Origin of the sequence: Clostridium neuense (assembly GCF_045310695.1) — a bacterium.
Lineage (GTDB): Bacteria > Bacillota > Clostridia > Clostridiales > Clostridiaceae > Clostridium_S > Clostridium_S neuense.
In genome coordinates, this window is sequence record NZ_JBJIAA010000004.1 from 230,685 (window position 1) to 288,355 (window position 57,671).

The 57,671-nt window shown below is 30.6% G+C and carries 53 protein-coding genes (2 of these 53 cut by a window edge); 15 read left to right on the top strand and 38 right to left on the bottom strand.

Annotation, left to right across the window (positions count from 1 at the left end; genetic code table 11):
* The 9 genes from ACJDT4_RS06255 to ACJDT4_RS06295 form a co-directional block, all read right to left on the bottom strand.
* A protein-coding gene (locus ACJDT4_RS06255) for an HNH endonuclease domain-containing protein (protein WP_406786683.1) crosses the window boundary here: on the bottom strand, positions 1 to 633 show its 5' portion. Its footprint begins 525 nt before the window's first position; 633 of the gene's 1,158 nt are visible here — the first part of the coding sequence; it begins with the start codon at positions 631 to 633; its stop codon lies off the left edge, out of view.
* A gap of 208 nt (positions 634 to 841) precedes the next feature.
* The gene (locus ACJDT4_RS06260) at positions 842 to 1,288 is read right to left on the bottom strand and encodes a YaiI/YqxD family protein (protein WP_406786684.1); all 447 of its coding nucleotides are present in this window, start codon (positions 1,286 to 1,288) and stop codon (positions 842 to 844) included.
* A gap of 29 nt (positions 1,289 to 1,317) precedes the next feature.
* Positions 1,318 to 1,791, bottom strand: coding sequence for an LURP-one-related/scramblase family protein (locus tag ACJDT4_RS06265; protein WP_406786685.1), 474 nt, complete (start codon positions 1,789 to 1,791; stop codon positions 1,318 to 1,320).
* A gap of 165 nt (positions 1,792 to 1,956) precedes the next feature.
* A complete protein-coding gene (locus tag ACJDT4_RS06270; RefSeq protein WP_406786686.1) occupies positions 1,957 to 4,743 on the bottom strand; it encodes an AAA domain-containing protein in 2,787 nt (928 codons plus the stop codon).
* A gap of 38 nt (positions 4,744 to 4,781) precedes the next feature.
* Positions 4,782 to 5,837 (bottom strand): HRDC domain-containing protein, encoded by a 1,056-nt coding sequence (locus tag ACJDT4_RS06275; RefSeq protein ID WP_406786687.1) that lies wholly within the window; start codon positions 5,835 to 5,837, stop codon positions 4,782 to 4,784.
* 299 nt (positions 5,838 to 6,136) lie between these two features.
* Positions 6,137 to 6,934 carry a flavodoxin family protein gene (locus ACJDT4_RS06280; protein WP_406786688.1) on the bottom strand — a complete coding sequence of 266 codons (798 nt, stop codon included), beginning with the start codon at positions 6,932 to 6,934 and terminating at the stop codon, positions 6,137 to 6,139.
* Position 6,935: 1 nt separating this feature from the next.
* Complete coding sequence (locus ACJDT4_RS06285) at positions 6,936 to 7,514, bottom strand: TetR/AcrR family transcriptional regulator (RefSeq protein ID WP_406786689.1); 579 nt, start codon at positions 7,512 to 7,514, stop codon at positions 6,936 to 6,938.
* 181 nt (positions 7,515 to 7,695) lie between these two features.
* Entirely contained in the window at positions 7,696 to 8,490 is a 795-nt protein-coding gene (locus ACJDT4_RS06290) for a hypothetical protein (protein WP_406786690.1), read from the bottom strand.
* A gap of 108 nt (positions 8,491 to 8,598) precedes the next feature.
* On the bottom strand, positions 8,599 to 8,871 hold the full coding sequence (locus ACJDT4_RS06295; protein WP_406786691.1) for an acylphosphatase: 273 nt from the start codon (positions 8,869 to 8,871) through the stop codon (positions 8,599 to 8,601).
* Positions 8,872 to 9,095: 224 nt separating this feature from the next.
* Between ACJDT4_RS06295 and ACJDT4_RS06300 the strand changes: the two genes are divergently transcribed.
* Positions 9,096 to 9,791, top strand: coding sequence for a Bax inhibitor-1/YccA family protein (locus ACJDT4_RS06300; protein WP_406786692.1), 696 nt, complete (start codon positions 9,096 to 9,098; stop codon positions 9,789 to 9,791).
* 405 nt (positions 9,792 to 10,196) lie between these two features.
* On the opposite strand, the gene ACJDT4_RS06305 is transcribed toward ACJDT4_RS06300, so the two are convergent.
* The 6 genes from ACJDT4_RS06305 to ACJDT4_RS06330 all read right to left on the bottom strand — a co-directional run bounded on the left by ACJDT4_RS06305 (position 10,197) and on the right by ACJDT4_RS06330 (position 17,993).
* Positions 10,197 to 11,381, bottom strand: a complete 1,185-nt coding sequence (locus ACJDT4_RS06305; RefSeq protein ID WP_406786693.1) for a pyridoxal phosphate-dependent aminotransferase — start codon at positions 11,379 to 11,381, stop codon at positions 10,197 to 10,199.
* Between the two features lie 22 nt (positions 11,382 to 11,403).
* Complete coding sequence (locus tag ACJDT4_RS06310; RefSeq protein WP_406786694.1) at positions 11,404 to 12,402, bottom strand: 2-hydroxyacid dehydrogenase; 999 nt, start codon at positions 12,400 to 12,402, stop codon at positions 11,404 to 11,406.
* A gap of 57 nt (positions 12,403 to 12,459) precedes the next feature.
* Positions 12,460 to 13,617: a glycerate kinase family protein gene (locus tag ACJDT4_RS06315; protein WP_406786695.1), complete on the bottom strand. Its 1,158-nt coding sequence runs from the start codon at positions 13,615 to 13,617 to the stop codon at positions 12,460 to 12,462.
* A gap of 173 nt (positions 13,618 to 13,790) precedes the next feature.
* On the bottom strand, positions 13,791 to 14,900 hold the full coding sequence (locus ACJDT4_RS06320) for a glycoside hydrolase family 172 protein (protein ID WP_406786696.1): 1,110 nt from the start codon (positions 14,898 to 14,900) through the stop codon (positions 13,791 to 13,793).
* A 202-nt stretch (positions 14,901 to 15,102) separates the two neighbouring features.
* A complete protein-coding gene (pcp, locus tag ACJDT4_RS06325) occupies positions 15,103 to 15,723 on the bottom strand; it encodes a pyroglutamyl-peptidase I (protein ID WP_406786697.1) in 621 nt (206 codons plus the stop codon).
* Positions 15,724 to 15,995: 272 nt separating this feature from the next.
* Complete coding sequence (locus ACJDT4_RS06330) at positions 15,996 to 17,993, bottom strand: methyl-accepting chemotaxis protein (protein WP_406786698.1); 1,998 nt, start codon at positions 17,991 to 17,993, stop codon at positions 15,996 to 15,998.
* A gap of 279 nt (positions 17,994 to 18,272) precedes the next feature.
* Here ACJDT4_RS06330 and ACJDT4_RS06335 point away from each other — a divergent pair, with 279 nt between their 5' ends.
* A complete protein-coding gene (locus tag ACJDT4_RS06335) occupies positions 18,273 to 18,725 on the top strand; it encodes a Fur family transcriptional regulator (protein ID WP_406786699.1) in 453 nt (150 codons plus the stop codon).
* 526 nt (positions 18,726 to 19,251) lie between these two features.
* On the opposite strand, the gene dhaM is transcribed toward ACJDT4_RS06335, so the two are convergent.
* The 7 genes from dhaM to ACJDT4_RS06370 form a co-directional block, all read right to left on the bottom strand.
* Complete coding sequence (gene dhaM, locus ACJDT4_RS06340; RefSeq protein WP_406786700.1) at positions 19,252 to 19,641, bottom strand: dihydroxyacetone kinase phosphoryl donor subunit DhaM; 390 nt, start codon at positions 19,639 to 19,641, stop codon at positions 19,252 to 19,254.
* Between the two features lie 41 nt (positions 19,642 to 19,682).
* A complete protein-coding gene (gene dhaL, locus ACJDT4_RS06345; protein ID WP_406786701.1) occupies positions 19,683 to 20,309 on the bottom strand; it encodes a dihydroxyacetone kinase subunit DhaL in 627 nt (208 codons plus the stop codon).
* A 29-nt stretch (positions 20,310 to 20,338) separates the two neighbouring features.
* Entirely contained in the window at positions 20,339 to 21,337 is a 999-nt protein-coding gene (gene dhaK, locus ACJDT4_RS06350; RefSeq protein WP_406786702.1) for a dihydroxyacetone kinase subunit DhaK, read from the bottom strand.
* A gap of 110 nt (positions 21,338 to 21,447) precedes the next feature.
* Entirely contained in the window at positions 21,448 to 21,942 is a 495-nt protein-coding gene (locus tag ACJDT4_RS06355) for a flavodoxin family protein (protein WP_406786703.1), read from the bottom strand.
* A gap of 85 nt (positions 21,943 to 22,027) precedes the next feature.
* Complete coding sequence (locus ACJDT4_RS06360; RefSeq protein WP_406786704.1) at positions 22,028 to 24,955, bottom strand: insulinase family protein; 2,928 nt, start codon at positions 24,953 to 24,955, stop codon at positions 22,028 to 22,030.
* 111 nt (positions 24,956 to 25,066) lie between these two features.
* Positions 25,067 to 25,855, bottom strand: a complete 789-nt coding sequence (locus ACJDT4_RS06365) for an ABC transporter substrate-binding protein (protein WP_406786705.1) — start codon at positions 25,853 to 25,855, stop codon at positions 25,067 to 25,069.
* Positions 25,856 to 25,953: 98 nt separating this feature from the next.
* A complete protein-coding gene (locus ACJDT4_RS06370; RefSeq protein ID WP_406786706.1) occupies positions 25,954 to 26,664 on the bottom strand; it encodes a polyprenol monophosphomannose synthase in 711 nt (236 codons plus the stop codon).
* A gap of 255 nt (positions 26,665 to 26,919) precedes the next feature.
* Here ACJDT4_RS06370 and ACJDT4_RS06375 point away from each other — a divergent pair, with 255 nt between their 5' ends.
* From ACJDT4_RS06375 to ACJDT4_RS06400, 6 genes are all read left to right on the top strand, one after another.
* Positions 26,920 to 28,323 carry an aspartate ammonia-lyase gene (locus ACJDT4_RS06375; RefSeq protein WP_406786707.1) on the top strand — a complete coding sequence of 468 codons (1,404 nt, stop codon included), beginning with the start codon at positions 26,920 to 26,922 and terminating at the stop codon, positions 28,321 to 28,323.
* A gap of 14 nt (positions 28,324 to 28,337) precedes the next feature.
* Positions 28,338 to 29,573: a [FeFe] hydrogenase H-cluster maturation GTPase HydF gene (gene hydF, locus ACJDT4_RS06380; RefSeq protein WP_406786708.1), complete on the top strand. Its 1,236-nt coding sequence runs from the start codon at positions 28,338 to 28,340 to the stop codon at positions 29,571 to 29,573.
* Positions 29,574 to 29,666: 93 nt separating this feature from the next.
* The gene (locus ACJDT4_RS06385; protein WP_406786709.1) at positions 29,667 to 30,506 is read left to right on the top strand and encodes a CvfB family protein; all 840 of its coding nucleotides are present in this window, start codon (positions 29,667 to 29,669) and stop codon (positions 30,504 to 30,506) included.
* A gap of 64 nt (positions 30,507 to 30,570) precedes the next feature.
* A complete protein-coding gene (locus tag ACJDT4_RS06390) occupies positions 30,571 to 31,068 on the top strand; it encodes a DUF1259 domain-containing protein (RefSeq protein ID WP_406786710.1) in 498 nt (165 codons plus the stop codon).
* 299 nt (positions 31,069 to 31,367) lie between these two features.
* Entirely contained in the window at positions 31,368 to 31,943 is a 576-nt protein-coding gene (locus tag ACJDT4_RS06395; protein WP_406786711.1) for a ferritin-like domain-containing protein, read from the top strand.
* A gap of 265 nt (positions 31,944 to 32,208) precedes the next feature.
* Positions 32,209 to 33,024, top strand: coding sequence for a TIM barrel protein (locus ACJDT4_RS06400; protein WP_406786712.1), 816 nt, complete (start codon positions 32,209 to 32,211; stop codon positions 33,022 to 33,024).
* On the opposite strand, the gene hydE is transcribed toward ACJDT4_RS06400, so the two are convergent.
* The 9 genes from hydE to ACJDT4_RS06445 form a co-directional block, all read right to left on the bottom strand.
* Complete coding sequence (gene hydE, locus ACJDT4_RS06405) at positions 33,021 to 34,070, bottom strand: [FeFe] hydrogenase H-cluster radical SAM maturase HydE (RefSeq protein WP_406786713.1); 1,050 nt, start codon at positions 34,068 to 34,070, stop codon at positions 33,021 to 33,023. The two genes, ACJDT4_RS06400 and hydE, sit on opposite strands and share 4 nt — an antisense overlap.
* Positions 34,071 to 34,083: 13 nt before the next feature.
* On the bottom strand, positions 34,084 to 35,295 hold the full coding sequence (locus ACJDT4_RS06410) for a M16 family metallopeptidase (RefSeq protein WP_406786714.1): 1,212 nt from the start codon (positions 35,293 to 35,295) through the stop codon (positions 34,084 to 34,086).
* Between the two features lie 88 nt (positions 35,296 to 35,383).
* Positions 35,384 to 35,953 (bottom strand): DJ-1 family glyoxalase III, encoded by a 570-nt coding sequence (locus ACJDT4_RS06415; protein WP_406786715.1) that lies wholly within the window; start codon positions 35,951 to 35,953, stop codon positions 35,384 to 35,386.
* A 36-nt stretch (positions 35,954 to 35,989) separates the two neighbouring features.
* Positions 35,990 to 38,845, bottom strand: coding sequence for a DNA topoisomerase IV subunit A (locus tag ACJDT4_RS06420; RefSeq protein ID WP_406786716.1), 2,856 nt, complete (start codon positions 38,843 to 38,845; stop codon positions 35,990 to 35,992).
* 122 nt (positions 38,846 to 38,967) lie between these two features.
* Positions 38,968 to 40,911: a DNA gyrase/topoisomerase IV subunit B gene (locus ACJDT4_RS06425; RefSeq protein ID WP_406786717.1), complete on the bottom strand. Its 1,944-nt coding sequence runs from the start codon at positions 40,909 to 40,911 to the stop codon at positions 38,968 to 38,970.
* Positions 40,912 to 41,045: 134 nt separating this feature from the next.
* Positions 41,046 to 41,432, bottom strand: a complete 387-nt coding sequence (locus ACJDT4_RS06430) for a hypothetical protein (RefSeq protein WP_406786718.1) — start codon at positions 41,430 to 41,432, stop codon at positions 41,046 to 41,048.
* 180 nt (positions 41,433 to 41,612) lie between these two features.
* Positions 41,613 to 42,674 (bottom strand): iron-containing alcohol dehydrogenase family protein, encoded by a 1,062-nt coding sequence (locus tag ACJDT4_RS06435; RefSeq protein WP_406786719.1) that lies wholly within the window; start codon positions 42,672 to 42,674, stop codon positions 41,613 to 41,615.
* A 5-nt stretch (positions 42,675 to 42,679) separates the two neighbouring features.
* Positions 42,680 to 43,330: an MtnX-like HAD-IB family phosphatase gene (locus tag ACJDT4_RS06440; RefSeq protein ID WP_406786720.1), complete on the bottom strand. Its 651-nt coding sequence runs from the start codon at positions 43,328 to 43,330 to the stop codon at positions 42,680 to 42,682.
* Positions 43,331 to 43,706: 376 nt separating this feature from the next.
* Positions 43,707 to 44,348 (bottom strand): lactate utilization protein, encoded by a 642-nt coding sequence (locus ACJDT4_RS06445; RefSeq protein ID WP_406786721.1) that lies wholly within the window; start codon positions 44,346 to 44,348, stop codon positions 43,707 to 43,709.
* 208 nt (positions 44,349 to 44,556) lie between these two features.
* On the opposite strand from ACJDT4_RS06445, the gene ACJDT4_RS06450 reads away from it, so the two are divergent.
* The gene (locus ACJDT4_RS06450; RefSeq protein ID WP_406786722.1) at positions 44,557 to 44,832 is read left to right on the top strand and encodes a hypothetical protein; all 276 of its coding nucleotides are present in this window, start codon (positions 44,557 to 44,559) and stop codon (positions 44,830 to 44,832) included.
* A gap of 97 nt (positions 44,833 to 44,929) precedes the next feature.
* Here the strand turns inward: ACJDT4_RS06450 and ACJDT4_RS06455 are convergent, their stop codons facing one another.
* The 3 genes from ACJDT4_RS06455 to ACJDT4_RS06465 form a co-directional block, all read right to left on the bottom strand.
* A complete protein-coding gene (locus ACJDT4_RS06455; RefSeq protein ID WP_406786723.1) occupies positions 44,930 to 46,300 on the bottom strand; it encodes a hypothetical protein in 1,371 nt (456 codons plus the stop codon).
* Positions 46,278 to 47,243 carry a glycosyltransferase family 2 protein gene (locus tag ACJDT4_RS06460; RefSeq protein WP_406786724.1) on the bottom strand — a complete coding sequence of 322 codons (966 nt, stop codon included), beginning with the start codon at positions 47,241 to 47,243 and terminating at the stop codon, positions 46,278 to 46,280. Before ACJDT4_RS06460 ends, ACJDT4_RS06455 begins: the two co-directional genes overlap by 23 nt.
* Positions 47,244 to 47,422: 179 nt before the next feature.
* Positions 47,423 to 47,620 (bottom strand): alpha/beta-type small acid-soluble spore protein, encoded by a 198-nt coding sequence (locus tag ACJDT4_RS06465; protein ID WP_406786725.1) that lies wholly within the window; start codon positions 47,618 to 47,620, stop codon positions 47,423 to 47,425.
* A 297-nt stretch (positions 47,621 to 47,917) separates the two neighbouring features.
* Between ACJDT4_RS06465 and ACJDT4_RS06470 the strand changes: the two genes are divergently transcribed.
* A complete protein-coding gene (locus ACJDT4_RS06470) occupies positions 47,918 to 48,880 on the top strand; it encodes a polysaccharide deacetylase family protein (protein ID WP_406786726.1) in 963 nt (320 codons plus the stop codon).
* A gap of 56 nt (positions 48,881 to 48,936) precedes the next feature.
* On the opposite strand, the gene ACJDT4_RS06475 is transcribed toward ACJDT4_RS06470, so the two are convergent.
* Positions 48,937 to 49,386, bottom strand: a complete 450-nt coding sequence (locus tag ACJDT4_RS06475; RefSeq protein ID WP_406786727.1) for a methylglyoxal synthase — start codon at positions 49,384 to 49,386, stop codon at positions 48,937 to 48,939.
* A gap of 885 nt (positions 49,387 to 50,271) precedes the next feature.
* Between ACJDT4_RS06475 and ACJDT4_RS06480 the strand changes: the two genes are divergently transcribed.
* The 4 genes from ACJDT4_RS06480 (at position 50,272) to ACJDT4_RS06495 (ending at position 53,059) form a co-directional block, all read left to right on the top strand.
* Positions 50,272 to 50,496: a FeoA family protein gene (locus tag ACJDT4_RS06480; RefSeq protein ID WP_406786728.1), complete on the top strand. Its 225-nt coding sequence runs from the start codon at positions 50,272 to 50,274 to the stop codon at positions 50,494 to 50,496.
* A 1-nt stretch (position 50,497) separates the two neighbouring features.
* A complete protein-coding gene (feoB, locus tag ACJDT4_RS06485) occupies positions 50,498 to 52,261 on the top strand; it encodes a ferrous iron transport protein B (RefSeq protein ID WP_406786729.1) in 1,764 nt (587 codons plus the stop codon).
* 19 nt (positions 52,262 to 52,280) lie between these two features.
* Positions 52,281 to 52,433: a FeoB-associated Cys-rich membrane protein gene (locus tag ACJDT4_RS06490; RefSeq protein ID WP_406786730.1), complete on the top strand. Its 153-nt coding sequence runs from the start codon at positions 52,281 to 52,283 to the stop codon at positions 52,431 to 52,433.
* A gap of 104 nt (positions 52,434 to 52,537) precedes the next feature.
* Complete coding sequence (locus ACJDT4_RS06495; protein ID WP_406786731.1) at positions 52,538 to 53,059, top strand: amidase domain-containing protein; 522 nt, start codon at positions 52,538 to 52,540, stop codon at positions 53,057 to 53,059.
* A 224-nt stretch (positions 53,060 to 53,283) separates the two neighbouring features.
* Here the strand turns inward: ACJDT4_RS06495 and ACJDT4_RS06500 are convergent, their stop codons facing one another.
* From ACJDT4_RS06500 to ACJDT4_RS06510, 3 genes are read right to left on the bottom strand one after another with little or no spacing between them, the layout of a single operon-like run.
* Positions 53,284 to 53,487 (bottom strand): MATE family efflux transporter, encoded by a 204-nt coding sequence (locus tag ACJDT4_RS06500; RefSeq protein WP_406786759.1) that lies wholly within the window; start codon positions 53,485 to 53,487, stop codon positions 53,284 to 53,286.
* Positions 53,484 to 54,359, bottom strand: coding sequence for an NAD(P)-dependent oxidoreductase (locus ACJDT4_RS06505; protein ID WP_406786732.1), 876 nt, complete (start codon positions 54,357 to 54,359; stop codon positions 53,484 to 53,486). Before ACJDT4_RS06505 ends, ACJDT4_RS06500 begins: the two co-directional genes overlap by 4 nt.
* 46 nt (positions 54,360 to 54,405) lie before the next feature.
* Positions 54,406 to 55,824 (bottom strand): sensor histidine kinase, encoded by a 1,419-nt coding sequence (locus ACJDT4_RS06510; RefSeq protein ID WP_406786733.1) that lies wholly within the window; start codon positions 55,822 to 55,824, stop codon positions 54,406 to 54,408.
* Between the two features lie 431 nt (positions 55,825 to 56,255).
* Between ACJDT4_RS06510 and ACJDT4_RS06515 the strand changes: the two genes are divergently transcribed.
* A protein-coding gene (locus tag ACJDT4_RS06515) for an APC family permease (RefSeq protein WP_406786734.1) crosses the window boundary here: on the top strand, positions 56,256 to 57,671 show its 5' portion. The gene runs 87 nt beyond the window's last position; the window shows 1,416 of its 1,503 coding nt (coding positions 1-1,416); it begins with the start codon at positions 56,256 to 56,258; its stop codon lies beyond the right edge, outside the window.

The window sequence follows — 57,671 nt, forward strand, 5'->3', positions numbered from 1 at the left end:
AAAGCACACCAGTTTATAATAAATCCATGCCTTTATCACCTTATAATTTTCTTTTAAATAGTCTATCCAACAATCATTAATAATTATTTTATTTTCTTTATCCTTAACAATTTTATACAAGCACTCTTCATTATGTAATGCCAAATCAGTTATTAAATTATTTCTTGAATTTTTTTTCACTTTATACAATTCATCTGAAAAAAAAGGTGACAATAACCGATATGGAACTTGATTAGTTAATTCCTTCATCATTTTTAGTAATTCTTTGTCATCCTTATTGTTAAATAAAAATTCTAAAAGTTCTTTTTCATCGCAATTTGAAGCAAATTTATATTTTTCTGCAATATGATATATTGATCTTTTCAAGTTATCAAACACACCAAAATTCAATTTATACTGCTGATGTGGATACCAAGCATACACTATCATTCTCGCAATCAATCTTTTGAATTTTATTTCAATATTACCACTGCTCACTTCATCCAAAATTCCAAGTAACCAATACATTTTATAACTTGCAACAACCTTATCATCATCCAATAACCTAGAAAACATTATAGAATTATTTTTTTTATTAACAGGAGGTACTATTTCCATATCCTTATATTGAACTGCTTCTTCTGTTTCTATCATTATTAATAGCTCTCTTTCATTTTAATAATTTTTATATCTTCATTAATGTTATTTGCATGGACTGCTTTATAATAAAAAATAAAATTTTAAAATTTAATTTTCACAGCAATTTATTTTTATTCTAGCACCATATTTTATAAAATTCCATATTATTTCCTCAAATAATACCAAAAATGCCAGCGACACTTCCTCGTCACCAGCATTCCTCTTACATATTCGCTTTTTCAAGCATTCTCCTAAAACTCTCCTCAAATCTCTCATCGTCCTCCGTCGTTCTCTTCTTCGGTCCTTTCATGTGATTCTTTGAGGAAGCTCTTCTAGCCTTTTTTGCCAAATGTCTTTCCATCAGCATCTGGTCAATGTTGTCATTGGTATACCACTTTCCAGATTGATGAATAGCATACGCACCCTTTCCAAGTGCCATAGCTGCAACGCCATAATCCTGCGTAACAACTGCATCGCCCTTTTTCGCAAGATTAACAAGAGCAAAGTCCACAGCATCAGCACCTGCGCCAATTATCTTAATATCACTGTAATCAGAATGTAAAACATGGTTTGTATCGCATAAAAGTGTAACTGGAATACTCATTTCTTTAGCTACCTTCTCTACAATGCGAACTACAGGGCAGGCGTCAGCATCAACATAAATAGTCATTCATTTACACATCCAATCAAAATTTTTTGTTATTTTTTATCTGAACAATTTGCCGCATCTATTGCAATAACAAGTAGGAGTCCCATTATCTCATCCTCAGGATTATAAAAATCAAGCATATAGGTATCTCCCCAATGAAATGGTTCCTTTGAAATATGTACAATAGGTGCAGAGCCACTATAAACCTTATAATCCCATCCAAAAAGATCTCCATTCACCTTCCAACCATTGCAGTCTATGTCATACTTAGGTTTAAAAAATGAAAGTTCCTTTTGTATTATACCCACTGTTGTCCCATTTATCTCTATTTCAAACTTAGGCAGAAAGGCCAAAAGCCTTTGGTGAATTGCCCCCACTTCATTATTGTTTGTATCATACACGTGTATATTATGTCCAATGGACAAAAATTCAGACTTTACAAAGTATTTTGGCGTCTCACTTTCGTCATAAACATCATCAGTATCTGTCAAGGAAAATACACGCTGATTTATCATTAATTTCATATTATTCACTTCCATTCTCAGTATTTCTCTATCTCCATTTTACTATAAATCATAATAAAAGACATGCTAAAAATGCCAATAGCATCAAAAATCGTTACTGGCATTTTTAAAATAATATATCACTTTATTTAATTTTTTCTGTCATCAATTTCACTTTAACTTTTCTCAATCACTTTCTCCAGACATCTTAATAACCCCATCAAGCATTTCAATTAACTTTTCCTTTTCTCCACTCCCATTAGTAGCAACTCTTAAAATAGGCAAATCTATTTGTTTTAATATTTTATCCTTAATAGCATCTCTTCTTCTTTGCTCACTGCTATTCATATGGTACTCATATCCATCAACTTCTACAACGAGTACTGGCTCTTTGTCTAGCTTATTAAATATTAGGAAGTCTACATGTGTCCACGGATTTTGAATAAATGCTTTTTCCTCATTATTAAACTTTGAAGAATCTTTTACTATAGAATTTAATGGTATATGAATAACACACCTAAATGAAGCATACTGAGGATAATTTAACACTTCTTCTATTACACTGTACATTAAATTTTCAGATTTATACTCAGATACATTCTTTGCCGAATTCATTATTTTCAAAAGTTTATTGGAATACTCACTATATAGTAAATCAAATACCGAAATCTTTTCACTTTCAACTACAGGATTTTCTAAAGAATTATATTCTATGTATCTAATTAAATCTCCAATATTACTCCCATGGCGTTTAAAGAGTTTGTTTGATGTAACTATTATAAATTCTTTTACAGCACGTGACACTGCCACATTTATTAAGTTCTCATCATCAACAAATGGATTTATATCATTTACTACTGTTGAAAATATTACTGTATCCTTCTCTCTACCTTGAAATTTGTGTACAGTATCAATTTCTATATTTAAATTTTCAAAGTACTTTCTTGCTTCTTCAGCTTGCTTTCTATATGGACATATAATTCCAACGCTGCTACAATCTCTATACTTATCCTTGTTTGCATTAATAATCTCATCCCGTATAACTTCTATCTGCCTTAAGTTATCCCAACTGCCACCATTAAGTTTGTCCTTACGTGCATGATTACCCGGAGCTGTCTTATAAATTTTTAGAGGAACATCCCTATTTTTTTCTTTGGTCATAATTACAAGCTCATTATCATAAAACTTTTCATTACAGAAACCTATTATTTTGGGATGACATCTATAATGCTCACATAATAAGGTTCTTGGTAGCTTATCTTTATAGAGTTTAATTAAAGATGATATAATGCTGTATTCACTGTAATTATAAGCTTCATTAATATTAGCCTCGTAAAAAAGTTTATCACTGTTTTCCTTTATATCAGAAGGGACAATTTGAGGCAGCTGCTTTACATCTCCAACGATAACAATATTTTTGCAACAGGCAAGTGCAAGTGATGCGGTTACTAAATCAACCTGCGAAGCTTCATCAATAATTAAATAATCAAACAAATAGTTTTCTGGTATGCAGGTCATTATTGAATTTGTAGTACTTAATATTATTGGATAATCCTTTATAAAATTTTTAAAATCGTACTTAAAGCTTTTTATTGTATATCTCCTTCTACTTTCTTTGGAGTACTTTTTTTCAATATAAGCTCTAAATAGTTTTGAAGATCCATCTTTAAAATCTTCCATTAGACCATCATAACTTTTCCCCTTCAAATCATTTTCTAAAGCTGCTATTTCTTTTTCCAGATGTTCAATAACTCTATCATAGTAATCTCTCTTAAGTGAATTTACTACTGTGTTTTGTTTTTCACTTATGTATTTAAATTTATAAATTCCATAATCAATAAATAGTATTGCTTTAATTAATAAATTCATCCTTTTATTTCTTAACATAATTTTCTCAAAGTAAGGTAAAAAATTTAATATTAAGTCACTTGGCCATTTTCTAAAGACCGAATAGTTTGATGTAGTTATATATTCCCAATTAAAATTAGCTTTAAAATACTTTTGCTCAAGTTTAAATTTTGAAAGCTTTTCCTTCAATTTAACCATTTTATTATGTTTTTGAAGCAAATCATCTAAAGTACTGTCCATATTCTTTAAGCTATCCAGTAAACTCTTTTCTTTTTCAGTTTCTAATTTCCAGTCTTTTAAATCTGGCAAATCAACTTGTTTATTCTCAAAAAAATTAACTTTTTTATCCTTTCTTCCAAGCAGTGCATTAATAAAACCATATCTATCTTTCTCTAGCTTCTCATAAACATTAGCTGTTGCAGAATTGTTTCCAGACACAACTCCAACATTTTTATCCCTATAAACAAGATTAGCAATAATGTTTAATATAGTTTGAGTCTTGCCCGTTCCTGGAGGACCTTCAATAATACTTATAGAATTTTGTAGTGCTGCATTTACAGCTTTCTCCTGACTTATATTAAACCCAAATGGAAATATTACAGCTTTTTTATTTTTATGGCTTTTAATATCCCTTCCTTCTAAATATGTAGAGAGTACACTATCAGAACTAAGCTTGGTTATTTTGTTATATTGATCAAATAATAAAGTTCTTCCATCTTCCATTACAGCTACATGCATTGATAATTTTTTTAAATAACCAAAAACAGCTTTAGTTTTGTTTAATTTTAAACATGAATTTTCATATCTTACTTGTGATTTATGATGTATTTCCGCTTTTCCACCACCTTCAATAACTCTAATATATTCTCCAAAGTCAAGTATCTGGGATGTTTCCCTTACTGGAATATCAGAAATATATACAATGCAATCTCTCAAACTAACTTTTTTAGGCTTTTTAAATATTTGTACATTAGAAGCATTATATCTATAAGACTTTTTTCCATTTGAATAAGCTATCTCTACTTTATCTTCAAAAGACTTTAAATAGTCTATTTCCTTGGTTTTATCCTCAAACTCTTTTGTTTTATTATTTTTAATTAAAATTAGATTTGTGTATATATCCATTTAGTTCTCCTTAGAAATTAAAATACGTTATCTATAACTTAATCCTTCCTGCAATTTTTATTTACAATTTCAACAATATCCTTACCATACCTTTCACACTTCACATTTCCAAAACCATTTACTTTCCTAAGTTCCTCTACACTTTTAGGTTTAGCCTTAACCAAAGCTTTAAGCTGTAAATTGCTGTATAAAAAATATGGTTTAACATTTTCCTCTCTACTTTTATCTAAACGATACTTTCTAAGTTCTTTATACAAAGGTGTTTCCTCTATCGGTTCTTCATGCATAATATCCTTATTACTTAATTGAAGTTTTTCATTATTATCAAATAAATCTCCATACTTTTTATTATAGTCAAAAGTATATGTACTATTGTGCTTTAATAATGTGTTTGCAATGCTATACATCTTTTCTTCCGTGAACCAGTATCCATCCTTATTTGCATCAACTAATTCCTTCATTTTATTTATAAGTTGATCATGTTTTATTATATGCTCCTTTATTTCCTTTTTAGCATATCTGCTATTTATAATAGTTTTGGAATTTGCCGCAACTACAAGATGCTTAATTAATGAAGACCTATGCTCGCCAAACTCTTCTTCAGCCTTCAATATATCTTTTATAAGCTCAACATGCCTTTCATTTTGAACTATTGGACTATACATTCCTTCTTTTTTATACGTTTTACCATTAGCTCCTTTAAAATATCTTATAAATTCTCCGCTGTTAGTTATCTGTATATCTCCAACCATGTTTTTACATTCTACTACTAACAAAAATCTAGGGTTAATTACAACAAAGTCGATTTGAGCTGTAAGATCCTTATACTTAAGATATAGATCATGCAAAATTAATATTGGCATATGGCTATTTTTAAGTTCAAATGCAACATTCTTTTCTCCCACTATTCCGCAAGACAATAATTTTATATCCTGCTCTATTTGTTTATGCTTTTCCTCTGGTGCAACTTTCAAAACTTCCTCCAAAGCTTTAAGCTTATCATTATTTTCATTAAATTCTTTAAGAAAAGTAGGCTCTCTTAATGTAGATGGCTTATTAGTCATAACCTCTTTTAGTGTATTAAAAAATCCCATATTATTCCTCCCCTAAATTCATATGATAATCCAAATGACTGCTTATGCATTTTATCTTTCTTGCTAAATATTGTAATTATATTTTACTACAATATTATACAAATTTGTATATTTTATTATTAAAAAATACTAGCAACAATTAGAATCATTACTAGCATTTTTATAGAAATTCTTACTACTGTGGAGCATCTACTTCAGTTTTAAAGCTAAGTTTATCATTATTTTCTTTTGGAGTACTCTACATTATTGTTTACTAAATATAAAAAAACACACCTGACCACCGCCAAGTGCTAATTAAACTATTTTTTATAAGTAACAATCATATGCTTAGACATAATCCTTCCAAGTAAATAAAACATATTTCCAAAAAGCCTTTTAAAGATAGGGAGAGGCACAATGGCATCATATGCTCTTTTAAGTCTATTTCCCTCCTGCCAAAAAGCTCCATCCTGCGTTGCATATTCTGATTCCTTCACATAATCAAAGCTCATTCCTCTAAATAAATTGTAAGGTATCAAAATTGCATACGATGGAGCATGCAACTTTTTACTTTGAATATCTTCATAAAATTTCCTTGCAGTAGCTTCTGATTTTCTTTTATGCTTTTCTGTCTCTACATAATTGTTCCAGCTAACTGCACTTATTGGGAGAGTGTAACAGCAATTAAAGCCCCAGCCTTTCATAGTTCCCGCCATATTTTTTGTTGAATTTCCCGCTCCAACGCCTCCTGTAGTTGAAATTACTAGTCCTTTTTTATTAAAATATCTAGGTCTATGAAGCATAAAGCATAAATGATCTACAAAATTTTTAGTTAGCGCAGGCATCTGGAGATTATAAGTTGGAGCAGAAAAAATAACACCATCATTTTCTTCAATTTTATCCATGATTTTTTGTACAATGCTATTGTGAGGACAATAAACATGCCCCTTTCTAAAGCAGGAACTGCAGCCTGCACAAAAGGGCAAATTTAAATCCTTTAAGTGAATTTCTGTAAACTCTACTTTACTAGATTCTAATAACAAATATTCTTTTACAAGCATAGTTAACTTCCACGTATTTCCTAATCTTGATCCACCATTGATTATTAGTATTTTCATATCACTGCTTTCCTCCAAATAATTTATCTATCATAAAATCAATAAAAGCTTCTCTTTCTTTTCTGTCATTAAAATTAAATCCAAAGCTTTCCTTCATAGTGTCCTTCCTCAAAAATGCTGCTTGCAAAATAGATGTCAACCCAAAACTTAAGAGCATTTTATCCTTTTTAGGAATACTGTAATCCTCCATAGAAAATAAAAGTCCCTTAACTGTTTTCATTGTATTATCTGCCACAGTAGGGCTATTCATATCTCCCAGTATAGAAATTTTAGAAACAGAAGAATTTTCAATTAAAAAGCTAGTTACCATTTTTGTAACCTTCTTAAGACGGCCAATTGAACTTAATTCATGGTTAACATCTGGTTTAAAGGATTTAATTACGTCACTAATAATTCTCTGAACACAGATTTCAAGTAATTTTTCCTTAGATTCAAAATGATAATTAATTAAACCTATTCCTACACCTGCTTCTTTTGCAATAGCACGAGTTGTTATTTTATCAGCTTCACCATTTGCTTCTTGTATTAAATTTATTGTAACAGCAATTATATTTTCCTTTGCTAATTCTGATTTTTTCATATTACCTCCGTTTTTGAACGTTGTTCAGTTTTATTATACAACTAGAGCTCTTCATTTGTCAAAAAATAAAAAAGCTGGCAGCAAATTTCTAACGCCAGCATCTCAAATAATATTCCAATTGAATTATTACTTGTTTTAATTAAAAACTTATTATCAATTTATAACATCACCAAAGTATAATTTATAAAAATTCACTGAGTACAACTTGTAATTTTTCTCTATTGTTCTTAAGCATATTTACATTTTCTAATATTTCATCAACTTTATTTTTAATCCAAATAATGCTGCTAATTTCCTTTTCAATTGTAAAAGGGAAAGTACTATGGAGTTCTTCTATTTGATTATTAATGTTATGAAAAATTTGCTGTAATTCATTTATCTTATCATCTATAAGTAATAGATTTTTCTCTAAATAATTTTCATCCTCTTCTTCATTTTGAACTATGCATATTAAAGTTCTAAGCTCATCTAAATCTCCATCTTTATACGCTGCACAGGTTCTAAGCCATAAAAATTTACTTTTTTCATTAAATTCATTTAAATCAGGATGAAGTCTTTTTACTAGTTTTTTATATAAACTCTTAAATTCTTTAGTTTCTTCAACATCCATCCTTGGAAGCTTTAAAAATAGCTCTGATTTTTTAATTTGATTAGCATATTCATTTATTTTGTTCTGCCAAAGCCTAAGTTCCTTCTTTAAAACTTCTTTTATTTCTTCGCTTGTCACTTTTTCTCCTCTGTTTAAAGCAGCCCTCCTTATCGAAAGCTCCCTTTTTAAAGCCCTAACTTCTATTTCAATTTCTAATCTTTCTTTTTCATGCTTGCCTATAGTCATCATATATTTACTTTCTAAAAAAGGCTTTTTATCCTTTATTAAATATTCTCTCTTTTCTACTAATATAGCAATTTCACTTTTTAAGCTGTCTATTAATTTCATTTTCCTATTGTACTCAATATTAAAATTTATATCTCCCAATTTCCTCACCCTCCCATTAAGAGTCCCCATTTACACATTCGCCATATGCACCAATGCCAATTAATTTTTATATGATTAAGCTTTAAATTATATGTATTAATAAATTCTTCAATATTTTATTCTAAATCTTCTCTCGTTAGGATCAATATCAAGCTTTTTAGTAACCATATCATCTACTCTAACAAAGGTGTTTCCCTTTCTTATTTTGGCTAAAAAATCATTAATGCCTGGCTCTTGACCTTGGATTTCCATTCTAACCGTTCCATCGTCACAATTTTCTACATACCCTGTTAAATCATAGGAAGCTGCTGTATACTCCGCAAAATACCTAAAACCAACTCCTTGAACTCTTCCACATACTTTTACTAAATATCTTTCCATAAAATTCACCCCAAAAAATTAACACTATGTTTCATATATTATAACATTTTTTATATAATATTATTATATAAAATCGCTGAATATAAAAATTAATATATACGCAAAATAAAACTGAGTTTTTATTAAATTTTAATTAAATATGAATTTTTATTAAATTTATTTGTCAGATTTAGCTTACTATGATAAAATATATAAGCACGAAATAAATTTAGGAGGTGTTTTTTATGGAATATTTAAAATTAGATGAAGATAAACAACGTGAGCGCAGCGTTATACGTCAAGTTTACCTTTGGATGGCACTTGCACTTTTAACTACAGCTGCAGTTGCATTTTCTATATCAATTTCTCCATCTTTAATGGAAGCTTTATTTAGTAATAGGTCATCTTTCTTCGTCCTAGCTATAGCTGAAGTTCTTATTGTAGCTTTTTTATCAGGAAGAATACACAAAATGACCTCGCAAACTGCACTTTTAGTATTTGCTGTATATTCAGTATTAAATGGAATTACGTTTTCTTGGATATTTCTTGCTTATAGTTTAGGTTCAATTGCAAGTGTATTTTTAACAACTGCTGGAACTTTCGGGGTTATGTGTTTCTACGGATACGCTACTAAAAAAGATCTTTCAAGCATAGGTAATTTATGCTTTATGGCACTTATAGGACTAATAATTGCTTCTGTCGTCAACATATTTATAGTTAATGATGCTTTCTCTATGATCATATCCGTTATAGGTGTTATAATTTTTGTGGCACTTACGGCCTATGATATGCAAAAGATAAAGAAAATGGCTGCATCCTTAAACTACTCTTTGGATGCTGATTATACTTCAAAAGTAAGCATTCTTGGTGCTCTTACACTTTATCTTGATTTTATAAATCTTTTCTTATATCTTTTAAGATTGTTTGGGAAGAAAAGATAAAAAAAGTGCGAAGTAACAATGCTTCGTCGCATTAAAAAAATCCTATAAATCTAAGGTAAAAAAATCACAAAATCCTAAGATATTTCAATAACTCGCTGAGAAAATGCTCAGACAATTGAAATATCTAAGTATTTTGTGATTTTTTTACCAATATTTATTAGGATTTTTTTAAACTGTTCCTTCAGCATTGTTACTTCGCTCCCACGGTGGTGCAAGGAAAAAATTCCTCCGTACCTGCGGAATTTTAAGCGCGAATCTTTGTAACCAATTAAATTTAGCACTATATATTGCTATTAATTTCTATTGACCAACCATGATTACAGCGAATTTTTCGTAGAGAAGCGGAGAAAATTTTTCAATTTGACACTTAGATTTATTAATTTTATTTAATATTCCAAAATGATGTTACTTTGCATATTCCTTTGCTAGCTTTTCAAAAGCAGGTAAAGCTTTTATAACCTGTTCTGTAGTTACACAGTAAGAAATACGCACATGGCCTGGGCATCCGAAATCATCTCCAGGTACCAAAAGCAAATTATATTTCTTTGCCTTTTCACAGAAAGCATAGGCATCTTTTTCAAGTGACTGAGGGAACAAATAAAAAGCTCCTTCTGGCTTTACGCATTTATATCCAAGTTTAATTAAACCATCGTATAATAAATCTCTATTTTTCTTATAAATTGAAATATCTGAAGTATCGCATACGCATTTTGCTGCTACTTTTTGAAATAAACTTCCAGCACATACATAACCAAGTGCTCTACCAGCTCCGCAAACAGCAGCATATACCTTACGTGATTCTTCCATTTCATCTGGTACCACTATATAACCTATTCTTTCACCTGGAAGGGACAATGATTTGCTGTAAGAATAACATACAAAAGTATTGTCATAATATTTTGTTAGGTATGGAACTTCTACATCATAGGCAAGTTCACGATAAGGTTCATCTGAAATTAAGTATATTGGATGTCCATATTCCTTTGATTTAGCTTTAAGTATATCTGCAAGCTTTACAATAGTTTCTTCTGTATATACTATTCCTGAAGGATTGTTTGGAGTGTTTACAATAACTGCTTTTGTATTTTTATTTATTCTTTTTTCAAATTCATCAAAGTCTATTTGAAAATTTTCAATTTGTGCGGGAACCACTATAAGCTTAGCTCCCATAGCTTCTACAAAGCATCTGTACTCAGGAAAATATGGTGCAAAAGTTACAAATTCATCTCCAGAATTTGCTATCGCTTTAAAGCACGCGCACAAAGATGCAGCTGCACCCATTGTCATATACAAGTTATCAGCGTTAAAGTTTGTTTTAAATCTCTTATTTATAGATTCTGCTATAGTCTTTCTTACATCAAAATCTCCCTGTGCACTTGTATAACCATGTATAGCCACAGGATCTTCATCTTCTAAAATCTCAATAATAGCCCTTTTTACACTTTCTGGTGCAGGAACATTAGGATTTCCAATACTAAAATCATATACATTTTCAGCCCCAACTTCAGCTGCTCTTTTTTTACCGAATTCGAAAATTTCTCTTATTACAGAACGCTTACTTCCTAATTCATACATTTCTTGTGATATCATAACTTTAATTCCTCCTAAAACTTTATAATCTATTTACAATGTTAATTGGCTTTTCACCACTTATAACCCTTGTAATATTTGACCACACACCTTGATGCATTTTGCGAAAAGCACCCTCTGTTGTTCCTCCAATGTGAGGAGTAAACAATATTTTGTATTTAACTTCTTCTGGAAGACTTAGTAGAGGATTGTCTATGGTTACCGGTTCTGGACTCAAGGTATCAATACCTGCCCCTGCTATTTCACCTTTTATAAGTGCAGCTTTTAAAGCTGTCTCGTCAACTATTTCTCCTCTTGCTGTGTTAATTAAAAAGGCTGTTTTCTTCATCTTACTTAAAAATGCTTTATCAACCATATTAGTTGTTTCCTTTGTTACTGGAACATGCAAACTAATTATGTCACATTCTTTTACAAGCTTGTCTAATTCTTTATATTGAACATTATACTCTTTTTCAATTTCATCAGCTGCCTTTGTTCTACTGTAATAATAAATTTTAGTGTCAAAGCTTACAAGACGCTTAGCAGTTTCCTTTGCAATTGCACCAAAGCCAATAAGGCCAACCGTACAGTCTGCTAATTCTCTAATCCCAGAAAGCATCATACGTTCCTTAGTTTCAATTTGCTGTCCTGCCCTTACTTTTAAATCTCCTTCTAAAGCATTTCTTAGCATTGCGAGCATTAAAAATATTGTGTGCTCTGCTACTGCGCCTGCATTTGCTCCTTTATTATTACAAACATAAATGTTCAGCTTTTTTGCAGCTTCTATATCTATTTTGTTAAATGCCACACCCTCGGAGTGAACAAGCTTTAAATTAGGCATATTTTTCATAAGATATCCGCTTACCTCTTTTATTGCATCTGCAAAAATAAAATCTGCATCCTTTGCTTTAAGAAGTATTTCATCATCACTACAGGAACACTCCATAAATATAAGCTCCATGCCCTTTGGTATGCTGCAGTATTCAAGATACTTTTCAACACGTTTTTTATTGCTAAGTACTAGCGTTTTCAGATAAATCACCTTCTTATTCTTCAAATACCGATTTATTATTATATTATACATTATTTTAACATTTTTTTATATGTTTTTATTCTTTTCACATAAGTTTATTAACCTCATTACATTTTCAGAAGCTTTTTCAACATTTTCTTTTCCAGCCTTAAGTGCATCTTCAATAGAAGTAATTTCTCTCACTATCCCAAATATCGAATCTATGCCGTTTTCATATAGTTCATCTATATTATCTCCAACCTTCCCTGCAAGAGCAATTACGGGTTTATCATACTTTTTAGCAAGTCTCGCTACACCTATTGGCGTTTTTCCAAACTTAGTTTGATAATCTATGCTTCCTTCTCCTGTAAAAACAACATCACAGAGCTTTACTTTATCTTCCAAGCCTGAATATTTTATAACCAAATCAATTCCCTTTTTTAATTTTCCATCTAAAAATGCTAAAAGACCTGCACCAAGCCCACCTGCAGCTCCTGCTCCTGGTATATCAAGAACATCCTTTTTTAACTGCTTTTTTATTATATCTGCATAATGTTTTAAATTTTTGTCTAGTATTTCAACCATTTCTTTTGTAGCACCTTTTTGTGGACCAAATACATTAGAAGCTCCATTTTCACCACAAAGAGGATTGCTTACATCTGAGGCAACTTCAATTTCTACACTTTTTAATCTTTTATCCAAATTAGACAAATCTATTTTTTCAAGCTTTCCAAGGTTACCACCACCAAAACCTATTTCCTTTCCTGTTTCATCTAAAAACTTCGCTCCAAGCGCCTCCATAGCCCCAGTTCCACCATCATTAGTAGAACTGCCGCCTATTCCTATAAGTATTTTTTTTACGCCTTTATCAAGACAGGCTTTAATAAGCTGCCCTGTACCATAAGTAGTAGTAATTAATGGATTTCTTTTTTCTTTTGAAACTAAATGAATTCCACTAGCACTTGCCATTTCAATTACTCCAACTTTTCCATTCCCCAAAATTCCGTATTGAGCCTCAACTTCATTTGAAAGAGGTCCAACTACTTTTATTGAATATACCTTACCATTTGTAGCATCAATAAGAGACTGCATTGTGCCTTCTCCTCCATCTGCCATTGGAACATGAACACAATTAATTTTATTATTAACCCTTTTTATTCCTTTTTCCATTGCTAAGCAGACTTCTTTTGCAGTCATGCTCTCTTTAAAAGAATCCGGTGCCAATACAATTGTAAAATCCTTCATAAAACATTCTCTCCTTATATAAGCTGTTATAATAATATTAACACATTTAAATAATTTTGAATAAAAAATGTCAAGATGTGCTAACCCGTTAACACATCTTGACATAGTTATCCCAGTAAAACTAAAAATTATACTAATTCATTGTAATGTTCTTAAACTTAATTCAGTTACTATTATCTAGGCCATCTTTCTTCTTTAGGCAGTAGTTCTTTAAATAAATTATGTGGCTCTGATTGATACCAATATGCAACAGTGGAAACATCATCCTGGCGTTCAAAAAGACCCTTATGACATACTCCTATTTGTTGAATAGTTACCTTCAAATCTTTCTCAAAACGAATTGGATCCATAATGTGCCATCTATACATTCCTCTCATTGGCATACAGTCATTGTTATGATATGCATTATGAATATCTTCATCCTTATCTCTATAAAAAGGATATCCCATAAATGGTGTAGAGTATGTATTTTCTACTGTTTTTCCATTTATCTGAGTTGCAAAACTCCATGCGCCACCAAAATAATCTTCTGTTCCTGTACCGCATATCGTTGGATATTCTTCGTCACCATCCATATAAAATTTAACTTCACCTTCACCCCACCAATATCTTTCAAGAGTGCTTAAAGCCATGTAGGTTCCCACATAATGTCCTTTTCCCTTTACATTGTCAAGTATTACATAATCCTCTTTTAATTTAGTTATTTTTTCACGTCTCCATTGTGCATGAAAATATGCTGCTTCCTTTGGAAGTTCATCGTATAAGCAGTAATCTACTTGATAAAAAAAGCCAGTTATGTCATTGACATGCTGATTTTCAATTGTTATTTTAGCCTTTTTACCAAATGGCATAGGGAAATAACAGTTAAAGCCTCTTGTTGGATTTACTACAATAGGCATAGAGTTTACTACAGCACTAGAACCAAAGCCAGAGCAGAAGAAATCACCTAGCGGACTTTCAACTGAAGGTTTCTCTTCATCATCCCAATACATTCTTAAAACTAGATCTCTTAAAACAAACCTATCAGCTTCAGATGTTCTATCTGTAACCGTTATCCATATATGCTGAATAACTCCAGTTCCTTCTATTTCCGCAATTGTAACCGTTTTATCGTGTTTCAAAGTTATACATGGTGATCCTTTTCTTGAAGGTCCTAAATCACTTGATGCCATACCACCTTTTCCTTTTTCTCCCTTAGGGTTTTCTGCATTAATGGTTCTAGTTCTTCCGTTATTCATAATAGGAAGAGAACCTAACCCTGTAATAAATGGATTGTTTAACATATAACTACCTCCGCTTTCTCTGTAATATATAATTTTAATTTTATACATAACATATTTTACTATAATTAAGTCTGAAAATCATTCATTTTTTATTAATTTCTACATTTTTCACGCATTATTTTTTTTTAATTTCAGGCAACCATATTAAGTGCAGAACAATTAAGGAAGATTTACCTTTTATTTTTTAGGTAAATCTTAAAACTTATTCTAAAACATTTTGTGCAGCAACATTCACTGCAATTTCTAAAGCCTTTACCATATCTAAAAGACTCATACTAGGTTGATTATTATAATTTGCAGCCTGCTCGGGAAGATACGGGATATGTATAAATCCTCCTGTGATATTATTGTACTTAGTACTTATTACATGCATAAGACCATAAAGCAGTTGATTACATACGAAAGTACCAGCAGTATTTGATACTGACGCTGGTATGCCAGCCTTTTTTATATTCAAAACAATATCCTTTATTGGAATAGTAGAAAAATAAGCTGCAGCACCATCTTCTATTATTGGCGTATCTACCAGTTTATTATTTTCATTATCTGGAATTCTTGCATCAATTACATTAATTGCAACTCTTTCAACGGTTATTTCGCTTCTTCCACCTGCTTGACCAATGCATATAACAACATCTGGTTCAAATTCTCTTACAGTATCTTCAAGAATTTTTATTGACTTATAAAAAACTGTAGGAATCTCTTTTACTCTCAGCTCAATATTACTAAATTCAATATCTTTTAATTTCTTAACAGCTTCCAATGCTGGATTTATTTTTTCCCCTCCAAAGGGATCAAAACCTGTTATAAGTACTTTTTTCATTTATAATTTTCCTCCTTAGGGTTTAATCGGACTATCATATTAAAAAGTGTTAGAACATATTTAGTCAATACCAATATATATTTCGATCTGTCTGAATGTCTTTCCAGCGAGTAGACATGCACGAGGTTTGGCTAATATATAGATAACTAATACAAACATCCAAAACCCCGTATATGATCTTTATCCTTCCATACCTCAGGCAAGCACTCGCTTAAAGCCACCAATTAGATTTATAGGACTTTTTTAATGCGACGAAGCATTGTTACTTCACATTATACTTCAAATTTTTGCATCATTTCATTAAGCTTTTGTGCTAAGACAGCTTGATTTTGTGCCGTTAAAGCAACTTGCTCTATACCTTTTGAGGTTTCGCTTATACTCCTTTCTATAGACTCAACATTCTTATATGAAATTTGTGTATTATTAGTCATTGTGTCCATAGCCTCTCCAACTTGGTGTATTGACTCACTTATTTCTTTTGCCATAATTAAAATTTTTTGAGACATTTCACTTACAAAATTTGAATCATTATAATAATCACTGCCTAACTTTTCAAAACTCTCTAACTGTGGATTTATGTCTTGCTTAACAAACTTAAGTATTTCGCTGCTATTGTTTGACAAATCATTAAATGCATACTTGACTCTACTTATTATATCCTCTACCTCTTTTACAGTCTCAGCAGATTGACTAGCAAGTTTTCTAACTTCATCTGCAACAACTGCAAATCCTTTTCCGTGTTCACCAGCTCTTGCAGCCTCTATAGCTGCATTAAGTGATAATAAATTAGTTTCTTCTGAAATATCCTTTATAGTATTAACCATAACAATTATTTTTTCTACAATACTGACTTCTTCTATAGACTTAACTATGTTTTTTTCTTTATCATTATATATATTTTTAACTCTGTCAATAGATTCTTTGCTATCTTTTTCTATTTTGGTAGCCCTTACTTTAAAGGAGTCTGAATTCTCATTTCCTTCTCCCGCCTTGCTTGATAATCTTTCTACATTTGAGTTAATTTCTTCTACAGATGCATTTATCTCTTCTGATATAGCACTGGTTTCTTCAGCTGTAACAGCAATATTTTTAATCTCTGCATCTATATTTTGCATCATAGAATAAAATTCTTCTACTGTTGCTGAAAGTTCTTCACTGGATGCGCTTATATCCTCTGAATCAATTACAATTTCATTAACCAGACTTCCAATATTCTTTTGCATTATAACCACAGCATTTGCAAGTTCACCAATTTCATCGTTTCGCTTTATAAAAGCATCGGAAACCGGAATATTAAATTTTCCATTAGAAAGATTATCAAAATGCTTAACAATGTCTTTAAGTGGCTTTGAAAGCTTTAAGTTAATAAAAATATAAATTGAACTTCCAAATATTAAAATTGCAATGATTGCAATCATTAAATTACTATTAATAAAATCTCTTTTAAAACCCTCACTTATAGATCTATCTCTTCCTACAAATAAAATACCTGAAATCTTATTATTTCCATCCATAATTGGATCATACAAGGTATCATAGCTTTTCCCAAGTATATTTGCCTCCCCAATATATTTACTTCCAGATAGAACCTTTTTTGCAATATCAGAATTTAGCTTAGTTCCAATCACTCTCTTTCCATCTTTTTTTATAGTGGTTGCGATTCTTGTATCCCCTAAAAAGATTGTTGCATCGCAATTCAAGCTTTTCTTTATATAATCCACAACTTTGTTTGTATCAAGTCTATATCCTGCTGATATTACACCAATTATTTTACCATCGTTATCTTTTACAGGTATACCAGACCTAACTGATAATTTAACAGAAGTCCCACTTTCCACCTGTGAATTTGCTTTTCCTTTAATAGCATTTTGCACATTAGTTTGTTCTATAATACTATCTCCTTTTTTGCTTTTATCGTGAGTTCGAGCTAAAACAACACCTTTTTCATCTGTAATAGTAATAAAATCCATATCCGAATTATTAATTAGAGGTTCCAGAGTCCTTAATATAATGCTCGTATCTTTTTGCTTTATTGCTGAAACAACCTCTTTATTTAGCACTAATTGCATTCCTGCACTAAAAGACGTTATTTTCATATCATCTAGTTTTTTCATAAATATCTTAGATGACTTCGTAATTTCTTCATTTGTAGTTCCATCTACATATTTGTCAAATCTAAGTACATCTTCAACTACAACAGAAGCCACAAGTATAAGAATAACCACTACTAAAAAGGCAACAATTCTAGTTTTAATTGATTTTTTATTCATAGGCTCACCTCTTCTACATAAATTTTCTTTAACCTTACATTTGCCATAATTTTTTTAAATTTCTGATTTTTCAATATAAATTGATAAAATTTTTCAAAACTTAATTTATATATTCTACTTATTATAAAAAAATCCTTTAATAAAAATTTATATTTATCCATTTTTTTATTTTTATATTTACTTTCGAATAAATTTTGTTGAGATTTGAAGCATTATTTGAAAATAATGTTATAATATTAAATAATTCCATATTAAATTTATTTGAAATGAGGAATCATTATGAATAACATTTTACTTGAAAAAATAAACAAATTAGAACTTAGAGTAAAGGAAAAAGGATTTAAATTTACACCTCAAAGGCAGGCCGTTTTAGAAGCTATCATTACAAATGGCAACATGCACATGACTGTAGAGGAAATTTATGACTACGTAAAAAAAGATCATTCAGAAATAGGACTAGCAACTGTATATAGGTCTGTATTGCTTTTAAATGATATAGGAATAATAACAAAATTAAGCCTTAACGATGGTATTGCAAGATATCAAATAATCCATGAAAACGAAACCCATCAGCATCATCATTTAATATGTACAAATTGTGGTAAGATTATCGATGTAGAAGAGGATTTACTGGATGACATTGAAAGTAAAATTGAAGCTACTTACGGATTTAATGTGAAAAATCATTCATTAAAGTTTTTCGGATTATGTAAGGATTGTAGAGACAAATAAAAAGGTATGGATAGCCAACTTGGAAGATTCAAATTAGCTAAATTCTATTTTGCAGCATGTATCAGTTGACAATTGACAGATGACAGTGAAGGTTGCCTTTCTTCCGTTTCACTATAGAAAGACTTAAACTTAATGCTGGTGCCAATTTTTTAGAATTGCCTGTTTCTCTCGCTTAGCCAAGCTAAGCATCATTAGTTATAATTAAAGATTTATCTGAGAAAAGTGAAAGAAAAATTTATTATTAACTATCAATTTTTCTCTGCCCATTGTCAGCTGATTAAAACGTCCAAAATATATTTGTAAAACTTTAACATCACCTATTTTAAGCATTCAGTTTGCCTATCTATATAACTTTTTGGGCGCCGCTTTAAGCGTGCTTACTTTGAGTTTTAGAAGGATAATGGGCTCACGCCCAAACCCCGTGATTCTCATTTTGTTATATCTCTAAGTTATCTGCCATTGCTTGAAGAGTGCTTGCTTTGGGTTTTAGAAGGATAATGGGCTCACGCCCAAACCCCGTGTAGGATTATGCTCTTTTTGGTAGGTTGGTGGACTTTATTGAGTTCTTTATTTCTGTGATATTTTTATTTAATGTGCTTTCAACTGCTGCTACTATTGCCCCTTCAACTAGGGCCGCATCTACTATCTCAACCTTGTTTTGCTTATCTGGATCTAAAAATTCAATTGCCATTTCAGCATTCATGCATGAACTTCCTAAATCAAATAAAATTATTACACCATCTTCTGAATATACGCTTTGAATGGCCTCCAAAATTTTATTTACATCTGTACCTATTCTTTCATCTCTTGTTCCTCCAGCCGCTGCGATTTTAGCCTGTGATGCCATTTGAAGAGAAACTTCTTTTATTCCCTCTGCAATCTTATTGCTATGTGAAACTAAAACTATACCCACCATATTTTTGCAACTCCTTTTTAACCTATGCATTTTTGAATCTTTTATTTTAGGCAGTCATATATTGTTTTGAGCATTATAGAAGCTGAAACTGCTCCCGGATCCTTATGACCTATACTCCTATCGCCAAGATAACTTGCCCTACCTTTTTTCGCAGCTATTTTTTCAGTATTTTCTGCTCCCTTTAGTGCTGCGTTACTTACAGCCTCCAATACTTCACTGCAAGCTTTACCTTCTTCTCTGGAAGCTTTTCCGGCTCTATACGCAGGCATAATAGCATCAAGCATAGTCTTGTCCCCCTCTTGAGCCTTTCCTCTCATAACAACTCCATCAATTGCTGCTTTTAATATATTTATAAAATCATCAATACCTACACTCTCTTTATCATTTACAATAACTGCTGCCTTCATAAAAGCTGTTCCATACAAGGGACCTGAAGCACCACCAACATGAGATACAAGTGCCATACCTGCTTTTTTTAATATACCTCCTATGTTTTTACTATCAACATCCTTTAAAGCTTCTTTTACTGCTAAAAAACCCTTACTCATGTTAAGACCATGATCTCCATCTCCTATACTTGCATCCAATTCAGTAAGATAAACCTTATTTTCTTCAATTTTATCACCAATTGATACTAGTATTTCAATTATTTTTTCTCCCGATATCATAGTTTAAGCCTCCCATTCTTATACCCATTTCATTTTATGATTTTAAAAGCTGGTGTATCTGAAAAATCATCAAGCAGCTCTTTAATTTCATTATCTAATTTTAATATTGTTATTGAAAATCCAGCCATTTCTAGTGAAGTCATATATTCTCCTACAAAAGTTTTGTATACTTTTATCCCATTACTATTGAGCAGTTCATTTACCTTTTTATTCACTATGTAAAGCTCCATAAGTGGCGTTGAACACATTCCATTTACCATTACAGCTACTTCATCTTTTTCATTTATTTTTATATCATCTAAGATTTTTTTCATAAGCTTCGAGACCATTTCATCAGCTGTTCCTATTTTTTCTCTTCTAATACCAGGTTCTCCATGAATGCCTATCCCAATTTCAATTTCATCTTCCTTAAGTGTAAAATTAGGTTTTCCTGATGCTGGCACTGTACAAGAACCTAAGGCAATCCCCATACTTCTTACATTTGAAATAACTTTTTCTGCAATCCTTTTTACCTCTTTAAGTTCCATCCCTCTTTCTGCAGCAGCCCCCGCAATTTTATGCACAAAAACAGTTCCTGCAATTCCTCTTCTTCCAGTAGTAAAGGTACTATCCTCCACTGCCACATCATCATTTACAACCACAGATTCAACCTTTATGCCATCCATATCTGCCATGTCTTTCGCCATTTCAAAATTCATTATATCTCCACTATAATTTTTTATAACAAGCAAAACTCCTTTTCCCCTGTCCACTGCCTTTATAGCCTCATATACCTGATCCGGAGTAGGTGATGTAAATACTTGTCCTACTACTGCAGCATCAAGCATGCCCTTACCTACATAGCCAGCATGTGCAGGTTCATGTCCGCTTCCACCTCCGCTTACAATTGCAACTTTTTCTTTGCTTAAATCAGTTCTTACGAGGACATTTGCATTTTCAAGCTTCTTTAAATATTCCGGATGTGCCTTTTCAATTCCAATAAGCATTTCTGAAAGGACATTTTCAGGATTATTAATTACTTTTTTCATATTAATTTCCTCCAAACCTTATAAAAATTAGACTTATCCTCCTTACGTTAGATAAATCTTTATATATAGCTATATTTTAAATAAACTCTAATTATTAATTGTTGGCAATTTTACTTTATATATTCTATTAAATCTGCTCTAAAAATCTCTATTTTCTCCTTATAATCTCCATTTTTTAATTCAGCCTTAGAAATATCCATCAAAGCTTTAGGTTTTTTCGGTATAATTTTCTCTAAATCCTTAAATACTTTAAATTCTTTAGGTTTATCTGTACCATGTGTGTTAAAAAATGCTGTACATTTAATTTTATCCTTATTTTTACTCACGTACGACCTAATGGCTGGTGTAATATGTGAAGCCCACACGGGAGTGCCAATTATAACAACATCATATTCTGAAGGATCCTTTTGAGTATTACAAATGGTTGTTTCGTTACCAAGAATAGCATCTTTAATTTCAATTATAGTTTTAAATATTCCTTTTCTATTTGTTTTTTCTCTAATTTCCTCTATATCACAATTAAAACTTTTGCTTATGCTTTCTGCGACCTGTTTAGTATTTCCAGTTTTTGAAAAAAACACAACTAGAATCTTAGTATCATCCATTTTGTTTCCTCCATTATTTTACATGGTTTGGATATTTTATAAACATTATACCACACATATAGCATATATGGATATAATTAGATTATTATCCAAAAATATTTATTATTTTTTGGAATTTATCTGAATTTTCATTTATCTTTTGTTCATTTCCAATAACGCATAAATAATTTTCCTTCATGCAAGCTTCTATAAGCTCTGAGCATTTTCTTATACTCTGAATATCTGCATTTATTATTTCATCTCTTATTCTCTGTATATATTCCATATCAATATTAGCAATGTAATGAAGTACTGTTCTTTCACATTTAGATGCATTACTTAAAGGCATATCAATTCCACTTATAGTTCCAAGTATATACTTTGTTATCTCTCTATAGTCTGCATCAAAGTTTTTAATATATCTAGAAAATTCATCATATACTTCAAGTGTTTGAGTTAAACCAGGGTCTCTATAGGAACACAAATTCATATTTCCACTTCCAGAAAATGATGCGAAGGCTCCATAAGCACCACCTTGAACTCTTACCTTACTCCATAAATAATCATAACTTGCAATAGATTTTATAACAGATAAAATTCCACTATTATTAAAATTAAGTTTCTTAAAATTATATCCCTTAGCAACACACTGAACCTTAGAAGATGTGATAATTCCTTCATTCAATTTTTTAAGTTCAAAATCATATTTATATTTAACTATATTATTTGCTTTAAGCTTATTTTTGAATTCATTAAATAGCTTTAAAAATTCATTTAGGGAGCTTCTATCTCCACCATATCCAACTATCATATTATTTGAGCTAAAAACAAGCTCTACACACTCTTTTAACTTCTCCGATATATTTTTTTTCTCTCTGTCAAAATTCTTTTCAAGCTCACACAAAAATTTATAAAATTCTATACCAGATATTAAATCTACATATTTATACATTTGAGAATAATATGACCCTAATCTTACTGAAGCAACTCTATGTGCCCTACTTTGCATTGACATTTCCAATCTTGATTTAAGTTCTTCAATAAGCTCCTTAAGCCTTTTATAATCATCATATACAGTTTTATTTATTATCTCTTCTAAAAATTCAAAAAGCATATGCGTTTTTTCTTTTAAAACCTTTGTTCTAACTACAAATTCAGGAACATACTTATCAACTTCCTTTATATCCGAATAAGGCTCTAAGCTGAAATCCATACCTCCAACATTCATATTAACCTCATTAGACAAATCCTTAAAATCATATCTTTCAGTATTCATTCGTCCAATAAAAATAGAAAGCATTGAAAGATATGGTATCATATGTGCTGGAACTACAGCTGCATCAAAGTATAAATTTATATAGTTTATACCATTAGTGCTTAATGGCGTATATAAAATATCAACACCATCTTGATTTATTTTTTCACTTTCAAAATAATCTGCTTTAGGATTGATGTCTTTAATTGAAAGCATAGGTATTTTCTCTAAATCTTCTTTCCTATCTGGAGTTTCATTTCTTAATTTAAGCTTCCTGTTTTGCTTAAATATTTCTTCTAATTCACTCTTAGTAAGCCCATCCTTAAATGTCCTTAGATTTTCCAAAAGAGTTTTATTGGTTTCATATTCAAGATTTTTCTTAGGTTTTACGGTTATAAGTGCACTATGTTTATTGTTTAGAAAATATTTCTGTATAATCTTTTCAAAGTAATTATGTTCTACAGAATCCTTTATTTTTTTAAGTTTTTTCTCAAACTTGAGGTTTTCAAAGGGCTCCCCCCCATAAAGCATTCTATCTAATATTTTTTCATTATATTCAAGTCCTCTTGGGTAACTTTCATAATCTGCTTCCTTTATCTCAAACTCTCTTGCATTTATTACAGCTTCTATCACTTTTTTATCTATACCATTTTTACACAAATCCTCTAGAACTTTAAAAACAATGTCTTTAAACTTATCTTTTTCTATCAAATTTGAATCTTTTAAAATAATGCTGAAGGTTGGCTGCAAAATAGAATTATCAAAAACCCCAAAAACATCTTTTCCTATATTAGCTTCAATAAGAGCTCTCTTTAATGGTGAAGAAGAAAGTCCTAGAAGTATGCTTTCAAGAATATCTAAAGCAAAGTACATTTCTTCATCCAAAATACTTCCTGTGCAGAAGCTTAAACAAAAAAAGGTTTTATCCTCTTCACTTTCACTACTTGATATAGAATATTCCACTTCTTTTTCAGCAATTTTTTCAAAAGCTTCTTGTTTTACAATATTGTTTTTAATATCTACCTTGGAAAATTTATTTAAATATTCATCATTTATAAACTTAAGCTCTTCGTCAAGATTAATATCTCCATAAAGGTATATTATACTGTTTGAAGGATGATAATATTCCCTGTGGAATTTGATAAACTCAGCCCTTGAAAGCTTAACTATTTCTTCTGGTTTTCCACCGGAATCAAATTTATATATATTATCTTTAAAAAGTGTTTCATCTACAGTTCTCAAAAGAGTCGATACTGGAGAAGAATATGCACCTTTCATTTCATTGTACACTATTCCTGTATAATCAAAGTCTCCACTGCTGTCATCAATATCATAATGCCATCCCTCCTGCATAAATATTTCAGGCTTTTCATATATAGCTGGATAAAAAACAGCATCAAGATAAACATCCATTAAATTTCTAAAATCTTTATAATTTCTGCTTGCAACAGGGTAAACTGTTTTATCTGGATAAGTTGCTGCATTTAAATAAGTGTTTAGCGATCCTTTTAAAATTTCTACAAATGGTTCCTTAACAGGGAATTTTTTCGAACCGCATAATACCGAATGTTCCATTATGTGTGGTATTCCCTTATTGTTTTGGGGAAGAGTTTTAAAGGTTATTGAAAATGTTTTATTATCATCATCATTTTCAAGACTCACAAGCTTAGCTCCGCTTTTAACATGTGTAAACACTCTTCCAATGGACTTTATTTCATCTATACTTACTTCATCTTCGAGTTTAAATCCAAAATAAACATCACCAACTTTAAATTTCATTAACTTTCCTCCATCTTTCTGTAGAACTTATACCTAATTCTATCATACTTTTGTAACTTATATTACAAAAAAAATTGATAGAGCTTATCTCCCTATCAATTATAAAACTTTTTATTTATATATATCATATCCAAACCATTTAGTAGAAAGTTTAGATAAGGTACCATCCTTATTTAAAGCGTTAAATTCTTTATTAAATTCATCCCTAAGTGCTTTGTCATTTTTTCTAAAAGCAGCTCCTATAGGTTCTTTGTTTAAAGTTGATTTAAGTCTTTTATAAACTCCTTTTTCTTTAGCACTGTAATAGTCACCTACCATTGGATCCGTAACTATTGCTGAGATTCTGCCATTCTTGAGGTCAATAAACGCATCTGGTGCGGCATTATATTTTTTAAGGTCTCTTAGCCCTGATATCTTTGATACTATGTCCTGTGCAGTACTTCCTGCTTCACATCCTATAGTCTTTCCTGGAAAATCTTTTTCATTCTTTATACTCGTGTTATCTGCTTTTACAAATATAGCATTACCACCATACACTATAGGCTCCGAAAAGAGCATTGTCTTTTTTCTTTCATCCGTAATACTTACAGTTGACATTATAACATCAAATTTCTTAGAGTTAAGTGCAAGGAAAATTCCATCCCAAGCATTTGAAACAAATTTTATTTTGACTCCCATTTTTTTGCCTAATTCTTTAGCTAGGTCAACTTCAAACCCAACTTTTTCATCGCCCTCATTTCTAAACTCCATTGGCGGATAATCATCATGCATGCCTACAAGAAGTACTCCTGCTTTTTTTACTTTCTCCAGAGAATCATCCGTAGAGCTCTTTTGCCCACAACCAGAAAAAATAGCTGCCATCATGAATAAAGATACCATCATTGCCAAAACCTTTTTCATATTATCAAACACCTCTGTAAACAATATATTATTTTGTCAATTTTTTATCTGTTTTATAAATAATATATTAACATATGGTGTTTAAAAATGCAATAATATTAATAATTATTCCTGTTTATATTAAATTTGGTTCTTAAAATCAAGCTAAGTAAGTGTTTTAAATATTGAGCCTGTACAAAAGCATTCATTTTTGACTCTCCAGAATTCCTAGTATCGAAACCATATGGGATTTCAACTAAATTATTATAATCACCCATAACAAGTATTTCAATTAATATTTTCCATCCTATATCACTTAATTTTTTATCATTTATAATAGACTTTTTTAACATAAATATCCCACTGGTAGGATCAGAAACCTTCCTGAGCTTTTTAAAGAGCAGCTTTCCCATATATCTTGCTGTTCCAGAAACAAGCTTCCTAAACAAATTTAAGCCTCCATCACTCCCACCTTCAATAAATCTGCTTGGAATCACTATATCTGCGCCTTCATTAATTTTGGATAACATAATTGGCATTATTTCTGGCGGATGTTGCAAATCTCCATCCATTACGGCAAACACATCACCTCTTGCCATTTTAAATCCTTCAATTACAGCAGAAGATAGTCCTTTTTTGCCTTCTCTGTGTATCAATTTAACTTTATCATCTTGTTTCGCTAAACTCATTATTATATTCGTAGTTTCATCATTACTATCATCCACAAATATAATTTCATAGTTATTATCTTTAAGTGCATTTTCTATTCTCGTAACTAATTCTTTTATGTTTTGCCTTTCATTGTACACAGGAATTATAATAGATAACAATTTTTTCACCTACTTTTTAGTTGTTATTTATCATACCATAGACATACTATTTATCCATATTTTTCATTTTAATATTTTAGAAAATAAAATATTACAAATTATTACATTTGAAGGTTAAACCATATCCTAATCTCAACACCTAAGTTAACTCTATATCATATTAATATTTGTGTCAATATATTGTTGGTTGTTAATCCCACTAAACTTTGTTAAAATGGAACTAAAATTTATAAAATACTTCAAGGAGGCTTTAATTTGAATTTTAGATTAGAAAAAGATTTACTTGGAGAAGATGAAATTCCAGAAAGTGCATATTACGGCATAAATGCCAAACGTGCTGAAGCAAATTTTAATATAAATGATAAAAAGGTTAATATAAACTTAATTTATGCTATTGTAACCATAAAAAAGGCTGCCGCAATAGCACATAAAAAATTGAAGGAACTGCCTAATAAAAAGGCTGATGCTATAATAAAAGCTTGCGACGAAATACTTGAAGGAAATTTAGAAAATGAATTCATAACAAATTTTCTTCAAGGTGGTGCTGGAACCTCCACAAACATGAATGTCAATGAGGTTATTGCAAATAGAGCTATAGAACTACTTGGTGGAGAAAAAGGAGATTACTCCATAGTAAGACCTATTGAAGATGTAAATATGTCTCAATCAACAAATGATGTATATCCTACTGCGCTTAGAATTGCATCAATAAAACTCCTAAGACCTCTTGCAGATGCTCTTTCAAAGCTTCAAGAATCACTCCAAATTAAGGAGGATAAGTTTTCTGATATAATAACTCTTGGAAGAACTGAGCTTATGGATGCCCTCCCTATGATGGTAGGTCAGCAGTTTGGTGCATATGCAAAAGCTATTTCAAGGGATAGATGGAGAATATATAAGGTTGAAGAAAGGCTAAGAGAAATAAATCTTGGCGGAACTGCTATGGGCACAGGACTTAATGCTTCGGAAAAGTATATATTTACTGTAACCGATGTTATTCAAGACTTAACTGGCCTTGGTCTTTCACGAAGTGATTACATGATGGATGTTACTCAAAACATGGATGTATTCGTTGAAGTTTCTGGCCTTTTAAAATCAGCTGCCGTTAATCTAATGAAAATTTCAAATGATTTAAGGCTTCTTGCCAGTGGTCCTAATGGCGGATTTGGAGAATATAAACTTCAAGAAGTGCAAGCCGGCTCATCAATTATGCCTGGAAAAGTAAATCCAGTTATATGTGAAATGACAGCTCAGGTTTCAATGAGAGTTATAGCAAACGATACAGCCATAACCTTAGCAGCTTCTCAGGGACAGCTTCAGCTTAACGCATTTTCCCCACTTATTTGTGAAAGTCTTCTTGAATCTCTTGAACTACTTACAAATGCAGTTAGAATATTTGAGGATAAATGCATTAGCTCCATTAATGTTAATGAAGAAAAGTGCAAAAAAAACTTGGAAAGCTCAACTTCTGTAGTTACAGCTTTAGTACATCATATTGGCTATAAAAAAGCTTCAGAAATTGCTCAAAAGTCAATAAAAGAAAATAAAACCATTAAAGAAATTCTTATTTCAGAAAACATATTACCAAGAGAAATTATAGAGGAAATATTAAATCCTTATGAAATAACAAAGCCTGGAATACCAGGCGTTAAAAATTAATTAGAGGTGATAAAATGAGTGAACTTAATTCCACACCTAAGGGTGACAGATTACATATAGCCTTATTTGGAAAAACCAATGCAGGTAAATCAAGTATAATTAACGCAATAACTTCCCAAAATATAGCTTTAGTTTCAGAGGTTAAGGGAACAACTACAGATCCAGTATACAAAGCAATGGAGCTTTTGCCTATTGGTCCTGTGATGCTAATAGATACTGCTGGTCTTGATGATGAAAGTAATCTAGGTGAACTTAGAAAAGCAAAAACTCTAGAGGTCTTAAATAAAACTGATATTGCATTGATGATAATAGATGGTACAAAAGGACTAACGGATTATGATAAGGATATGCTATCAAAAATCAAATCAAAAAACATACCAATAATAGGTGTCCTAAATAAAATAGATAAATTAGATAAAACTAAAATTAATATTCCTCTATATGAAAAAGAAACTGGAATTTCATTTGTTTCTGTTTCTTCTTTCACCGGCGAAGGTATAAAAGAGCTTAAGAGTGCTATAATAAAACTAGTACCAGAAAATGAAGATAAATTTAAAATTGTTGGAGATTTGATTTCCCCTTCTGACTTTGTAATACTTGTAACTCCTATAGATAAAGCAGCACCAAAAGGCAGGCTTATACTTCCTCAGCAGCAGACCATAAGGGATATTCTTGAAAGCGATGCAATGGCAATTGTAACTAAGGAATTTGAACTTAGAGAAACCTTAGCTGGCCTTTCCAAAAAACCAAAAATGGTTATAACAGATTCACAGGTGTTTTTAAAGGTATCTGCAGATACACCAAAGGATATTTTGATGACCTCCTTCTCTATACTAATGGCAAGACATAAAGGTGATTTAACAGAACTTGTAAAAGGTGCAAAAGCAATTGAAAATTTAAAGAATGGAGATAAAATTCTCATTTCAGAGGCCTGCACTCATCACCGACAGTCAGACGATATAGGTAAGGTTAAAATTCCAAGATGGCTTAGACAAAAAACAGGCAAAAAACTTGAATTTGATTTTTCAAGTGGCTTTTCCTTTCCTGAAAACATAAAGGATTATGCACTTATTGTACATTGTGCAGGATGTATGCTTAATAGAAAAGCAATGATGTTTAGAATTAACGAAGCCAGAGCCCAAAATGTACCTATAGTAAATTACGGTGTTTTAATTGCTTATGTTCAAGGAATTCTTCCAAGGGCATTAAAACCCTTTCCTGGTGCAAATATGATATTTAATGAAGAATAGGATTTTACTTATCACTTTATACTTTTATCCAAAAATATGTTAAAATGATATAGCACAATTTTATTAGAGATAACTTTCAAGGAGGATTATAAATTGATAAAAATCGGTGAATATAACGAACTCAAAGTTGCAAGAAAAAGTGATTTTGGCCTTTTTTTAGATGCTGAAACTAGAAATACAAGTGACGATGTACTTTTACCAATAAAAGATGTTAAAGATAAAGAAGTAAACATAGGCGATACCTTAAAGGTGTTTATTTATAGGGATTCCAAGGATAGACTAATAGCCACTTTAAGAGAACCTTATGCAAAAGTATCAGATATTGCCTATTTAAAGGTAATATCAAACACAAAAATAGGTGCTTTCCTTGATATCGGTCTTGAAAGAGACTTATTTGTTCCAATAAAAGAGCAAAATTACATATTAGAGCCAAATAAGTTTTACCTTTTTTACGTTTATGTAGACAAAACTGGAAGGCTGGCCGCAACAACAAATATTAGTAATTATCTCGAACCTGCTGATGATAATATGCTTAATAAAGACGTCACTGGTATCGTATATGGCTTTCAAACAAATGGAAGTGCCATGGTTGCTGTAGAAAACAAGTTTGATGGTGTTATATTAAAAAATGAATACTACAATAGACTTTACCCCGGCGAAAAGCTTACTCTTAGAGTAAAAAAATTATTTGAAGACGGAAGACTTTCTCTAACTCCTAGAAAATCTCCTAAAAATGAAAGACTTGAATTAGAAGATAAAATATGTGAATACTTAAAGGCTCACGGCGGCTCTATGCCTTATAATGATAAGAGTTCACCAGAAGACATAAAGAGAACCTTTCATGAAAGCAAAAATTACTTTAAAAACGCATTAGGCGGCCTCATGAAAAAGGGACTAATAATACAAGATGAAAAAGGAACAAAGTTAAAGTAGTCACACTATGTTATAATCTCTCATAAATTATAAGTGGTTATATTTTTAGGAGGTTAACTTAATAATGTATATATCAAATGACTACGGATATTGCCCATATATGAAAAATCTTATGAGAGAAGATTCTGATGTAGATTTACAAGAAGAACCTGAAATAGAAGCAACTTCAGAGGCTAGAGCTCCCTTATGCCAACAATTTGCAAGTATCCTTGGCGGTAAGGTTGTTGAATCTATGCCTACCCACTGTATGGTAGAAGTAAAAAGAAAAAATTTAAAAGCTAGTATATCTGGTAAACCTATTGAAACATTTCTTGGTGCTGAAATTTCATACCAAAGTGTGGATTCCTCTGGAAGAGCTTTAAATTTAGCTGAAACGGTTGTCCTTCAAGAAGAGCTTAACAGATTTTTAACTATTCTTAGGAGGAATGGAATAGATATTTCTGCAGTTCATACCCATTGGATATATGATAATCCTAGATTAATGTATGTTCATTTTCAGTCAATTGAAAACCCATTAAATTTTGCGAGAAAAGTATCAGAAGCTCTTAAAGTACTTAGATAAAAAATAAGCTATAAAACTATTTTAAATTAGTTTTATAGCTTATTTTTCATTATAATTATGAGTTAAGAATACCAAGTGATTGCTTACTTAAATCTCCGGCCTGCACAAATATAGCATCTGTAGCTTCCTGTAACATAGATAATCTTACATCTTCCATTTTGCCAGAAGTCTATAATATTTTTATCATATTTTATAACTAAAACTTAATTATTTTACTTGTATTTTTTTCAGTAACCACATTATTACAATTTTAATATTATATTAATGTAGTGAATTTATATACAAGGGGGAAATAAACCATGGGAAACTCAAAGAATTCAAAATTGTCTATGGATAATTTCATGAATTCCTTGTCGTGTCAATCTGATATACCTTTTCCAGAAATAAAGGTTGAAAAACCTAATATAGCTTATGCAAATTTATTACATGAGCCCTACGCCTCTAGCATAACCAGTGAGCTTCAAGCTATAACTCAATATATATATCATCATGAAACTATAGAAAATGAGCGTGTATCAAAAACTTTAATGTGTATAGCTATTGTAGAAATGAGGCATCTAGATACACTTTCAAGTTTAATAAATAAATTAGGCGGAAATCCAGTTTTTTGCGACAGCATGGGAAATTGGTTTATGGCAGGTAAATTAGCATATTTTTATAATGATGCACTCGATAAAGACAATAACTTGTTATGTAAAAAAATAGAGTCAGATATATCGGGGGAAAAAGAAGCAATAAGGGGTTACAAGAATTTATTACTTCAAATAGATGATAAGTATATAAAAAAGGTACTAGAAAAGATCATATCCGACGAGGAAGTTCATATCCATATACTAAACGGTATTTTAAAGGATTACTGTAATACATGTAAGTAATTTTGTGGTACAATAAGTGAAAGATTTGCTAAAGATAAACCACTTTGAAACTTGAAATTTATTTGTGCCAAAATGCCATCTTCTGGACATTATGGTGCACATGAATTTCAATAGTTGAAGCGATTTATCTATAACACAACTTCTTTCACTTAATTAAAAGGATAAACCACCTTGAAATTTATTTGTACCTAAAAGCCATCTTCTGGGCATTATGGTGCATATGAATTTTAATAGTTGAAGCGGTTTATCTATAGGAGATGATGTAATGGATAAACTTTTATTTGGAATTTCTGGTATTCCAATAGGAAATGGAGACACCAAATTTACATATAAAACCGGCATAGACTATTTAAGCAGCATTGGCCTTGATGCTATGGAACTCCCTTTCGTAAGGAGCGTAAATATAACTTCAAAAAATAAGGATGATGTTCTTAAATCCAAGGATAAAAATAACCTTTATCTTTCTGCTCACGGATCATACTTCATAAATTTAAATGCAGATGATTTAGAAAAGCAAGAAGCTTCTATAGGAAGAATAATAAAAGGAGCAGAGGCTTTAAAAAGTGTTCATGGAAAAAGCCTTGTATTCCACCCTGGTTTTTATTTAAAGGATTCTAAGGAAGAGACCTTTAGTACAATCAAGGATAACCTTTTAAAGCTTCCTTCTATAGGCATAGATTACAGGCTGGAAACTACGGGAAAGGGTTCTCAATTTGGTTCTTTAAAAGAAAATGTGGAACTGTGTAAAGCTGTTCCAACCTGCAAACTTTGTATTGATTTTTCTCACATTCATGCTAGAGAAAATGGAGGGTTAAAATCACAAGAGGATTTTGATAAAATTTTGAACTTTGTTGGGGAAGAACTTGGAGAAAATGCTTTATATGACTTGCATATTCATATGTCCGGTATAAATTATGGACCAAAAGGAGAAAAAAATCACCTTCCATTTTTAGAAAGTGATTTTCCCTTTAAAGAATGTATAAAATCTTTTATAAAGTTTAAAGTTAAAGGCTGCGTAATATGTGAAAGTCCTATGCTTGAAAAGGACGCTTTACTTCTAAAAAAAATATATAATAGTTAAACTACTTCTCTATCATTTCCTTTTCTAAAGCCTTTAGTGTCAGACACATATCTGCCAATTTTATTTATTTTAAGTGTAATGCACTTTCTACAGTGGCCTGGAGTATCATTTACACAAATCTTACCTGGATAAAGTGCATACAGTTTTCTATATTCACCTTCTGTTACATTAGGCATAACAACATTAGCGCCAGCCATTAAAGCTTTAGATCTTCCTTCTGGTTCTAAAGATTCCATAGCAGTTGTTGCAGGTATGTTTATATCAACCATTAAGAGACGCATTATTGCTGTAACCTTTAAACTTAAATGGAAGTCTCCTGTTTTTTCTTTTCCAAGTGGAGTATCTTCATTTGGTATAAATGGACCAACCCCAAGCATATCTGCATTTATTTCCTTAAAAAATAAAATGTCGTCTGCTAAAGATTCCATTGTTTGATTTGGAAGACCAACTAAGCATCCTGATCCCACTTCATAGCCAAGCTTTCCAAGATTATAAAGGCATTCCTTTCTATTTTCATGGCTCATGCCTGGATCTAAATCTTCATAAAGCTTTTTATCAGTGGTTTCTATTCTTATAAGATATCTATCTGCACCTGCTTCTTTATAAGCCTTATACTCTTCATAGGTTTTTTCACCTAAGCTCAAGGTTATTGCAATATCAAACTTCTTTATTTCTCTAACTATATACTTTAATTTATCAACAGTGTAGTAATCATCTTCACCAGATTGTAAGACTACTGTTTGATACCCATAGCTTTTTGCTTTTTTAGCAAGTTCTATTATTTCATCTTCCTTTAATCTATATCTTTTTAAATTCTTGTTATCACGTCTAAGTCCACAATACATACAATTCCTCTTGCATATATTGGAAAATTCAATAAGTCCTCTAAGATGTACTTCATCACCAAGGTATTTTTTTCTAACTCTATCTGCTGCTCTATAAAGCTCATCTCTATTTTCATCATCCTTTAAAAGAATAACTATTTCTTCCTTAGTAAGCTCATGAGTGTTCTCAGCTTTTTTTATTATCTCTAATATGTTATTCATCTTATCTCCTTTGCTATGGCTCCACAACCTGAATAGAAGGATTTGTTAAAACTTTGCTTATAGTCCTTATAATAAATTTCTCATCAATATCAAAATCCAAATCATAATAAACATCTATTGAACTACCATACATAATGTAGTGAACACATAGCTGCATAGCAAGTTGAATAGACCTTTCAAGCTGTAGTGCCCGTTTAAGTTTTATGCTTTTCTCCAAAGATTTTATTTTTAAATTTGTAAAATATCCTTTAAGTTCTTTTGCTTTATCTATGGTATTATCAATTATTTCAATACTTTTAGCTATATTCTCCTTTGAAGTACCCATGTTTATGCTGTAAAGCTTTATTCCACCTTCATTTTTTATTTTACTATATATCTCGTATGCAAGTCCATACTTTGTCCTTATTTCATCATAAATAAAACTACTCGTTCCTTCTCCAAAAATATTGTTAAATATCCTTAATGCCTTTATTTCCTTATTGCTTAAATTATGAACTGGAAATATATATTGAATTCTAGCTCCTTCTATATCTCTTTTACTGTAAAATAGTCCACTCTTATTGCTTTCGTATTCATACTCACGATCTACTTTTCCGCTTTTTTTAAAAGCAAGCATATATTTTTCTATTATTTCCATTATAGTTTCCTCCGATAATGAAGAAACTACACTTATAACACAATTTGATGGAACATAATATTTATTATAAAATTCCTTTATATCATCTAAAGTAAATTTTTTTATGTTAGTATGTTTTCCTATGATACATTCTTTTATTCTTACACTTCCAAATGCATTCTTAAAAAGTTCATCTTCACAAAACTGCTCTTTATCATCTTTCCATTCTTTAAGTTCTTCGCAAATTATATTTTTTTCTTCCTCAAATCCTTCCTCTGGAAAGCTAGGATTAATAATTATATCACTATACAACTCAAACCCTGCTTCAAAATCCTTAGAAAGTGTTGTACCATAATAAACAACATAAGGAAAATTTGTCATAGCGTTATTAAAGCCAAAAATCTCATCACATAAACTATTTATTTCTTTTTCAGTTCTATTCTTTGTTCCCTTAAATATGCAGTGTTCTACAGCATGTGCTATTCCATACTTACCTTCTTCCTTTTCTTCTGAAGCACCTGCTTTAAAACCTATGCAAAATGAAGTTATTTCTCCTATCTTCTGCTCATATATTACTTTTACTCCATTAATAAGTATATTTTCTTTCATCAATAAATCTCTCCACATCTTGAAAAAAGTTAGTATAAAGCCTTCAGTTAAATATGCTTTAACATGAAGGCTTTATTCATTCCTATATTTACTTTTTTAATTTATGTTCAACAAAATTTACTAGCATACCTTCCTTTAGCTTTTCTACAACTTCAGCACCCTTTAATTTTTCTACAAGCTCTAAGGCAAAATAAATTGCTGTAGCAGGTCCTCTACTCGTTATAACATTACCATCCCTTACTGCAATCTCCTCTAGGTAATTGCATTTTCCAAGTTCATTTTCGTATCCAGGATATGAAGTAACTTTTTTGCCTTCTGTTACCTCCGCCCTTCCCAAAACAATTGGTCCAGCACAAATGGCAGAAACAACTTTCCCTTCGTTATTAAATTTTTTCACTATACCTACTACTTTGCTATTATTTCTTAAATTTTCAGCACCAGGCATACCTCCCGGGATAACTACCACATCATATTCATCTTCATTTATAGAATCCATTGTTTTATCTGCAAGAACTTTTATACCATGCGCTCCTATGACGCTTTCACCATTTAAAGAACAAGTATCACATACAATTTCTGCTCTTCTAAGAACATCAACAGTAGTAAGTGCTTCTATTTCCTCAAAACCTTCTGCTAAAAACAACAAAACTTTATTCATTTTACCCTCTTGCCCTCCTAAAAAATTATTTTAATTTTATTCAATCTTCATTGATAAAAGAGCATCAACCATTAAGCTTTTTCCTTTGCCGCCTCTATTTTGTTCTTTTATATTGTCGAATAATATTTCTTTTTCTTCGCCAAGCTTAGACTTAATGCTCATTTTAGTAAATTCTTTTTTAAGCATAAAACCACATTTCACAAAATCATCTTCACTTAAACTTATCCCTGTAACTCCAGATGCAATTCTACCCATAGGATTTACAGAATTATTTTGAAATCTTATACACATTGATTTTTCCGTAACCAAAACAATATCATCTTCAATTTCAGTTCCAAATTCCACATTTATAAGTTCATCATTTTCATTTCTAAATTTATAACACAAAGTTGAAAGATAATCTCCATCAAACTCACCTAAGGAAGTCTTTTTTACAAAGCCATTTTTACTAAAGAAATAAATATATTTGTCATCATCAAATTTTTCTACTGAAATAGTTCCAACTACCTTAAAATCTTCTCCAAAATCATTACAAATAGTTGACACACTTATGCCTTCTTTAGGAATATTTTCAATCATAAATGCTGGAACCTTGATAGCTGTTCCTTTGTTTGTGAAGATTAAAATTTTTTCTGTCGTTGATGTAATTATAGCTGATTTGTTATTTTTTATCAAATTTGTTTTTATAATTCCCTTTGAACTTATTTTCACCTCAAATTGTCTACTTTCATAGTTCTCTATAAAGTTTATATTTGTAATTCTATCTTCAGAACTTAAATTAAACATAGTATAAGACATTACATTCCTATCTGCCTCTTCAATTGAAGGTTCTTTTAGTTTAAAATTGAGTCCAAGTTCTGTTGTTATTTCAAGATACTTTTCCTTCCTTTCACCACTGCAAGTTATAACTTTTACAACATTTTCATCTTTTCTAAGTTTTAGAGCCATTATCTTGGAATAACTGGTTAAAAACTTACCTATCCCAGTCTTTTTAATGCCACCTCTATCTGTGAAAATAATAAAATACTTGCCTTCCTCCATATCCTTCATAGAAAATACTTCTACTATTTTTTCTTTATTTAGATCCAAACCCTTTATTATGCTATCCAGCTTTTCACCTTTTTCTTTCCATTTACACTCTGGAATACCGTCTCCTTTTATTTTATACATATTTCCGGCATCAGTAAAAAACAAAAGATTGTGTATGGTATTGGATTCAAATAAGAATTTATTGAAATCTCCCTCTCTATATTCAATATCGTTAACATCTGTACTGGATCTTGAATAAGACTTTTGGGATACTCTTTTTATGTAGCCTTCATTGGACATGGTCACTATAGTATCTTCTACTACTGTAAATTCCTCTACATCTATTTTTGCCACATCATCATTTTCAATTATCTCAGTTTTTCTTGCTTCGCCATATTTATCTTTTATATCTAAAAGCTCTTTTTTTATTACCTTTAAAAGCTCTTTTTCATTTTTAAGTATATTATTAAGTTTTTTTATAATTTTTTCAAGTTCTTTATATTCTTTTTCAAAGGTTTTTATTTCAAGCCCTGTAAGTCTATAAAGCATTAATTCTACAATAGCCTCAGCTTGAGCCTCCGTAAAACCATATTCCTTAACTAGATTTTCTTCAGAATCCTTTTTAGATTTTGAAGCCCTTATAGTTTTTATAATGTCATCCATAATTCCTATAGCCTTTATAAAACCTTCTACTATGTGAAATCTTTTTTTAGCAATTTCAAGTTCCTTTTTAGTTCTTCTCGTCACAACATCCTTCCTATGATTTACATAGTGAACTAAAATAGTCTTTAGGTTCATAGTCTCTGGCTTACCATCCGCTATTGCAACCATATTAAAAATCACATTACATTGAAGTTCAGTTTTCTTAAAAAGATATTTTAATATTTTATCAGCAGTTTTTTCATCAGCAGCTTTTTTTAATTCTATTACTCCTCTTATACCATTTCTGTCAGACTCATCGCGTATATCTGTTATACTTTCAAGAACTTTAGAATGCTTTTTATCTGCTGTCATTTCCGAAATGGTTTGAAGTATCTTAGCCTTATTTCTCTTATAAGGAAATTCTGTTATGACTATAGCAAATCTTCCACTTTCAAGCTTTTCAATTTTTGTTTTTGCTCTTAAGGTAACTCTTCCCTCTCCAGTTTCATAGGCAGTTCTAAGTGAATTCTTACCTATGAGTATCCCCCCTGTTGGAAGGTCTGGCCCTTTTATGTAATTCATAAGTTCTTTTATGGTTATATCATTATTATCGATATATTGAAGAGCAGCATCTATAGTTTCATTTAAGTTATGAGGTGGTATATTAGTTGAAAGTCCAACAGCTATACCGAAAGTACCATTTACAAGCAAATTAGGGTAGCCTCCTGGCAACACTTCAGGTTCAAGTTCAGAGCCTGAATAATTGTCAACCATATTAACTACACCTTTATCTATATCCTTTAACATTTCAAGAGCTATAGGTGTAAGCCTTGCCTCAGTGTAACGCATGGCAGCTGCACTATCACCATCAATACTTCCCCAGTTTCCGTGTCCATCAATAAGCGGATGTCTCGTTGTAAAATTTTGTGCAAGAATAACCATGGCTTCATATACAGAACTATCGCCGTGTGGATGATATTTTCCTAGTATATCTCCAACTATTCTTGCAGATTTATAATAAGGCTTATCAGGAAAAGCTTTAAGCATATAAGCTCCATATAAAATTCTTCTATGAACTGGCTTTAACCCATCTCTTACATCAGGAAGTGCTCTTTCTTTTGCCACTTCTACTGCATATGGTAAATAGTTTTCTGGCATAGCCTCTTCTATTGGAATTCTAACTATATTATTATCCTTTGGTATATTTATTTTTTTTGACATATTTTCATTCCTTCCAGATATAGAGTACCTTTTCAACTATTAATTTATAAATGTCTCATAATGCCTTAAATATATTATTTTGAAACATATATAAATTAAGTTTTAGTACGATAACTCTTTAATTAAAATTCAGCGTACTTATACATATAGTTTTTTCTTGGCTCAACCACGTCACCCATTAAAAGTGAAACCATTTTTTCAGCTTTTGCGGCATCCTCTATAGTGACTTGCTGAAGTGTCCTTGTTTCTGGATTTAGTGTAGTTTCCCAAAGCTGGTCTGGATTCATTTCTCCAAGTCCCTTATATCTTTGTATGAGACTTCCCTTTCCAACTTCCTTTTTTGCCTCGGCAAGATCATCATCACTATAAGCATATTTAACAATCTCCTTACCCTTTGCATTTTTGTACACTTTGTATAGAGGCGGAAGTGCTATATAAAGGTGATTATTTGATATTATATGCCTCATATATCTATATATATACGTCATCCATAAAGTCCTTATGTGATATCCATCTACGTCGGCATCACTCATTATTATTATCTTATGGTATCTTAGATCTTCTTCTTTATAATTTTCAAGTACTCCTGTGCCTATAGCTGCATTAAATATTTTTAGTTCTTCGCTTCCAAGCACATTTTCAAGCTTCTGCTTTTCTGTATTCATTATTTTCCCTTTTGAAGGCATTACGCTTTGGAACCTTCTATCTCTTGCCTGCTTTGCACTACCTCCTGCTGAATCCCCTTCCACAATTATAAATTCGCACAATTCCGGATCCTTTATAGTACAAACGGCAATTTTTCCAGCAAGAGGTGCTGCCCCTTTACCTATTTTTTTCTTTTCAGCATCATTTATCTTCTTTATTCTATCTCTTCTCGCTGCTGCATCTACTGCGTTTTTCATAATCATAGACGCTAAATCCTTGTTATCCTCTATCCACTCACAAAGTTTAGTATAAGAAAGGTCATTCATCATAGTGTACGCTTCACTATTTCCAAGTTTTGTTTTAGTTTGTCCCTCAAAAATAGGATTTGTAAGCTTTATTTTTATTATTGCTGTCATTCCTTCTCTTATATCATCGCCTTCAAATTCCTTGTCTTTCTCCTTTAAAATTCCTAATTTCTTTGCCCATTCTTTAAAAGCTCTTGTCATTCCGGCTTTAAATCCAGATTCATGAGTACCTGCCTCCGTAGTTGGTATGTTATTTACATAGCTTGCAATATACTCCGTAGTTGAATCTGTAAACTGTATGCATACTTCTGCATAGAGCTTTAATCCTGCAATTTCTCTTTCTCCTTCAAATAAAATCGGTTCCTTGTGAATAGGTGTTTTACTCTCATTTAAATATTCTATAAAATCTAAAAGTCCATTTTCTGAATGATACTCTTTTCTTATTTCTTCTTCTTTTCTTTTATCTATAAAAACTAAGGTTATACCTTTATTTTGAAATGCGAGCTCCTTAAGTCTTTCATCAATAGTTTCAAATTTGAAATCTATAGTACTAAAAATCTCTTTGTCTGGTTTAAAGGTTACCTTTGTTCCAGTTTCATTGGTATTTCCAACTTTTTCGAGCTTTGTAACAGGAGTTCCTGGCATTTTTCTCTTTAAAGCCTTGTCATAAGCATATTCAAATCTTTGCTTATACACAGCTCCACCTTGTCTTACTTCAACCTCTACCCACTCAGATAGTGCGTTTACAACTGCTGCTCCAACACCATGAAGTCCTCCCGAAGTTTTATAGTTTTTATTATCAAATTTTCCTCCGGTATGAAGTTCTGTATAAACCATCTCCACACCAGATTTCTTCTTAATGGGATGAATACCTGTAGGTATACCTCTTCCATTATCTATAATAGTAACACTTTTATCTTCATTCAATATTACATAAGCTGTATCCCCAAAACCATTTGTAAGCTCATCTATAGCATTATCTAATATTTCCCATATACAATGATGCAATCCCTTGCTTCCAGTAGAACCTATATACATTCCAGGCCTAACTCTTACAGGTTCAAGTTTTTCAAGAGATGTTAGTGACGTTACATCATAAGTATTTTCATTGTTCATCATGTTCTCCTCCAATATATAAACTGCTTCAACTATCAAAATCAATAATGTAAATAGCAAAAATAAAGTAATGAAATTAATTCCATTACTCTTGTTTATTTTATATGTTTATTATAGAATCGTAAAGAGTTTTTTTATTTTTTATCTGAAAGCATAAATGCGCATCCAATCCTTATAATAGCTCTTATGCTTTCGTCATCTATTTTACTTTTGAGCTTTAACTTTTTTATTTCATCCTTTGAAATCATAAGAGCAATGTTTTCTTTTCTTAAGTTAATATCAAACTTATAATTATCTTCAACATACATTATGCTATCTTTTATTATCTTAAATATAGTCTTTATATTTTCTTTATTATATTCTTCATTTTTTATGGTATTAAATACACTGAAATTAAGTCCAAAATAGTCTTCTTTTATTTCAATATCCTTTTCTTTTGATAAATAAAACATATAGCCTAACCCTATAACCAGCATGACGAGCAGTATATAAAAAAATATAAGAATTACGCTGCTATCCATGTAACTATCTCCCCAAAATATTTATAGTTATATTATATGCAAGTGATACTAAACTTTCCAATAATGTATTCTATAGTTAGATCACTGCGAAACTTAAACTATTTATGTTCCAAAATACCACTTTCAAGGAATTATGGTGTATATATAATTTGTAATTTAGCTGTTTTCAATCTATAACATCTATTTTAGTATTTTAGATAAGATTTCATCTTCATCTATAACTTTCTTTGCCATATCACGATTTTCCTTTACATGAAGATAAGTATATCTTCCTGGTTTTATACTTGGTGCCATATCAATAGCTTTTTTATAATCTTCTTTTTTAAGTTCAAGAGTTTTAGTATAATCAAAAAAGCCAGTCTCTGAAAGCACTTTTTTAATTCTTTGAAACCTATGATTTTGAACCTTTGCCATTATATATGTTGCAATTCCAACTTGTATTCCATGAAGCTGAGGTTTATCTAAAAACTTATCCAAAGCATGTGATATTAAATGCTCAGAACCACTTGCTGGAGAGCTGTTTCCTGCAATTTCCATGGCTATTCCGTTCATAGTTAATGAATCCACAAGTTCTTTCAAGAATAAATCTTCCTTTATACCTTTAAATTCAGTTCTTACAAAGCTATTTACGGATTTTTTTGATATCATAACTGCAAAATCATCTACATAGGTTTTGCCATTATCTTCTTCAAATTTCCAGTCATAAAGAGCTGTTATGTTGGAAACTAAATCACCTATTCCAGAGTATATAAACTTTTCTGGTGCTCCTTTCAAAACATCTATATCAACTATTATTCCATAAGGTGTTTTTGCTGGAAAAGAAGTTCTTTTACCCTTTAAAGTAAGAGAAGCTACTGTACTTGAAAAACCATCATTTGATGTGGATGTAGGAACACTTATAAAAGGCATCTTTTTTAAAAAGCTCATATATTTAACTGCATCTATAGCCTTTCCTCCTCCTACAGCTATAAGCGCGTCAACTTCTTTTGGTATTTCAAAAGCCTTAACACCAATTTCCTCAAAGTCTATATTTTTAACTTCTCCCATATTCTCAAGCTTTATACCAGCTTCACTTATAGAATTTTCAATTTCACTTCCAAATAGCTCATATATTCCATCCCCATAATAAATAGCTACATTTTCAAACTCACCTTTTTTTATTATGCTTCCTATATTTTTTAAATTTCCTTTTCCAACTTCAAGTATAGATGGTATTGAAATTCTATGATCTGATTTTTTCAATGTCTTCACCCCTTTAAATAACCTTTAACTTTATCCCATATTTCTTTAAAATTTTCAAATTGAAAATACTTCTTATTTCTCTCCTCCAAAAGCTTTTGAAGACTGCTCTTTGCAAAAACTACATCAGCTATAAGAGCTGCATTTAAATCTGGCTCACTGTCCCCTGCATAAAATACAAAATCGTAACTCTCTTTTAATTTTTTTACTACCTTCCCCTTATCAATTCCGTATATATCGGAATAAAACTCATTTGTTTTATCAAGTTCAAAATGTATTCCATTAGCTTTAAATACACCTTTATTGGAATAAACCTTCACATCCTTGATACCCTTATTCTCAAACATTCTGTCTATATAATAACTTGTTCCTGCGCTTACAACAGCAAAATCTCCACCATTTGCTTTTATGTTTTCTATAAATTCCTTAGCAAATGGATCTAATGATATTTTCATTATATCTTCAAATATTTCCTCTTCATTTCTACCTATGTTTTTAAATACATAGCCTAAATAGTCAATGTCCTTAATTTTTTTATTTATCCAGTCATTATATAATTTTTTACAATCTTCTTTTAAATATTCTTCCATTATAATCTTGTAAAAGTCTTTTTCCGTAAGAGTACCATCAAAGTCTGATACAAATATAAATTTTTTCATAATTATGCTCCTCATAATCTAACCTTTTAAAGACAAACCACATTGAAACTTAAAATTTATTTGTACCAAAATGCCAGCTTCCGGGCATTATAGTGCACATGAATTTTAATAGCTTCACTATACACTTTAATATTCGCTATTTTTATTAATATTATTTATAGGTGTATAGTAAAAATATAGGTGTTCTTTTTTACAAGCCGCTCATAAGACTTCATGCACAGCATAGCCAAACCTATATAATACCTTTTTCAAGAATTCATCTACTTTGCTTGTGTATTTTTCATAACTTCATCTGTGAATTTAAATATATCCTTATAATAATCATCAGAATTTACATTTCCGTCTTTTAGCAAATACGTAATTATTTTTTCCATAATTAATACCCCAAGTCTTTACCCACTATAATTACTTTTATTCTTCCTTTTTTGCCTTGTCTTCTTATTAAAGTATACTCGTTACATATCCTATCACTGCTTTTACAATCCATGCAGTGTCCAACCTTAGTACATGGTGTTGTCTTGTTAAGTCTTTTAGCATTTACAGGTGCAGAAATTTCTCTATTCCTGTTTATAGCTTCATGTACATCCTTTACAATCTTATTGATTCCTGCAATTACAATAACTTTATCTGGTCCATAGAGCATTGCTGCAACTCTGTTACCATTTCCGTCAACATTATAAAGTTCACCATTTTCTGTCAAAGCATTTGTACTTACCAAATATGAATCTGCAAAGAAACCTTTTCTAAATATTTCCTTAATCTCATCTGGAGTAAGTCCCTCTTTATATCTATCAAGAAAATTAAATTTTCCGCTTCTTAAATAATCTATTATTCCAGTTTCAAAAAGTGTCATTGATCCTCCGACTGCAACAGTTTCTCCTTCATTTATGAACTCTTTTACTTTACTCAACACTTCTTCTTCATTTTTTACGAAATAGGCTTCCATATTGTTTTTTTCTAGGTTATCTATAGTTGTTTTAACTCTTTGTTCTATATTCCATAATACATTCTTATCCATAAAATCTCTCCTCTATTTATAGTTTCAAGTTTCAATGTGGTTTATCTTTACCAATACACATTTCATTTATAATCTCTTGTCCATAATTATATCATATTTTAGTTAATGTAAAATAAAAATCCACATATATACTTTAATGTTTTCATGTAACAATTTTTTATATATTGAATATCATAATTATTGTGAATAAAATTTTTGGAGGAATTGAATGTCAATCTATAGAGATAGTTCTGAACTTTCTAACGAACATACTGATGAAAAAGATGAATATGAAGCAAACTCCAATCCTTGCTTTTATTGTCCATTTCTAGATAATGATGAAGCACAATCTAGGCAATATCATCATCGTCCTATAAGGAGGAGGAGAAGGAGAAGAAGACCTTTTTATAATCCTTATTACTTTATGCCTTATTATTTTGATCATGACTATGACTATGATGATTATGATGACTACTATAGTGATTACTATGATGATTACTATTAAATCTATGTAATTAAATAGTTGATTTTCTTAAATCAAAAAATTCTATATCTAAATATTTTCATCCAATATTTAGATATAGAATTATTTAATAAAAACTTTATATACGTTTATGCTTAGAGATTTCACTGTGCCCATAAATAAGCTCATCATACACTACATCTTTAAACGTCAGTACAATCACAATTAAAAGCATTGTAGAACCTAATCTTAATGCAAAGCAACTTTCTCTTTCTAAAAACAGATAATTTCTATATGCTAAAAGTGAAGCCGCAACAGTCATAGGTAATATATACCACTTCTTTTTATTGAGACACACATATAATAAAGCAAATACCTCTGCTAAATAAAAATATCTATCATGCATTTTAGGCAGCAAATATGGTATTATAAGTGTTAAGACAAAGCAAATTTCTATATACTTTCTGTTTTCTAACGCATCTTTAAAGAGATATATTAAGCAAATAAACAGCAACATAACAGTAGCAGCAACTAATAATGAAGGTAAATATAATGCTTCATAATTACTACTTGTATTATCAACTAAAGAGTACAAACTCGGACTATTTGCTGAAAGAATTTTAACGTAATCTGCTTGATTAAAATAAATCATAAAAACCTCATTTAAGGGTCTTCCACACAATATATCTGGAAGCAGTTCTATAAAAAAAGTTATAGGAAACAAAATTAAATGCTTAATATTATACTCTCCTTTAAATATAAATACCAATATTATTGGCAATATGAAAATACTTTGAAGCTTAAAACAAAAAGCTGTAGAAAATAATATAATTCCAAGATACTTTTTATTATTCAAAGTATAATATAAACCCATTAAGCAAAATGAAGCATATATACTATCACATTGCCCCCACATAGCACTGTTCAGTATAACTGTTGGCAAACATAAAAATGCAAAAAATGAAATGAACGGCAAAAGTGACTTTTCTCCTGTAAATTTGGAAATCATCTTAAATACATATATAGCAATTAAATAGTCAAAAACAGTAGAAACATATTTAATTAAATATAGCGAATGCATTTTGAATTTAGATATAATAAAAAGTATATACATGTATGGCGGATTATAATTTCCAATATTCTTTCCCAAAGATTCCACTCCCGGATATTGCCTCATTTTATCTATCCAAACCTTTAAGTAATCTATATAGTCTCCAGACATGTACTTAAACATGCTTATTCTTATGTATATAGTTAATGCTAAAATAATCATAAAAATAATTTTCATACTTGTTTCTTTACATATAGTTTTATACCAATGAACTACAAAACAAAAAAGCATTAAAAATAAAATCAGTAAAGCTAATTTTCCTCGCCTTCCTAAAGAATATATTTGCATAACCTTAATTAACTCTGTTTCTCCTAATCCAAATATAAGTATTCCTATAATACTTAATAAATTTACCTTAAAAAAATTTATCAATTTATTAATTAATGCATTTACATTCATTGCTGCTATCTCCCATATTTATTTCTTCATTTATAATATATAAAGGTCTTTTTTTGCTTTCATCATATATTCTGCTTATGTATTCCCCTAATAAACACATGGCACCAAGCTGAATTCCACTAAAAAATGTAACAATCATAGTAATTGGTAGATATGTTTGTATTTTATTTTTAAATATAAATTTCATTATAATTATATATAAGAATATAAAAATTGAAATTCCAATACATGAAAAACTTAAAAAGCCAATTAATTTTAAGGGTTTAGGAGAAAATGAGATTATTCCATCCTCCGCAAATTTAATCATTTTTTTCAAAGGATATTTAGTTTTTCCTGCAAACCTCTCTTGCCTCTCGTACTCTATAGGGATTTGTCTAAAACCTATCCAACTCATCATCCCTCTTACAAATCTATTATTTTCGTTCATAGTACTAAAAACGTCGGCAACTTTTCTATCTATGAGTCTAAAATCACCTACATCCAAAGGTATATCTATACTGGTCATATTATTTAAAAATCTGTAAAAAAGCTTTGCTGTTAAAAGTTTAAATACTGATTCTCCTTTTCTTTTGACCCGCTTTCCATAAACCACCTCATATCCTTTTTCCCATAACTTAATCATCTGTGGAATTAATTCTGGCGGATCCTGTAAATCTGCATCTATTATAACAACAGCATCACCTTTAGCTTTATTTATTCCCGCAGTTACAGCTATTTGATGTCCAAAATTTCTAGAAAAACTAATTACTTTAACTTTATTATTTAACGCAGCGATATTCCTAAGAATATTTAAAGTATCATCCCTGCTTCCATCATCTACAAAAATCAATTCGTATTTTATTGAATTACGTTCCATGGTACTTTTTAATCTTTTGTAACATTCATTAGCAACATCTTCTTCATAATACATAGGCACTACAATAGATACTAGTTTATTATTCATTCTAAATTCTCCAGTCTTTATAAATTTAAGAATCACATCATAATTATTATATTATAATGTTTTTACCAAATTTAACAAAGTTGTTTCCAAAATGTTTCTAAAATACTTATTTTACTTTAAATATAAATTTTACAGAGCTTAAAATAAAAACCCGCATATAAATGCGGGTCTTTACTAAATTATTTTAAATCATTTTCGTAACTCTCAACCATTTTTTTAACCATTTGGCCGCCAACAGAACCATTTTCCCTTGAAGTAAGATCTCCGTTGTAGCCTTTTTTTAAGTTTACACCTACTTCACTAGCAGCCTCCATTTTAAATTTATCTAATCCTTCTTTAGCTTCTGGTACTAATTTTCTATTATTGCTTCTTGCCATGGTTAATTCCTCCTATGATTTTATAATATTATAAATTTAAAAACATAATTTAAATTTACAATATAAGTTTTCACAAATTGCCAGGTAAATATTCTATAAAAATTGTTACAATAGTTGAAATTGCGACACTTTTTTACATATTATTCTAAACTATCTTTTTATTATCTATATTCCTTAGATATGTGTGTAACAATATTGTAATAAAAAATATTTCTTTTGTAACCAAATACTCTATATTTAGTGATAAATTATAGTTATAGTCGTAAATTAATATATTTAATAAGGTGGTAATGTTAAATGTTAAACAATAGCATAAAAAAGCATAATGGCATAAAAAAAATCATTCCGCTGTTTATATGCATATTAGCACTAATTTCATTATTTATTTTTACACAATTATTATCATTAAATAATAAGTCAAAAATTACAAGCACACAAAAAATTAAAACCTCTACTTCAAAAATTGCTACATCACCAAGAAAGAATCCTCTAAAAGTAGATAGTTCAAAAATTAATTTAAGCGTTGCAGCTTATAATAAGACTACTAGCAATGCTTCTCAGTCACTATCTGATGCTAGAAAGCAAAACATTCCAAGCTATGGAGTAAAAGTTGAAGATGCTTTTAAAGAAGATGGTAAAAAAACTGCCTATTTAACGTTTGATGATGGCCCTTCAACTACTGTAACTCCAAAAATATTGAATACTCTAAAGATTTACAATGCACATGCAACGTTTTTTTTATTAGGACAAGTTATAGAGCAAAATCCAAATTCAAAAAACTTAGTTAAAAGAATTTTTGAAGAAGGTAATTCTATAGGAAATCATACTTATTCTCATAATCTTAAATTACTATACCCAAACAACGTGCTAAATATCAGCCAATTTATGAGTGAAGTAGATAAAACATCTAATATACTTAAAGGAATTTTAGGACAAGCATTTTCTACAAGAGTTATTAGAATGCCTGGCGGCTATATGTCTAGAGTGTATTATAAAGATCCTAATTTGCAGAGTTTTAAAAATGTTCTTGCTCAAAGAAACATGGTAAGCATTGACTGGAATGCATATGATTTTGATGCTGAGGGTAAAAGAAAAAATGCTGACGAACTTTTAGAACATGTTAAATCTACAGTAGCAAATAAAAGCAAGGTAGTTATTTTAATGCATGATACATATGGTAAAGAAGAAACAGCAAAAGCTTTACCTATGATAATAGAATATTTAAAATCAACTGGATATGAATTTAAAACACTATATTAGTATAAAAAATAAATGTTCCTAAAATTTTTTAGGAACATTTATTTTTTATACTATATTTAAAAATTATCTTTTCTTATTCTATCATAATAGTCAATTTCATGATTTTCATATTCTTTTTCAATAAGAGATGACTTCAATAAAAAATCTGCTGTAGATTGATTCATTGCAACTGGAATATCATATAATACAGAAATTCTAAGAAGAGCTTTTACATCTGGATCATGAGGCTGTGCTGTAAGAGGATCCCAGAAGAAAATCATCATATCTATTTTACCATCAACGATGCTTGCCCCTACTTGTTCATCTCCCCCCATAGGACCGCTTTTAAAACCCTTCACCTGCAATCCAGTACCTTCAGATATAAGTTTAGCAGTAGTACCTGTTCCACATAAAATATGTTTACCTAAAACATCAGCATTTGTCCTAGACCACTCAATTAATGCTTGTTTTCTATTGTCATGTGCTATTAATGCAATTGTTTTTTTCTTTCCTATTTTTTCTTTCATAACCTTACCCCCAATATTTTGCTACAATTCTTTATATATTTTAATCTTGTAATACTAACTCTTAAAATATGACATTATTATATCATATCTTTCATAATGTATGTTAAAAATAGCCACAAGTTTTTTTGCAATTCCCTTTTACAATATGAGTAAAAATAAACAACCTTGAAACTTAAAATTTATTTATATCAAAATGCCGTCCTGGACATTATGGTTCACATGAATTTCAATAGTTGATCTAGTTTCACTATATAATATTTTGCACGTCCATATTATAAATAGACAAGCCTGTGCATAGAATTAATTAGTAGTTACTTTAGTCTTTTATTTATTACTAAGAACTCACTTATTTGGCATTCTAGAAGGATAATAATCATATACGGGGTTTGGGATGTAATCCCATTATCCTTCTTTAACTTGTATTACTCTTATATATTTATTAAACCAAACCCCGCGATCTTAGTTTGTAATTACTTTGAGTTTTTATTTATTGCTTGAAGAGAGGTTCTTTTGGGTTATAGAAGGATAACGATCATATGCGGGGTTTGGGATGTAATCCCATTATCCTTCTTTAACTTGTATTACTCTTATATATTTATTAAACCAAACCCCGCGATCTTAGTTTGTAATTACTTTGAGTTTTTATTTATTGCTTGAAGAGAGGTTCTTTTGGGTTATAGAAGGATAATGGGCTCCGCCCAAACCCCGCGATCTTAGTTTGTAATTACTTTGAGTTTTTATTTATTGCTTGAAGAGAGGTTCTTTTGGGTTATAGAAGGATAATGGGCTCCGCCCAAACCCCGCGTATGATTATTGACATTTCTTTAGTTTGATGATAATATTTAATTAGTAAATGATAATTGTTTTCATTTAGGAGGTGTTGGAATGAGTTTATATGATCTAAAGTGCGGGGAAAAAGGAATCATAAAAAATATAGTAGGCGATAAAAAATTATCAAAGCGATTATTTGCTCTTGGATTTATAGAAGGTACGGAAGTAAAGTTAAAAACTGCTGCCCCTTTAGGCGACCCTATTATAATTCACATTAGAGATTTTAATATTGCTCTTAGAAAAAAGGATGCCAAAAATATATTTTTAAAGGAGGCTTGAGATGATAACAGCAGCACTTATGGGTAATCCGAATGTTGGAAAAACCACTTTATTTAATGCCCTAACCGGTTCCGATCAATACGTAGGTAATTGGGCGGGTGTAACGGTAGAAAAAAAAGAAGGTTTTCTAAATAATTCTATTGAAATAGTAGATTTACCCGGAATATATGCTATGGATACTTATTCTAACGAGGAAAAAGTTTCAAAAAACTTTTTACTAAATGAAAATGTAGATGTAATTATCAATATAGTTGATGCATCTAATTTAGATAGAAACTTATATCTTACAATGCAACTAAAAGAATTTAGAAAGCCAATAATTTTGGTTTTAAATATGATAGATGTAGCATATAAAAAAGGATTTAGCATAAACTTTGATAAACTATCCTATGAATTAAATGTAAGAGTTGTACCTATAATAGCAGCAAAAAATAAAAACATAGAGGAAATCAAAGAAATTTTATTAAACCAAGATTTTACATCCTCAAATAATGATAATGAATATCACTTTCTATCGGAAAAAGAGACTTATAAATACATTGAATCGGTTTTAAATAAATGCGTAAGCAAATCAAATAAATTTATAATCTCATATACAGAAATAATTGATAAAATACTTTTAAATAAATTTTTAGCCTATCCAGCATTTTTTATTATTATATGGCTAATTTTCAAATTTACATTTTCGTGGGTTGGTGGTCCGCTTCAAGATTTAGCTGATACACTTTTAAATGATTCACTTATTCCAAAACTGCACTTATTGTTTTCCTCCACAAGTCCATGGTTCAGTTCACTTTTAATAGATGGAATAATTGGAGGCGTTGGCTCAGTTATTGTATTTCTTCCTATAATTTTAGCTTTATTCTTTTGCATATCAATTTTAGAAGACAGCGGTTATATGGCTAGAGCTGCACTGCTTATGGATATAATAATGAGAAAAATGGGGCTATCCGGTAAAGCTTTTATTCCAATGGTAATGGGTTTTGGTTGTGGAGTACCTGCAATAATGTCTGCAAGAACGCTTGAAAGTGAAAAAGATAGAAAACTGGCTGCACTGCTTATTCCCTTTATGTCTTGCAATGCTAAACTTCCTGTATATGCTCTACTGACAGCTGCATTATTTCCAAAGCATCAAGGATTAGTTATAGGTTCATTATACTTGTTTGGAATTATAATTGCTTTTATTGTAGGAAAATCCTTTAAAAATACATTATTTAAAAAAGGTGAGGAACCATTGATAATAGAGCTTCCTGATTACAAATTTCCAGAGCTAAAAAACTTACTTTTTCACACTTGGGAGAAGGGAAAGGGATTTTTAAAAAAAGCTGGAACTATAATTTTCTCTGTTTCAGTTATAATTTGGCTTTTATCTCACTTTGGTACCAGTGGTTTTGTAGATATTAAATATAGCTTTTTAGCTGAAATAGGACATGTTCTTGTAGCATTTTTTATACCACTTGGATTTGGCACATGGCAAAATTCAGTTGCTCTTCTAAGTGGACTTGCAGCAAAGGAAGTAGTAGTAAGCACTATGGGAGTTCTATATGGTTCACATTTGCCCAATATGCTTCCAGTACTGTTCACTCCAGTTACTGCATATTCCTTTTTAGTATTTACACTTTTGTATCCACCGTGTATATCAGCACTTGGTACAGTAAAAAAAGAATATGGCTTTAATATGATGGCATTTACAATAGTTTATCAAATTTGTGTAGCATGGATAGCTGCATTTATAGTATACAATATAGGTATTTTAATATTTTAATTAATTGAGGTGATTTTAAATGATATTTGAATTAATAATAACAGCTTTAATAGTTTTATCTGCTTTGTTCATATTCATAAAAAATATGAAAAAGAGTGCAAAAGGTTCGTGCAACTGCAGTTGTTGTTCATCAAAGACAAAGTCCTGCTGCAATAAAAATTTTCAAAAGTAATAAAAAAGTGGATTATTCTATGGCACAAAGAATAATCCACTTTTTATATCATTTTTTTATAAACATTCATATACTTTACTATAAACACTTTTAGGAGATATGTAATGCTAAGACAAAACAAATACTTAAGATTTGAAGCTGTTTCCTATGCTTTAACCTATGCTCTAACCCCAAACCCTAAGTATAGGTATTTTCAACTAATAGGTGATAATGGTGGAGATTGTACTAATTTTATATCTCAATGCCTTCTAGCTGGTGGTGCTAAAATGAATTATGGAACCAGCTGGAGTTGGTGGTATAATATTAAAAATCCAAACAATGTAATGGATGATACCTGGTCTGTATCTTGGGCAGTAGCTCATTCTTTATACTACTATTTAAGAAATAATGAAGAAATAAATTCTCCTTATACCAAGGGATTAGAAATTTCAAATGTAAAAGACCTTGAATTAGGTGATTTAATTTTTTATGAGGATAATAACAAAAAAATTTTTCATTCTACAATAATAACTTCCATTATGAGCGGAGTTCCATTAGTATCTCAGCATACGCCTGAAGCTGTGAATATTTATTATAAAAACTCATGGAAAGCCCAAAAATATCATTATGTAAAGATTATTGTGTAAATAAAATAACTATGTTCTGGTTGCCGCCAATATCAAATGCATCTTAACATATAGGCTTTACTTATGTAGAACATTTAAATTATAGATAAACCGCTTCAACTATTGAAATTCATGTGCACCATAATGCCAATAAGACGGCATTTTGGTATAAATAAATTTCAAGTTTCAGAGTGGTTTATCTTTAAAAACGTTCCAAGCAAATATCCAAGGGTTATTCTAAATATCTACATACCAACTATTATAAGAAGAAAAGTTGACAACTTAGTTATATATGAAAGACATTTACCCGCGCCATCTTCATCGCCCTTTCCCATATATTGTCCTACCGCTGCAGTAGCAGCAATACAAAGGGAATTTCCGGGTATATTTATAAAATTACCTACAGACTTTGTTATAGTATTTAAGTACTCTATATAATAAATATCTATTTATCCAAAAGTTTATATAGAACTTGGGTTCCATAATCTTCCTTGTTGTCTTCTGCAAGTTTATCATATAGTGATTTAGCTAATTTTAGTCCCGGAGTTTCAAGCCCCATGTTCTCAGCTTCTGATAAGGCAATCTTCATATCTTTAATAAAATGTTTTACATAAAAACCAGGTGCAAAATCTCCCTTTATCATTCTCGGTGCTAAATTGCTTAAGGACCAGCTTCCTGCTGCACCAGTTTTTATAGTATTTAAAACTTTCTCTTCATTAAGTCCAGCTTTTTTAGCATAAACCATTGCTTCACATACTCCCATCATGTTAGAAGCTATAGCTATCTGATTGCACATTTTTGTATGCTGCCCTGAACCCGCTTCACCTTCCCAAACAATATTACTTCCCATAGTCTCAAATAGAGGTATCATCTTTTTAAATACCTCCTCTTCCCCGCCAACCATAATGCAAAGAGCTGCATTTTTAGCACCAACATCTCCTCCAGAAACCGGTGCATCAAGTGCATAAACCCCTTTTTTCTTTGCCTCCTTATATATTTTCTTTGCAAGGGATGGCTTTGAAGTCGTCATATCAATTATATATCCACCGGATTTTACATTATTTATAATTCCATTGTCACCAAAATATATATCCTCAACGTCCTTTGGATATCCAACCATAGTTATAACAATATCAGATTGCAATGCTAAATCACGTGGTGTATCCTTCCACTCTGCGCCCATTTCAATAAGTTCATCTGCTCGTGATTTTGTTCTATTATGTACAAAAACCCTATAATCATTTTTTAAAATATTTAGAGCCATACTTTTCCCCATAACACCAGTTCCTATGAATCCTACTGTAGCTTTTTCTTTGTTCATTTGCTCACTCTCCTTTTATATAATTGTAACCTTCTTAAACAACATTTTATAGATATATATCTGAAAGCTCAATCTTTACCTCTTTATTATCCATATCCATTAGTTTTCCTTTATCTTTATTGATATTTGGATCTTCATCTATGATTTTAACAGGCAGATTTATTAAAAATTCACTTCCACCTTGAAGCTTACTTTCAACTGTAATATTCCCTCCATGCATTTCTACAAAAGACTTTACTAAAGATAACCCTATACCACTTCCCTCTACATTTCTTCTAATAGAATCATCTACTTGTATAAATACATCAAATATTTTCTCTAACATATCTTCTGGAATACCTGAGCCATTGTCCTTTACCGATATAATTACAAATTTTTCATTATCGTGAATACTAACTTTTATGTTTCCACCCATATCAGTAAATTTAATTGCATTAGATAGTAAATTAAGCATTATTCTTTCAATTTTTTCAGAATCATATGCCATAATTTTTTCTTCAACATCTGTATCAAAAATAACTTTAATATCCTTCAACTTTGCATACTCTACAACAGACATGGTAATATCTTCAATAGTATTTACTATATTACCATTTTTCTCTTCAAGCTTATAAAACCCAAGCCCGATTTTATTAATATCAATATAATTGTTAATAAGCCTTATAAGTCTATAACAGTTTTGTTTCATCACTCCAGAATATTTAAGAAACAAATCCATTTTATTTGACTTTTCGTCACTGGTATACATATTTTCAAGCAATTGAATAGCGCTATATATTATATTTATTGGTGTCTTTAATTCGTGTGAAATCGTTGAAAATAATCTTGTTTTAAGAGCATTATATTCATTTGCTTCCTTTAAAAGAGTGTCTCTTTGTAAAATTTCATTTTTTAGTCTTTTAGACATCTGCCTCAATTGCAATTCTTCATATCCTATTTTAGATAAAAAGTTTGCAAACATAAATAATAAATCAACAGCAGCCTTAACACTTTTATTATCAATTATTTTAACTTCTTCAGCTGCCTTAAAAAATCCATTTCCATCTATGCCTAGTTTTCTAGCCTTTTCTTCCAAATCTGATTTTTCAAACTTGTGCTCTAAGATTTGTCCGCCTAAAATTGTACCTATTTGTTTTCCGTCAATCAATATGGGTGCTGCAAAATCAATAAGTCCTGCATGACACTTATATATGCATGGTTTGCCCATTTCAGTTGCTCTCTCTCCTCCATATTTATGTGCATTAGCACATTCTTTATCGCCTTTATTTGTTGAATGAATAAAATATTCACAAAACTTAGTATATGCAGTTGGTTTTGTCACTGGCACTCCATTTCTATCTACGGTTACACATGCCATATTCATGCTTTCGGCAAAATTATCTTGAAATTTTTGAAGCAGGCTAATATCTATTATATCCTTAATTTCAATAGAATCAACATCAATATCCTGTTCGATATTTTCCATACTATTTCCTCCAATACTTAATTACATAAAAGTTTTAAAAAACTAATTTACAACTTTCAATGTAAATATTCGATATAATATTCAAAAATCCTGTAGCAAAGAATAAATTATATATTTACAGCCTTAAGTTTCAAGATGGTTTATCTTTAGTGATATCATTTAAAACTATAGCTATGTTTTATAAGTATTAATGTTAAATATTCATTTTCATATGTTTTGTTGTTAATTTTTATATGTTTTTATAACAATTAATAAATAAATACATTTTAATTTTGATATATTGCAAATTTTTATTGCATTTTTTATAAAAGTGGTAATATATATTTTATAGTAGTAATTATAAATTTTGTAAATTATATAGTAATTAATCCTTAATTTCATAAATAAACCACCAAAAATTAATAAAATATTTAAAAAAGGGGCGTGACATTATGTCAGAAAACACAGAACTCAAAAAAACATTAAATTTAACAGGTGTTACAATGAATGCTATGGCTTTAATAGCTCCAGGAGCATTCTTGTGGCTTACCTTTCAAATGCAAGCAGCTCAAGTAAACAGCTCAGGTAAAACTACAGCTATGGATATATTTTCAGGACTTGTTTTAGCACTTATTTTAGCATTTTTAACTGCTATTTCTTATTCTAAGCTTTCAGAATTATATCCTGAAGCTGGAACTGGAAGTTCTTACTACTTTGCTGGTCGTGCTCTTAGAAACGATCCTTCAAAACTATCCTACTTGTCAAGAATTGGTAAATATATTATAGGATGGTTTGCTCATATATACTATTGGGTTTACCCAGGTGTATTAGTTGCAATGATGGCTACCTTGATAACTTATATTTTCAGTGAGTTTGGAATAAATATTCCAGTTGCCGGTCAGGCTTTAATAGCAGTTATATTTGCTGGATTAACTGGAGCAGTTGCATATAGAGGTATAAATGGTTCAACTTTATCCAGCATAGTAATTAATGTTATTCAAATTGTTACACTTGTGTTCACTACTATACTTGCAATTATATATAGAGTAATTAATCCACAGCATGTTGAATTTATCCATAAAAGTTTCTCTTCTGTAATAATGCCTCATAATCTTTCAAATATATTATTTCAAGCAACTATTTCAATGCTACTTTTAGTTGGTTTTGAATCGGCTACAGCGCTTGCTGGTGAAGCAAAGTCTCCAAAGCATGTAAGTAGAGGAGTAATTTTATCCCTTGTAATTCAAGGACTAATATTTTATATATTTGAATACAGTGGTGCAATTGCATGGTTAAACACTTCATATAAGATAGGAAATAAAACTGGAATTGATGCAGCTGCAGCATCAAGCGCACCAATTGGAGATATGGTTAAAATTGCAGGTAATGCACTTTTAAATAATTCTGGCTTTGTGCTCATGATAATAGTCGCAATTTCAGTCGCTATAGCAGTATTTGGAAGTACTCTTGCTTGTATGAATACTGGCGTAAGAATAACTTATGCTATGGCAAAGGATAATGAGGTTCCATCAGTTATGGGAGCACTGCATCCAAAGTATTCAACACCACGTGCTGCAGTATGGATAATCACTATAGTATCAGCTGTTATAGGAGCTATTGGCGCTATTTCAGTAACAAATTTAACTGCTGTCACATTAATATCAAATATAGGAACATTTATTTTATATGGAATGACAAATTTAGTAGCATTAGTAGCATTTGCCCACAGTAAAAAACGTAATTTCTTAACTAATATTATAATTCCAATACTTGGTTTCATATCAAATATAGGCATGCTTATTGCAATTTTCTATTTAGGTATTTCAGGTGGTGGCTCTACTCAAGTATCTGCTATAGCGGCAATTATA

What these genes read in the sequence shown, in the direction of transcription:
- ACJDT4_RS06480 (WP_406786728.1), top strand. Translation starts at nt 50,272, where the DNA reads ATGAGTTTATATGATCTAAAGTGCGGGGAAAAAGGAATCATAAAAAAT.
- ACJDT4_RS06475 (WP_406786727.1), bottom strand. Translation starts at nt 49,386, where the DNA reads ATGAAAGAAAAAATAGGAAAGAAAAAAACAATTGCATTAATAGCACAT.
- ACJDT4_RS06275 (WP_406786687.1), bottom strand. Translation starts at nt 5,837, where the DNA reads ATGGGATTTTTTAATACACTAAAAGAGGTTATGACTAATAAGCCATCT.
- ACJDT4_RS06330 (WP_406786698.1), bottom strand. Translation starts at nt 17,993, where the DNA reads ATGAATAAAAAATCAATTAAAACTAGAATTGTTGCCTTTTTAGTAGTG.
- dhaL (WP_406786701.1), bottom strand. Translation starts at nt 20,309, where the DNA reads ATGATATCGGGAGAAAAAATAATTGAAATACTAGTATCAATTGGTGAT.
- ACJDT4_RS06360 (WP_406786704.1), bottom strand. Translation starts at nt 24,955, where the DNA reads ATGAAATTTAAAGTTGGTGATGTTTATTTTGGATTTAAACTCGAAGAT.
- ACJDT4_RS06465 (WP_406786725.1), bottom strand. Translation starts at nt 47,620, where the DNA reads ATGGCAAGAAGCAATAATAGAAAATTAGTACCAGAAGCTAAAGAAGGA.
- ACJDT4_RS06460 (WP_406786724.1), bottom strand. Translation starts at nt 47,243, where the DNA reads ATGAATAATAAACTAGTATCTATTGTAGTGCCTATGTATTATGAAGAA.
- ACJDT4_RS06455 (WP_406786723.1), bottom strand. Translation starts at nt 46,300, where the DNA reads ATGAATGTAAATGCATTAATTAATAAATTGATAAATTTTTTTAAGGTA.
- ACJDT4_RS06285 (WP_406786689.1), bottom strand. Translation starts at nt 7,514, where the DNA reads ATGAAAAAATCAGAATTAGCAAAGGAAAATATAATTGCTGTTACAATA.
- feoB (WP_406786729.1), top strand. Translation starts at nt 50,498, where the DNA reads ATGATAACAGCAGCACTTATGGGTAATCCGAATGTTGGAAAAACCACT.
- ACJDT4_RS06305 (WP_406786693.1), bottom strand. Translation starts at nt 11,381, where the DNA reads ATGATATCACAAGAAATGTATGAATTAGGAAGTAAGCGTTCTGTAATA.
- ACJDT4_RS06335 (WP_406786699.1), top strand. Translation starts at nt 18,273, where the DNA reads ATGAATAACATTTTACTTGAAAAAATAAACAAATTAGAACTTAGAGTA.
- ACJDT4_RS06470 (WP_406786726.1), top strand. Translation starts at nt 47,918, where the DNA reads ATGTTAAACAATAGCATAAAAAAGCATAATGGCATAAAAAAAATCATT.
- ACJDT4_RS06415 (WP_406786715.1), bottom strand. Translation starts at nt 35,953, where the DNA reads ATGAATAAAGTTTTGTTGTTTTTAGCAGAAGGTTTTGAGGAAATAGAA.
- ACJDT4_RS06300 (WP_406786692.1), top strand. Translation starts at nt 9,096, where the DNA reads ATGGAATATTTAAAATTAGATGAAGATAAACAACGTGAGCGCAGCGTT.
- ACJDT4_RS06425 (WP_406786717.1), bottom strand. Translation starts at nt 40,911, where the DNA reads ATGAACAATGAAAATACTTATGATGTAACGTCACTAACATCTCTTGAA.
- ACJDT4_RS06390 (WP_406786710.1), top strand. Translation starts at nt 30,571, where the DNA reads ATGTATATATCAAATGACTACGGATATTGCCCATATATGAAAAATCTT.
- hydF (WP_406786708.1), top strand. Translation starts at nt 28,338, where the DNA reads ATGAGTGAACTTAATTCCACACCTAAGGGTGACAGATTACATATAGCC.
- dhaM (WP_406786700.1), bottom strand. Translation starts at nt 19,641, where the DNA reads ATGGTGGGTATAGTTTTAGTTTCACATAGCAATAAGATTGCAGAGGGA.
- ACJDT4_RS06495 (WP_406786731.1), top strand. Translation starts at nt 52,538, where the DNA reads ATGCTAAGACAAAACAAATACTTAAGATTTGAAGCTGTTTCCTATGCT.
- ACJDT4_RS06395 (WP_406786711.1), top strand. Translation starts at nt 31,368, where the DNA reads ATGGGAAACTCAAAGAATTCAAAATTGTCTATGGATAATTTCATGAAT.
- ACJDT4_RS06315 (WP_406786695.1), bottom strand. Translation starts at nt 13,617, where the DNA reads ATGAAGGATTTTACAATTGTATTGGCACCGGATTCTTTTAAAGAGAGC.
- ACJDT4_RS06320 (WP_406786696.1), bottom strand. Translation starts at nt 14,900, where the DNA reads ATGTTAAACAATCCATTTATTACAGGGTTAGGTTCTCTTCCTATTATG.
- ACJDT4_RS06400 (WP_406786712.1), top strand. Translation starts at nt 32,209, where the DNA reads ATGGATAAACTTTTATTTGGAATTTCTGGTATTCCAATAGGAAATGGA.
- dhaK (WP_406786702.1), bottom strand. Translation starts at nt 21,337, where the DNA reads ATGAAAAAAGTAATTAATAATCCTGAAAATGTCCTTTCAGAAATGCTT.
- ACJDT4_RS06510 (WP_406786733.1), bottom strand. Translation starts at nt 55,824, where the DNA reads ATGGAAAATATCGAACAGGATATTGATGTTGATTCTATTGAAATTAAG.
- ACJDT4_RS06410 (WP_406786714.1), bottom strand. Translation starts at nt 35,295, where the DNA reads ATGAAAGAAAATATACTTATTAATGGAGTAAAAGTAATATATGAGCAG.
- ACJDT4_RS06265 (WP_406786685.1), bottom strand. Translation starts at nt 1,791, where the DNA reads ATGAAATTAATGATAAATCAGCGTGTATTTTCCTTGACAGATACTGAT.
- ACJDT4_RS06445 (WP_406786721.1), bottom strand. Translation starts at nt 44,348, where the DNA reads ATGGATAAGAATGTATTATGGAATATAGAACAAAGAGTTAAAACAACT.
- ACJDT4_RS06260 (WP_406786684.1), bottom strand. Translation starts at nt 1,288, where the DNA reads ATGACTATTTATGTTGATGCTGACGCCTGCCCTGTAGTTCGCATTGTA.
- ACJDT4_RS06365 (WP_406786705.1), bottom strand. Translation starts at nt 25,855, where the DNA reads ATGAAAAAGGTTTTGGCAATGATGGTATCTTTATTCATGATGGCAGCT.
- pcp (WP_406786697.1), bottom strand. Translation starts at nt 15,723, where the DNA reads ATGAAAAAAGTACTTATAACAGGTTTTGATCCCTTTGGAGGGGAAAAA.
- ACJDT4_RS06505 (WP_406786732.1), bottom strand. Translation starts at nt 54,359, where the DNA reads ATGAACAAAGAAAAAGCTACAGTAGGATTCATAGGAACTGGTGTTATG.
- hydE (WP_406786713.1), bottom strand. Translation starts at nt 34,070, where the DNA reads ATGAATAACATATTAGAGATAATAAAAAAAGCTGAGAACACTCATGAG.
- ACJDT4_RS06420 (WP_406786716.1), bottom strand. Translation starts at nt 38,845, where the DNA reads ATGTCAAAAAAAATAAATATACCAAAGGATAATAATATAGTTAGAATT.
- ACJDT4_RS06490 (WP_406786730.1), top strand. Translation starts at nt 52,281, where the DNA reads ATGATATTTGAATTAATAATAACAGCTTTAATAGTTTTATCTGCTTTG.
- ACJDT4_RS06440 (WP_406786720.1), bottom strand. Translation starts at nt 43,330, where the DNA reads ATGAAAAAATTTATATTTGTATCAGACTTTGATGGTACTCTTACGGAA.
- ACJDT4_RS06295 (WP_406786691.1), bottom strand. Translation starts at nt 8,871, where the DNA reads ATGGAAAGATATTTAGTAAAAGTATGTGGAAGAGTTCAAGGAGTTGGT.
- ACJDT4_RS06280 (WP_406786688.1), bottom strand. Translation starts at nt 6,934, where the DNA reads ATGAAAATACTAATAATCAATGGTGGATCAAGATTAGGAAATACGTGG.
- ACJDT4_RS06355 (WP_406786703.1), bottom strand. Translation starts at nt 21,942, where the DNA reads ATGGATGATACTAAGATTCTAGTTGTGTTTTTTTCAAAAACTGGAAAT.
- ACJDT4_RS06430 (WP_406786718.1), bottom strand. Translation starts at nt 41,432, where the DNA reads ATGGATAGCAGCGTAATTCTTATATTTTTTTATATACTGCTCGTCATG.
- ACJDT4_RS06270 (WP_406786686.1), bottom strand. Translation starts at nt 4,743, where the DNA reads ATGGATATATACACAAATCTAATTTTAATTAAAAATAATAAAACAAAA.
- ACJDT4_RS06450 (WP_406786722.1), top strand. Translation starts at nt 44,557, where the DNA reads ATGTCAATCTATAGAGATAGTTCTGAACTTTCTAACGAACATACTGAT.